This is a genomic window from Pseudonocardia sp. P1 (genome assembly GCF_000178675.2).
Taxonomy (GTDB): domain Bacteria; phylum Actinomycetota; class Actinomycetes; order Mycobacteriales; family Pseudonocardiaceae; genus Pseudonocardia.
In genome coordinates, this window is sequence record NZ_ADUJ02000001.1 from 1,604,571 (window position 1) to 1,660,011 (window position 55,441).

A 55,441-nucleotide genomic window follows, 5' to 3' on the forward strand; every position below is an offset into this window, starting at 1 on the left:
GCCGCGGAGGTCGTGGGGGCGGTCACGACGCCGTCCCCGGGCGGCTCGCGTCCAGGGCCGGGACGGCGGCCCAGCCGCGGACCGCGGCGGCGGAGATCCGGGAGGCCTCGCCGACGTAGTCGTCGGCGGTGACGAGCGGGTCGGGCAGCAGCGCGGCACGGCCCTGTTCCTCGGCGACCTCGGGCAGCACCTCGGCCAGGGTCCGGCCGTCCCGGCGGGCGCGGGCGGCGGCCTCGTACACCAGGTCGTGCGCGTGCTCGCGGCCCATCGCGCCGGCCAGCGAGATCATCTGGGCCTCGGCCATGACCAGCCCCCCGTCCTGCTCCAGGTTGGCGCGCATCCGGCCGGCGTCGACCCGCATCCCGCGGACGACGACGAGCGTCTCGGCCAGCGCGGTCCCGGCCAGCACCGCGAGCTGCGGCAGCACCTGCCACTCGATCTGCCACTCGCCGGCGGCCCGCTCGTGCCCGGCCTCCTGCATCCTCGCCAGCGACGACGCCAGCGCCCCGGCCGTCCCGGACAGCCCGATCACGATCTCCGAGGAGATCGGGTTGACCTTCTGCGGCATCGTCGACGACGCGCCGCGGTGGCTCTCGAACGGCTCGAAGACCTCGCCGATCTCGGTCCGCGACAGGTCGACGACGTTGCGGGCGAGCTTCGCGCAGGTCGCGGTGACGGTCGCGCAGAGCCAGCCGAACTCGGCGACGCCGTCGCGGTCGACGTGCCACGGCACGTCGGTGTGGTGCAGGCCGAGCAGCTCCGCGGTCGTCGCGCGGACCTCGGCGGAGCGCGGGCCGAGCGCGGCGCCGGTGCCGCCGGCGCCGAACAGCGAGACCAGCGCGATCCGCGGGGCGGCCTGGGCGAGGCGCTCGCGCTGGCGGGTGAACTGGGCGAGCAGGGTCGCGAGCGTGGCGCCGAACGTCGTCGGGACGGCCTGCTGGGCGTGGGTGCGGGCCGCCATCACCGTCCCGGCGTGCTCGGTGACCCGATCGGCCAGCGCGTCTCCGAGCGCACCGAGGCGACGGTCGAGGGCGGCCAGCGAGCGCGCCATCTGCAGGGCGAGACCGGTGTCCATGATGTCCTGGGTCGTCGCGCCGTAGTGCACGCGGCCGTCCGGCCCGGGCGGCAGCGACCCGCAGATCTCGCGGACCAGGCCGAGGATCGGGTAGCCGACGTTGCGGGCGGTCTTCCAGACGGCGTCCTGGTCGATGTTGTCCAGGTGCGCGGCGGCGACGATCGCCTCGGCGTCGTCCGGGGCGATCACGCCGTGCCGTGCCTGGGCCTGGGCCAGTGCCCGTTCGGCGGCGAGCCAGCTCTCGATCGAGCTCTGCTCGGAGAAGATCTCCAGCTGCTCCTCGTCACCCGCGAGCTGGGTGAGCAGGGAGAACGGGGACCGACCGGCGGTCGGGGTCATCGTCGAACCTCCATGGCGCGTCGCTGCACCACTCCGCGTCGAGCGGTGTGGAATGCATTCCACTATGGGATCGATTCCACACGACGTCAAGACCTGCCCCGGCCGTAGACGCCGGGACGCCGCGTGCCTCACACTCGTCGGGTCGCCGGCCCCGGACACGTCCTACTCCGCCGCGCGGCAGTGCCACCGGCCCGCGCGACGCCCCTGTCCCCGCCGTCGCCGCACCCGGCCCGTTCCGTGTCGCACGCCGTCCCGGACGGCCGCGCGATCGCCGTGCGCCGGCTCGGGCGGATCCGGTCGGTTCGTGGATACCCTTGACGCTCGGCGGACAAGTGCCGGAGCGTGGGCACCGACGGAGAGACGGCGGTGGGCGACCCCGCGGTCGTACTCCGCACCCGCGCCGAGGGCTGGAGGCCCGATGGACCGGAGGTACCGGACCCGACCGGAGCCGTCCCGCCCCGGCCGGGCGGAGAACGGAACGACCGGGTGGGGGGACGACCCGTGGTCGACCTGGGCCGCCTGAGCCGCGACCTGGCGGCGGCGTCGGAGGTGGCCGGGCCGGACGCCCCGATGGCGGTGTGCGAGGCGTGCGTGTCCTGGCTCCCGATGACCGGTGCGGCGGTCACCGTGATGACCGGGCAGGAGCAGCAGGAACTGGTCTGCGCCACCGATCCGGTCGCCGCACGGATCGACGAGCTCCAGTTCGCCTTCGGGGACGGGCCGTGCCTCACCGCCTTCCGCACCGGGCGCGCCGTGCTCGTGTCCGACACGACCGACCCGTCCGACCGGCGGTGGCCGCTCTTCACCGCCGCCGCGGTGGAGACCGGTGCCCGTGCGATGTTCGTGTTCCCGCTGCAGATCGGGGCCGCGCGCGTCGGGGTGCTGGACTGCTACCGCACCGAGGCCGGGCCGCTGAGCAGCGCGGAGCTGGCCGGTGCGCTCCGTGCCGCGGACGTCGCCGTCTGGACGTTGATCGACCGGATGGACTGGGCCGGAGCCGCGGCCGACGACCTGCCCGGCGGCCCTCCGGGCAGCGGGACCCCCGTGCTGGGCGGGGGACTCGCCGCGGCGGCGCCACCCCGGGCGGAGGTGCACCAGGCGACCGGGATGCTCGTCGCGCAGGCCCGGGTGAGTGCCTCCGTCGCGCTGGCCCGCTTGCGCGCGGCGGCGTTCGCCACTGAACTGTCCCTCGGACAGGTCGCGGCCGAGGTCGTGGCACGCCGTCTGCGGCTGACCCCCGACGGCGCGTGGCAGCCCGACCTGTCACGGGTCGCGCGCGGCGTCGAGGAGGGACCGCCATGGCCGGAGAGTCACCAGCACGGTCGCCCCGGGAACGGGAGGGGCCGCTGATCGAGGCGTTCGTGCGGCTCGCGGACACCCTGGTCGACGACTACGACGTGATCGACCTGCTCAAGGGCCTGTGCGACGACTGCGTCACGCTGCTGGGCGCCGACGCCGCGGGCCTCGTCCTGACCGACCGGCGCGGGGCGCTGCAGGCCGTCGCCGCCTCGGCCGAGGCCGCGAACCTGCTCGAGCTGTTCCAGATCCAGGCCGACCAGGGGCCGTGCCTGGACTGTTTCCGGACGACCAGGCAGGTGCGCTCGCCCGATCTCCGGCGGGACCGCCGCTGGCCGGCGTTCGCCCCACGGGCGCGCGCGGCCGGCTTCCTCGCGGTGCACGCCCTGCCGATGCGCCTGCGTGGCCTCACCATCGGCGCGCTCAACCTCTTCCACCGGACCCCGGTCGCGATGCCGGTGGGTGACCTCCGGGTCGGGCAGGCGCTGGCGGACGTCGCCACCATCGGGATCCTGACCGACCGCACCTCCCGGGAGCGGGAGCTCCTGACCGGGCAGCTGCAGGCCGCGCTGTCCAGCCGGGTCGTCATCGAGCAGGCCAAGGGTGTCCTGGCCGAGCGTGGTGGCGTCACGATGGACGACGCCTTCACCCGGCTGCGCGCGTACGCGCGGTCCACCAAGCAACAGCTGTCCGCGGTCGCCCGCGGCATCGTCGAGGGCCGCGTCGACACCACCGTGATGCTCCCCCGCCGCGACGACGACCGCTGAGGGGCTCAGGCGCGCGCCCCACCGATCGTCCGCGGCGTGGTCGCGTCACCGTCGTCGGGCTCGGGCTCGGGCTCGGGGTCCGGGTCCGGGTCGGGGCGGGTCGCCGGGGAGCCGGGGACGGGTGCCCCCGCCAGCTCCGCACCGAACACCGCGGCGCCGACGAGCAGGTAGGCCAGGACCAGCAGCCACGAGACCAGCACGAACGCCACACCGAGGACGCCGAACCGGTCGGCCTGCTCCCCCACTGCGAGCCGTAGGTAGGGCCCCGACAGCAGGGTCGCCAGCGTCTGGCCGACGCCCGTCACCACCGCGCCGGGCAGGAGCCGGCGCAGCGTGACGCGGTCACCGACGAGCAGCCGCTGGATCGGCAGCCACAGCACCGCCGCGATGAGGGCCTGCACGGCGAGTGCGGCGACGGGGTGCGGGCCCTCGTCCGACGGCGCGAACACGACCGCCGCGAGCACGGCCGCCACGAGCGCGACGACCGCGAGCAACGCGTGCAGGAACCCACGCAGGCCGAGCGGGCTGAGCACCCAGGCCGAGACGTAGAGCCGCTGCAGTGTCCGCGTGAACCCGATCCCGGTCATCACGACGAGCACGACGCCGCCGACCGCCCCCGGGGTACCCGCCTGCCGGGGCCGCGCGACGAGCTCCCGCACCGCCTCGGCCCCGTCGCCGGTCAGCCCGAAGCGGTCGATCAGGTAGGTCACGGCCGCCCCCTGGTCCACCGGGAAGTAGGCGAGCGTGAGCAGCGCCGCCGGGACGAGGGCCACGAACGCCTGCGCCGCCAGGGCCAGCGCCCGGTCGTATCCGCTGGCCGCGACGAACCGGACCACGAGGCGCCCGGCGAACCCGGCCTGCAGGGTGGCGACCGACGCCCGCACGCTCCGGTGCGGCCTGCCGGACCGGTGGGGCCGGCGTGGCCTGCGGGACCGGCCGGCCGGGATCAGCCGGCGCATGCGGGCGGCTGCCGGGCCGGTACCGGCGGGCCGTCGTGCACGCCGTTCCGCGAGTGCGGGTCCCGGGAGGCCGTGACGGGCTCGGTCATCGTCTGCCTCCGGGGACTCGGCGTGCTCCGACCCTGCCGCAGGCGGGCGTCCCGCTCGTCACCCGGCACGGGTGAGGACAGGGCTACCGCCGCAGCGTCGCGCTCGGGGAACAGCCGTAGGCGTGGCGGTACTCGACCGAGAACCGGCCCGAGTGGGCGAACCCCCAGCGGGCCGCGATCGAGCCGACCGTGTCCCCCGAGGTGGGGTCCGCGGCCCGCAGATCGGCGTGCGCGCGGGCCATCCGGGCCCGGCGCAGCTCCTCGAGCGGCGTGCCACGGCGGTGTCTGCGGAACATGTGCTGCAGCCCGCGGACGCCGATCCGGGCCGCCGCGGCGATGTCGTCGACCCCGATGTCCTCGCCGGCGTGCTCGTCGATGTAGGCGAGGGCCCGCCGCAGGACGGCCGGATCCGCCCGGCCCCCCGCGTCGGCGCGCTCCCCGGCCCGGGCGAGCCCGACGTTCGGGAACACGACGAGCGTCGCGGTGGCCAGCGCGCGGGTCGCCTCGGCGAGGACGAGCGGGGTCGCCGCCACCGCGTCGTCGCCCAGGACGTCGTCGCGCAGGTGGGCGACGACGCCCTGCCAGTACCGGGCTGCCTCCGGTGAGACCGGTGCCGTCGAGGTGAAGCGGGTCGGGGGCGCGTCGGCGCCGAACGCCGACCGGGCGGCCCGGTCCATGAGCGACGACGTCAGCGACACGGTGCGGACGTCCACGTCCGCGAGGCGGCAGGTGATCTCACGCCTCGGCAGCATCGTCGGTGTGCCCAGGCCGGGGGTGACGATCTCCCTGCCGTCCCGCAGACACACCCGGCCACCGGCGTAGGTGGCCAGGTGGAACTGCCGGTCCTGCGGCGGCACGCCCATCTCGGCGGCCGCGCCGTACCGCGTCCGTGCGAGCACCACGTCGCCGGTCCGGACACCGGTGAGTGCGAGGCGGAAGTCGTCGAGGTTCCTGGACGTGCGGACCGCGAAGTCGGTGTAGGTCGCGCGGAGCACCTCGTGCGAGTACTCCGGATCGGACGACCTCACGTCGAACCGCGAGACCGGTGACGTCACCGGTTCGGTCATCGGACCTCCTCGGAGCGGGGACGGCGTGTACCCGAGGAACCGCGGGCCAAACCCCGGGAGCGCCGCCGGTCCGGGCCCGGTCAGCCGGGCGGGAAGCGGATCGCGAACGCGACGACGTCGTCGTCCGCCCCCGGGGCGAGCGTCTCGACGGCGATGTCGGCGATGTCGTCCACGGACCGGTCGGACACGCCCTCCAGGAGCTCGACCAGGGCCGCCGTCCCGGTGTCGAGGTCGCTGCCGCGCTTCTCCACCAGACCGTCGGTGTAGAGGAACAGCGTGCTGCCGGGCGCGAGGGCCCGGTGGTGGTCGTGGCGGGTGCCGGGTCCGGCGAGGTCGTACCCGAACAGCACGTCGTGCTCGGTGAGCAGCTCGGCGGTGCCGTCGGGGTGCAGCAGGACGGGTGGCGGGTGGCCCGCGTTGACCCACGTCATCGACCAGCGGCCCGCCGGGTCACGGCGCAGGTGGACGACGACGGTCGTACCGGCGGCACCGAGGTCGAGCCCGCTGTTCGCCGCCTCGAACGACTCCAGGATCGCGGTGGGCGGTCCTCCGGGGTTGTCCCAGGTGGCCTGACGCAGCATCGAGCGGGCCTGCCCCATCAGGGTGACCGCGGTCACCGAGTGGCCGACGATGTCACCGACCGACACCGCGAACAGGTCGTCGCGGGGCCGGTCGGGATCGGTCTTGGGGACGACGTCGTACCAGTCGCCGCCGACGTACTCCCGGGAGTCGGCCGGACGGTAGCGGGCGGCCATGGGCAGACCGTCGATCTTCGGCAGCGTCGTCAGCATGGCGTTCTGCATCTCGTGCGCCACCGCGGTGCGGTGGTCGAGCCGCCGGGCCCTGGCCAGCGCCTGGGCGGCGTAACCGGCGATGGTGGCGATGGTCAGCAGGTCGGTCGGCTCGACGGCGTCGGGCGTGGTCCACCCGAGCACGAGGGAACCCGGCGCGCCGGCCGCCGAGGGCAACGGCACGGAGACCACGGAGTGCAGGCCGAGGTCCCGGAGCTGGTCACGGACGCCCCGAGGGAACTCCCGGTCGAACTCCGCGCGACCGCGGAAGTACTGCACGCCGTCGCGCCGCCCGCCGTCCGGGGCGGCCAGCACGGACCCGGCGAACCGCAGCGGGCCCGGATCGTCGTCCGCGGTCCGCTCGGGGGCGAACTGCTGCAGACCGCCGCGCTCGTCGGTCACGACGACCGTCAGGAGCGCGGGGTCCAGCGCCTCCCCCAGGAGGTCCTCGATGCGGGACCGGACGTCGTCGACGGTCGTCGTGCCGGTGAACGCCTGCGACGCCGACAGCAGCATCTGGCTGCGGTCGAACGCCCGGCGGTGGCCGGTCGCGATCTCGTCGCGCCGGTCGATCTCGATACCGGCGTCCTGACGGGACAGCCGCAGCCGCAGGTCCGTGGAGCACGCCCGGCCGACGTTGAACAGCGTCCGGATCTCGTCCGGATCCCAGCTCCGCGGACGGTCGTCGGCGACGACGAGCGCGCCGAGGACGTGGCCGTGGCCGTCGGTCAGGGGTGCGGCGGCGAGGGCGACGGCCCCCGGAGCCACGGTACGGAGCGCCGGGAGGACGTCCGTCCCTCGGGCGTCGTCGACCACGACGGCGGTCGCCAGCTCGGCGGCGTGCCGGCACACCGGCCGGGTCAGCGGCACCGACCGGGGCGGGGCGGCCGGTCCGGTCCCGCCCGCCAGGCCGGGGACGACCAGCCGGGCCGGGTGGACCAGCAGGACGACCGCCAGCGGGGCGCCGACGGAGGTGCGGACCCACTCCGCGTGGAACTGCATGTGCGGGTCGGGCGCGCCGGACAGACCCGACGCCGCGAGCGCCGCCAGCCGGTCGGGCGCGCAGACCGCCTCGCAGGCGGTGTGGTCGCCGCCGTCGGCGGGACACGTCGTGGACAAGGCGTTCATCCTGCTCCTGCGGGGCCCTCTGGTCGGCCGCCCATTCTGCCAAACCGGCCGGGAGGGGGGCACGCCTTCCCACCCGACGCGGGGTACCGCCACCGCTCACGTCACCGGGCGTCTCGCTCCTTGGACAAACGCTGCCGTGGGCGGATAGTCCCTGTGCGTGGACACCCACCAGCCCCCCGGCAGCCACGAACCGCTGCAGGCGGTCCTCGACCGGATCGCCACGCAGCTGACCAGCGGTGTCTCCCGGCAGTGCGGACCGCGCAGCCGGGTGCTGCTCGAGCATCTGACCGCCGCGGCGGTCGCCACCATCCCCGGCGCCGACTACGCCGGCCTGACGGTGCACGACCACGACGGTCTGTCGTCCCGCGCACCCAGCCACCCCGACATCACCCAGCTCGACCAGCTCCAGGTGACCCTCGGCGAGGGGCCGTGCGTCGAGGCGGTCGCGCCGGGCACCGCCGCACGGGTCGTCGTCGACGACTTCCGCGACGAGCGACGCTGGCCGCGGTTCGCCACCGCCGCCGCGGAACGCGGGGTGCGCAGCCTGATCTCCTACCGGACGGCGCCGCACGACGGCACCCGCGCGGCGCTCAACCTCTACAGCGTGACGCCCCGCGGGTTCGACGAGGAGAGCCGGGAGATCGCGGGCGTGTTCGCCTCGCACGCCGCCGTCGCGCTCTACGGCGCCACCGACATCGCGAACCTGGAACGCGCCCTCGCCACCCGCGACCTCATCGGGCAGGCCAAGGGCGTGCTGATGCAGACCTACCAGCTCGACGCCGACCAGGCGTTCAGCCTGCTCACCCGCTACTCGCAGCACACCAACAGCAAGCTGCACGACGTCGCCCGCCGGATCACCGAGAGCGCGGTGCACCCGCGGCGGTGACCCGCGGTTCAGCGACCGTCGATCGGCAGTGTCCGGGCGACGAGCACCCGGTGCTCGGCCCACCGGTCCAGCCCCTCGCGGACCGTCGGCAGGTCGGCAGGCCGCCGGCCGCGCAGGTGTTCCTCGTAGCGGCGGCGGCGTCCGCCGACCGGGCCGGGATCGGTCCGGCTCCAGAGCAGGAAGCCCTCGACGACGATCCGGATCCGGCGCCGGGCCGTCTCGTCCAGCGACCGGGTGGCCAGCCAGGCGACGAACGGTGCGAGCTGGTCGGCGACCACCCGGTCCAGCGCTCCTCCATCGTCCTTCGCCGGCGCGTCGTCGTGCGTCACGGTCGTCCGCCTTCCGGGGCCGTCGGGAGTCCCGGCGGGCGCACCGCGGGGAACACGAGATCGGGCGCCAGACGCAGCGTCCGCGCCGCGGGTGCGGCGTCGTCGAGGACCACCCGCAGCTCTGCGTCCAGGCAGGCGGCCCGTTCCGCGGCCGCGCGGAGGACCTCCAGTCCGCAGGCGCCGAGGAAGCGGACCTCGTCGAGCTCGACGAGGATCCGGTGTCCGTGCGATGCGGCGACGACGTCGAGGAGCGTCCGCGCGACCGCGTCCGCGGTCGCGAGGTCGATCTCCCCGGACAGCCGCACGACGGTCGTGCCGGGTCGCAGCCGTTCGACGGCCACCCGTGCCCCCTCCGGGACCGCCGCCGGCGCAGTGGGCGCAGCGCATCCGGACGAGTGCCGTGCTGCGTCGGAACCGTTCATGTGACACCGCCCGAACAGGGGGTACGCAGACCGTGCGTGACCCGGGGAACGTTCAGGGCGTCGTGGTTTGAGCCCGGACGCGGGAGCCGCGCCGACCCGTCCGAAGATCGAGCCTGTTACCCCGGTCACACTATCCGGTCGGCGTCTGCGATGTCCACAGCACGAACGGGCTGCGTCCGCCGGACCGTCAGCTGCGCACCGGCACCACGGCGTGCCGGACCGCCCAGGCGAGGACGAGGTCGGCGATCTCCTCCCAGCCCGGCGCCGCGGGCAGCAGGTGCGGTCTGCCGCCGAACTCGACGACCTCGGTGACCGTGGAGGTGCCCCGGTAGTGGGCGGCGTTGGACCACTGCACCTTCGGCGGCATGATCTTGTCCTCGCTCCCGCCGACGAACAGCAGCGGCGCCCGGTCCTCGTTGCGGTAGTCGACCCAGGTGCCCTGGTGGCCGGGGGTGAGGTTGGCCAGCGCTGTCTCGAACAGGATGCGGCCCGACACCGGGACCGCGTAGCGCTCGTAGAGCGCGCGGGCCTCGTCCTCGGGGAAGGTGTTCGTGAACGCGTAGTTCCACTGCTCGAAGTCGTAGCGCACCGCCCGGTGCCGGTTCCCGGGGTTCTTCAGCACCGGGAAGGTGGCCTTCACCTGGGACAGCGGGACCACCGGCACACCCTCGGTCGGCGCCGAGTTCAGCGCGACCCCCGCGGCGCCGAAACCGTGGTCCAGCAGGATCTGGGTGAACGCTCCCCCCGCGGAGTGGCCGATCAGGATCGGGGGCGCCGACAGGCCGCGGACGACCTCCGCCAGCCGGTCCACGATCGCCGGGATCGTGACCTCCTCGACCGGGGAGGGGTCGGCGTTGAGCGACTCCACCTCCGCCTCGAAGCCCGGGTAGGCGGGGGCGATCACCCGGTAGCCCCGGCTCTCGTAGTGGGCGATCCAGTTCTCCCACGACCGGGGCGTCACCCAGAAGCCGTGGATCAGGACGATCGTGTCGGGTGCGGCGTGCGTCATACGAGGTGTCCTTCCGGTCGGTCCGGTGGCACTGCGACCGGAACGAACGTAGGAACAGGGCACGGACCGGACAGCTCCTGTCTGCGGGGTCCTTGTCCCTGGGCGCGCGATCCGGGCGGCGCCCCGTGTAGCACCGGCGGGTGCGGCGGCGAGTCCCCGGAGATGCTGCTGCTCGACTCGCGCACCGTGCCCGAGCAGGACCGCGCCGGGACCGTCGCGAGCCGGCTGGCCGAGGCCAGCGGCGCGACCGTCACGCTCGCCCCGCACGAGCGCCTGCACGCGCGCATGGAGCTGTGGCGGCTCGGCAGGCTGGGCCTGTTCCGCAACGAGTCGTCCGGGCTCGCGATGTCCCGCGACGAACGGCAGGCACGGCGGGACGGCGGGCCGGTCGTCGCACTCGCCGTCCAGGAACGCAGCAGCGCCCGGCACGAGCAGTTCGGCCACCGCCACGACGTACCGGCGGGCGGGCTGATGCTGGTGGACCTCTCGGCCCCGTTCGCGTTCTCCTGGAGCGCCCGGGGCGCGTCGCGGGCGCTGCAGATCCCGCGGGACGCGCTGGAGCTCCCCGCCGACGTCATCCGCGCGGCGGCGCCACGGCTCGGCCGGAGCCCGCTGTCCGACCTGGTGGCACGGCACGTCGTCGACCTGTTCCAGCAGGCCGGGCACCTCGCCGACCGTCCGGAGGCCGCCGCGGTCGGCGGCGCGAGCATCGACCTCGTCCGGGCCCTGCTCTCGTCGGCCGCGGACGGTCCGGCCGCGCACCGCGACGCCGTGCACGAGACGCTGGCGACGCAGGTCCGCGAGGTCGTGCGCCAGAACCTCCGGCGCCCCGACCTGGGCCCCGAGCTGGTCGCGGCCGCGCTCAACATCTCGGTCCGCCACCTCTACGAGGTCTGCTCCCGGGCCGGCATCAGCCTGGAGCAGCTCGTCATCACGCGGCGGCTCGACGGGGCGCACCAGGAGCTCGCCGGCCCCGGCTCGTCGCACCGGACGATCGGCGCGATCGCCCACGGCTGGGGCTTCCGGGACCCCGCCCACTTCAGCCGCAGGTTCAAGGCCGCGTACGGCATCACCCCGCGGGAGCGGCGCGCCCGTGCGCGATCAGGACGCGGACCGCACGGCGGCGAGCACGTGGGCGGTCAGCGCCTCCGGGGCGTCGAGCTGGATCAGGTGCCCGGCCCCGGGGACCAGGTGCAGTGACGACCCCGGGATCGCGGCGGCCAGCCGGTGCGCCCGGTCCACCGGGATCCAGGTGTCCTCGGTGCCCCAGACGATCCGGACCGGCAGGTCGAGCTCGCCGTAGCGGGGCTCGATCTCGTCGGTGAACCGCTCGTCGGCCTGGGCGATCTGCCGGTAGAACGCGGCCTGCCCCGCCGCCGGGAGCCAGGGCCCCACCAGCATGTCCTCGTCGTCGGCTCGCAGCTCGCGGTGGGCGGCCCCGCGGACGTAGGCGCGCACCAGCGCCTCGTGCAACGGGGCGGGGAGACCGGCGAACGCCGCCACGTGGTCCCGGACCAGCCGGAAGAACGGGGATCCCCACGGGGCGAGCGCGACGACGTCGACGAGTGTCAGCGACGCGTACGCCGCGCCGTGCAGCAGGTGGGCGCGCAGCGACACCGCGCCCCCGTAGTCGTGCGCGACCACGTGCGGGCGGTCCAGGCCCCAGCGCTCCAGCAACGCCGCCAGCACCCGCCCCTGGGCCGCCAGCGACACGTCCGATCCCTCGGCCATCGACGACGCGCCGTAGCCCGGCATGTCCCAGAGGTACACCCGGAACTCGGTGGCCAGTACGGCCGCGATCGGCGCCCACAGGCGTGACGACCAGGGCGTCCCGTGGCAGAGCACGACCGGCGGGCCGTCGCCGGACACCGACCAGCGGATCCGGTGCCCGTCGATGTCGATGTCGTCGGCCGGCTCCGGGACCGTGTCGGACGTGCGGTCGGCCATCGGGTCGGTGCCTCCTGGTTCGGCGACAAGTGGCACCGGAACGGTACGGGGCGGCCCGGCCGTCCGGGGTCCCGTCGCAGGTGCCCGATCCCGGCCACCCGTTCGGACGCACCATTCGGGACCACGTTTGCGTCCGCTTCGACCTTGACCTGTCCGGATCGCGTTTCACCTGGTCAAGTCGGTTGTGGATCCTTGACCGTCGAATTCGGTCGGCGCTACGTTCTCCGGTCTGAACGGCAGGGTGACGGCCGGTGAACGGAGGTGATCCCCCCATGGGCAAGAAGAAGAAGGACAAGAAGAAGGACAAGAAGAAAAAGAAGTGACGTGACGGTCCGGCACCCCCGCGGCGAGGTCCTCGTCGTGGGCGGTCCCGGATCCCGTCCCACCGCTCCGCACGAGCCCCGATGGAGCGGGAAGGACGGTTGCGGCGTGCATGGGCCGCGTCGCAGCGGGCACTCCGTCACCCCGACGAGTGACAGACCGCCGCTGCTGGAGGCCCCGTGCCCTACCCGACGACGACCCCCGACCACGAGACCGGCACCGACGGCTGGAACGAGGCCGAGCGGGCCGAGTCGCCGCTGCGGCGCGCCGACCGCAACTTCGTCGAGCTCCTGCAGGAGCTGCGGGTCGTCCTGACCGGGGTCCAGATCCTCTTCGGCTTCCTGCTCACGGCGTCGTTCACCGAGCGGTTCACCGAGCTCGATCCGGTGCAGCGCGGTCTGTTCGTGACGACGCTGCTGTCGGCGGCGCTGAGCTCGGTGCTGCTCGTCGCCCCGGTCGCGGCCCACCGGCGGGTCTTCCGGATGGGGCTCAAGCCGGAGCTGGTCCGGTGGGCGCACCATCTCACCCAGGTCGGCCTGGTGGCGCTGGCGCTCACCCTCGTCTCCGGGCTCGTGCTGGTGCTGGACCTCGCCGTCGGACGGATCGGGGCGCTCGCCGGCGGTACGGGCCTCGCCGCGGTCGTCGTGGGGTTGTGGGTGGTGAGCCCGGCCCGGCGGGCGCGCTGACGGACGGGCCGGCACTCCCACCTCAGCGGAACGCGCCGATCCCGGTGAGCGCCTTGCCGACGGTGAGCTGGTGGACCTCCGAGGTGCCCTCGTAGGTCAGCACCGACTCGAGGTTCGCCGCGTGCCGCAGCACCGGGTACTCGAGCGTGATCCCGTTCGCGCCCAGGATCGTGCGGCTCGTCCGGGCGATCTCCAGCGACTCCCGGACGTTGTTCAGCTTGCCGATGCTGATCTGTTCCGGCGTGATCGTGCCCGCGTCCTTGAGCCTGCCCAGGTGCAGGGCCAGCAGCATCGCCTTGTCCAGCTCGACGGCCATGTCGGCGAGCTTCGCCTGGGTGAGCTGGAACCCGGCGAGCGGCCGGTCGAACACCGGGCGCGCGAGCGCGTAGCCGATCGCGGACTCCAGGCAGTCCCGGGCGGCTCCGGGCGCACCGAACACGATCCCGAACCGCGCCTCCGACAGGCAGCTCAACGGACCGCGCAGGCCGGTGACCCCGGGAAGCACGGCTGCGGCCGGGAGCCGGACCGCGTCGAGCACCAGTTCCGAGGTCACCGAGGCCCGCAGCGAGAGCTTGCCGGGGACGGCGCGGGCGGTGAATCCGGGCGTGCCCGCCGGGACGACGAACCCGCGGATGCCGTCGTCGGTCCGCGCCCAGACGACCGCGACGTCGGCGACCGAGCCGTTGGTGATCCACATCTTGGTGCCGTCGAGGACCCAGTCGGCGTCCGGGCCGTTGCCGTCGCGGCGGGCCCGGGTGCGCATCCCCGACGGGTCGGACCCGAAGTCCGGCTCGGTGAGGCCGAAGCAGCCGATCGCCCGGCCGGCCGCCATCGCCGGCAGCCACTCCTGCCGGTGCTCCTCGGACCCGAACGCGTGGATCGCGTACATCGCCAGCGAGCCCTGCACCGAGACCAGGCTGCGGATGCCGGAGTCGACGGCCTCCAGCTCGTGGCACGCGGCGCCGTAGGCGGTGGCCGAGGTCCCGGCGCAGCCGTGGCCCTCCAGGTGCATGCCGAGCACCCCCAGCTCGCCCAGCTCGACCGCGAGCTCGCGCACCGGCAGCTCGCCGGTCTCGAACCAGCCGGCCACGTGCGGCCGGAGCCGGTCGTCGCAGAACCGGCGGACGGTGTCGCGGATCGCGCGCTCCTCCTCGCCGAGCAGGGCGTCGAGGTCGAGCAGGTCCAGGGAGCGGGTCGCGGTGGTCACGGGGTCCTCCGGGGGGTGACGTGCAGGGCGTCGAGCACGTCGTCGGTGTGCTGTCCGAGCAGGGGCGGCGCGGTCCGCACGGCGGGGCGCGTGCCGTGGTAGTTGACGGGGAACCCGACCTGGCGGATCGGGCCGGCGGTCGGGTGTTCCACGGTCGAGACGATCCCGAGCGCCTCGGTGTGCGGGCTGGTGTAGACCTCGTGGAGGTCGCGGATCGGGGCGGCCGGGACACCGTCGGCCCGCAGCAGCTCGCACCACTGCGCGACGGTGCGCGGGGCGAGCGCCTTCTCGATCAGCGCGACCAGGTCGGCCCGATGGGTGACCCGGTCGGCGTTGGTGCGGAACCGCGGGTCCTCGGCGAGCTCTGGCCGCTCCAGCGCCGAGCACAGCCGTGTCCACAGCGTGTCGTTGCCGACGGCGATCACGACGTAGCCGTCCGCGGCCGGGAACGCCTGGTACGGCACCAGGTTGGGGTGTCCGGAGCCGAGCCGCCGCGGCGTCTCGCCGGTCGCGAAGTAGCCGGTCGCCCAGTTGATGTGCAGCGCCAGCTGGGTCTCGTACAGCGACGTCGTCAGGTACTGCCCGAGCCCGGTGCGTGACCGCTCGACCAGCGCCGACAGCACCCCGATCGCGCCGAACAGGGCGGCGCCGAGGTCGCCCATCGCGTAGCCGGCCTTCAGCGGCGGCCCGTCGGGCTCCCCGGTGAGTGACATGAGCCCGGCGGTGGCCTGGGCGACCATGTCGTAGCCGGGCTCGTCGCGCATCGGTCCGTCGTCGCCGAACGCCGAGATGTGCAGGACGACCAGGTGCGGGTGCCGCTCGGACAGCTCACGGTGGTCGAACAGCCGCTGCAGGCTGCTGCCGGGCCGGAAGTTCTCGACGACGACGTCGGCGTCGCGCAGCATCGCCTCGACCGTCGCGCGGCCCTCGTCGGACTTCAGGTCGACGGTCACCGACCGCTTGTTCCGGTTCGCCGCCAGGTAGTAGGTGGCGTCGGAGCCCTGGAACGGCGGGCCCCACTGCCGGGTCGGGTCGCCGCCGTCGGGGTGCTCGACCTTCACGACGTCGGCGCCCAGGTCGGCGAGGGTCATGCCGACGTAGGGCCCGGCGAGGATCTTCGACAGGTCGACGACCCGGATCCCGTCGAGCGGGCGCGCGGTGCGCGGTTCGCCGGTCCCCTCCTCCGCGGAGACGCCGGGGATCCGCACGGGCTCCGGCAGCGGACCGCCGTCGGCGATGACGCCGAGGTGGTCGAGCGCGGCGACAGGGGTGGCGCCCGGGTCGTCGAGCCGGTGCAGCACCGTCTCGGCGACGAGCAACGACCGGTGGTCACCGTCGGCGTGGAGCCGGTGCTCGGCCTGCTCCAGCAGCAGCGTCGCCATCAGGGTCTCTGCGACGTCGCCGGCCCAGCGGGCGATGCCGATCTCCTGCTCGCCGGCCGGGCTCCCGAGGAGCCGGTCCGCGTCCGCGGCGAGCCGGGACCAGCGCTCCCCCAGCCGCCGCGCCGCGCCGTCGGTGAGCGGGTGACGCACGGCGTCGAGGCGGGCCCGGTAGGTCGTCGCGAGGAGCCGGTGGGTGCCCTCCTTGCGCAGGCAGCGCAGGATGTCCAGCGCGATGACGTTCGACGAGCCCTCCCAGATGGACCCGAGATGGGCGTCGCGCAGGAGCCGGGGATCGACGAAGTCCTCGATGTAGCCGTTGCCGCCACGGATCTCCATCGTCTCGCCGGTCACGAACCGGGCCCGCTTGCAGACCGTGTACTTGGCGAGCGGCGTGAGGATCCGGATCAGCGACCGGGCCGCGGGATCGGCTGCGTCGCCGGTGACCTCGCCGAACGTGACGGCGTCGGCGGCGTCGAGCCGGTCGGCGCACTCCAGCACCAGGGCCAGCGACGCCTCGGCGTCCAGCAGCAGCGGCAGCAGCGTCGCCCGCATCAGCGGCTTGTCGAACAGCGCCGTCCCGGACACGACCCGCTCACGGGTGTGGTCCACGGCCTCCCGCACGGCCCGCCGCATCAGCGCCGCCGAGCGCATGGCGTTGGACAGGCGCGAGACGTTGACCATCTCGGCCATCTGCAGGAACCCGCGGGACAGCTCGCCGACCGGCTGCGCCCAGGCCCCCTCCAGCGTCACCTCGCCGCTGGCCATCGACCGCGTCCCCAGCTTGTCCTTGAGCCGGTCGACGCGGACCGCGTTGCGGCTGCCGTCGGGGCGTGTCCGCGGCACCAGGAACATCCCGAGCCCGCGGGTCCCCTCGCCCTGTCCCGGTACCCGGGCCAGGGTGAGCACGACGTCCGCGGTGACGTTGGAGCAGAACCACTTCCGCCCGGTCAGCGTCCAGTGGTCGCCGTGGTCGGTCGCCTCGGTGGCGGTCCGCCCGACATCGGTGCCGCCGTCGATCTCGGTCATGAACATCGCGCCGGTGGCGGCGGTGGCCGGGTCGGTGGAGCTGAGGGCGTCGATCTCGGCGGCGAACCGGCCGGCGTCGAACAGGCGCAGGATGCGGGCCGCGGAGTCGGTCATCGACAGCGGGCACGCGATGCCGAACTCGGACTGCACGAACAGGTACGACAGCGCGTACTTGACGACGTGCGGGGTGCGGCCGGGCCACCCGTTGACGCCCGGGCGGTGCGACATCGCGGCCAGGCCGAACCGGTGGAACGCGACCTCGGCGAGGCCGTCGTAGGCGGGGTGGAACTCGATCTCGTCGATCCGTTCCCCGGACGGCGCGAACGGGACGTGCCGGGGCGGGTGGCGGTCGGCTGTCCGGGCGAGCCGGTCCACCTCTCCCCCGGCCGCGGCGCCCATGGCGTCGAGCAGCGGGCCGGCACGGTCCCGGTCGGCGGGGGCCAGCACGCGGTCCAGCATCGGGCGCAGTGCCGGGTCCCGGTCGGCGACGTTCACGGAGAGTTCCTCCCGGAGTGGGGTCGGGTGCGGGGCGGTCATCGGTCCGCCCAGGTGCTGCGCCGGATCAGGGCGGCGGTGCAGACGATCGAGACGACGACGTAGCCCAGGCCGAGCACGACGACCGACCAGATGCTGCCGGTGGTGACCAGCAGGGTCTGCGAGACCAGTGGCGCGGTGCCGGCGAACACCGTGGTGCAGAGCTGGTAGGCCAGCGAGGTGGCGGTGTAGCGGACGTCGACCGGGAAGACCTCGGAGAGGATCCCGGCCAGGGCGGCGTAGAACATCGCGTGCGGCACCGTCGCCAGCGCCATCCCGAGCATCGCCAGGCCGAGCGAACCGGTCTGCACGAGCACGAACATCAGGGGCAGCAGCACGATCTCGGGGAGCAGCATCCAGAGCACGGCGCGCCGCAGGTCGATCCGGCTGGCCAGCACCGCCCCGAACGGCTGCACGATCACCTGGACGACGAGCGCCACGGTGATCACGGTCAGGAACGTGGTCCGGTCGAACCCGATCTCGGTCGTGGCCCAGGACAGCGCGAACGTCGTCTTCACGTAGGTGATCGCCACGCCCGCGGCACCGGCGCCGACCCCGATCGCGACCAGCAGGCGGTGCTTGCGCAGGACCTCCGCGATCGGCAGCTTCGCGGTGCGCCGCGACTCCAGCAGCGCGGTCATCTCGGGCGTCTCGGCCATCCGCAGCCGGATGAACAGGCCCACCATCAGCAGGAGCAGCGACGCGATGAAGGGCACCCGCCAGCCCCAGGAGGCGAACGCCTCCTCGTCGAGCTGCGAGATGCCGAGGAAGGCCAGGGTGGCGAGGAGGTTGCCCACCGGCGAGCCCTGCTGGGCGAACGCCCCGTAGAGGATCCGCTTGTGGCGGGGCGCGTACTCGGTCGCGATCAGGACCGCGCCGCCCCACTCACCGCCCATGGCGACGCCCTGCACCATGCGCAGCACGATCAGCAGCACCGGGGCCAGGACGCCGATCTGCGCGTAGGTCGGGAGCAGGCCGACGCCCGCCGTCGCGACCGCCATCATCGACAGCGTCGTGACGAGCGCCGTCTTGCGTCCGACGCGGTCGCCGATGTGCCCGAACACGATCCCGCCGATCGGGCGGGCGAGGAACCCGACCCAGAACGTCCCGAACGCGGCGAGCGTGCCGAGCACCGGGTTCATGTCGGGGAAGAACAGCTGCCCGAACACCAGCGCGGACGCGGTGCCGTAGATGTAGAAGTCGAACCACTCGACGGTCGTCCCGATGAAGGCGGTGACGCCGGCCTTCCGGGCCTCCCTCGGCATCGCCGTCGTCGTCTCGGTGCGGGGTACGGAGTCGGTCATCGCAGACTTCCTTGTCGGCGTGCGGGGGTCTGCGACGACTGTGTCAGCGAGGATTATGCCTGGTCAAAGACCAATTAAGTCCGGCATTGAGACCGCTTTGGCAACAGTCAGGGCTGTGCCGTCGGCAGCACCCGCTCGGCGACGTCGAGCACGGCCCACAGCGCCCGCGACGGGTTGTCCGCCCGCCAGGCGAGCGCGATCGGCAGCGCGGGCGGCTCGTCGCTCAGGGGCCGGAAGACCACGTGCCCGGTGTGGATGCGCTGCGCCGACGAGACCATCAGCGCCACGCCCACCTCGGCCCCGACCAGGGTCAGCATCGTGTACGAGTCCGGCGCCTCCTGGGCGATGCGCGGCGTGAACCCCGCGTCGAAGCACGCCCGGTGCGCGGCGTCGCGGACCGCCGACCCGCCGTCGGCGGGGAACGACACGAACGGCTCCGACGCGAGCTCGGCCAGCGCGACCGACTCCTGCCCGGCCAGCCGGTGCCGGTCCGGCAGCGCGACGACGATGCGCTCCAGGCGGACGACCCGCGCGTCCAGCCCGGTCCGCACCGGGACCGCCGCGAACCCGATGTCGAGCCGCCCGTCGGCGACGTCGTTGAGCGCCTGCCCCGAGTACGTCTGCCCGCGCAGCACCAGTTCGATCCCCGGCAGCTCCGAGGTGACGGCCCGGGTCAGCAGGGGCAGCACGTCGTAGCTGCTGGCACCGGCGAACCCGATGCTGACCCTGCCGACCTCGCCGTGCCCGGCCGCGCGCACCGCCCGCTCGGCCAGCGCCGCCTCGTCGAGCAGGCGGCGGGCGTGCTCCAGCAGCGCGTCGCCCTGCGCGGTCAGCGCGACGCTGCGGGTGCTGCGCTCGAACAGCTGCGCGCCGAGCTCGTCCTCCAGCGTCCGGATCCGCCGGCTCAGCGGGGACTGGGCCATGTGCAGGCGCTCCGCCGCGCGTCCGAAGTGGAGTTCCTCGGCCACGGCGACGAAGGCCGCGAGGTGACGCAGCTCCATGGGGGTCATTGTTCCCGCCGCCTCGTCGTGAGGGGTGGTCGCCTCGGGTAATCTGCGCGCCGCAGCGGCGGTAGCTCAACTGGTCAGAGCAGCGGACTCATAACCCGTCAGGTTGCCGGTTCGAGCCCGGCCCGCCGCACCCGAATCAGCCCCGTGACCAGCGAGAACGGTCCGGGGCTGTTCGCGTGTTCAGGGCAGTGAAGATCCTTTCCCCTCCAAATCCCCTCCACCTGCGGCTACATTCTGTAGCGGCTCGCCACGCTCCGTGCCTACGGTCGGCCATGATCAACTCGCCACGAGGGGTGCGAGCCCGGTTCGCTGCGTGGCTCCGGGCTGTCTGCCGTCGCGGGCGGCACCGTGGGCGGGGGTACGGCCGTCGCTGGCCGTGATGTCGCGGGAACTGTCGGGGGTCTGTGCCACGCTTTCCGGTACCCCCGACGAAGGAGTGCAGCGTGACTGACGCTGAGGAGTACCACGGCGAGGTGCGCCGTACGGCGACGCCGAACGTGCAGGTAACGGAGCGCGGCACCATCGAAGTCGACATCCCGATCAACATCGATCCGGACGGACACTGGGAGCGCATGTTCATGGCGCCACAGAGTGCACTGTTCATGATCGACCAGGCTCGAATCGCCCGACCGGATCGCCGTGCACATCCTGGACTCGCGAACCGGTCTTCCGGTCACCGGATCTCGTTCCGCCTGAGCAAGAGCGCCGAACTCGCCGAGGCTGTGGCGAAGGTGGACGAACTCATCGAGCAGGCCAACCGCGAGTACGTCGACAACTTCATCCCGGCGCAGACCGCCGAGGCGAAGGCCGCCGAGGAGGCGGCCGACGCGCGGGTCAAGCTCCAGGCGGACCTGAACAAGATCGCAGCGACGCTGGCGCCCCCTGACCAACGGTGAAAGCGATGGTCGGCGCTGGCGTAACGGTGCTACGCCGCCAAGAGATGGTGAAGGCGTGACCGAAGCAGCCGAACCCGCCTTCTGGCCATCGCATGAGTTAGACCTCGGCGACCGGACGAAGTCATGGCATTTCGCAGCTCTGATCTGCCGCCGGGGGCACGTCAAGAACAGCCGAGTCGATGGGCCGAGGACTGACGTTGGCCGGTGCTCAACGTGCGGCGCGGACGTGCTGACGTCCTGCCCCGCGTGCGGGCTTCGGTTGCAGGGAAGGAGGCACACGCCCAGGGTGGTCGTCGCAACGGCGTATGAACCGCGTCCGTTCTGCGACGGCTGCGGAAGTGCCATGCCATGGGCGACCCGCCAACAGCGCCTCTACGAGCTGGAGAACATCCTCGACCAAGAGGGGATCGATGAGGCGGACCGATTGTGGATCTCAGAGCAGCTGGAGCGCCTGCGAGCCGCTGATGGATCGCTGCCCGAGAAGCAGGAGAAGGAGATCTGGGGCGGTATCAAGCGGCGGGCTCCGGGTCTCTTCAAGGGGACGGGCGCGTCCCTGGTAGCAGCGCTTGTCACGGCCGGAGTGAAATCCACGCTCGGCCTTCCGTAGACGCGCGAGAGCCCCGGCCTGCCCTCTCGGGTGGGTCCGGGGCTCTTCGTCGCTCTCCGCCAAGCTCCGTGGGCGGACGGGCTACGCGGTGTCGGTCCGGTGCAGCGGTACGACGTTGCCGGTGCGGGCGGTCGGCCGGGCGAGCGGCACCGACTTGCCTTCGTCCTCGTCGATGTAGTCGCCGTAGATCGTCAACGTCGTCACGAAGCTCTCGTGCCCGAGCCACTTCGAGACCTGCATGTAGTGCGCCCCCGCCGTCAGGCTCAGCACCGCGAACGAATGCCGAAGATCGTGGAGGCGGACGCCGCGGATCGCGGGTGCGTCGTCGGTGGCCGGCGCGGAGGCAGGCAGGCCAACCGCACGCAGGGCGGGGCGGAAGTAGTTCGAGTACAGCGTCCCCGGGTCGACCGGCGCGGTCCAGTTGTAGGAGTCGAGGGTGGCGGGGTGCTCGACGGTCGCGACGAGAATGGAGCGAGCGACGCCCTTCGAGCGGTAGCCGTACCGCGCCGGGAACAGCGGTGCTTCCGGGTCGCCGGAGCGGGGGTGTGTCGCGAGGTAGGCGCGTAGGTCGTCGGCGAGCCACCCGTCGAGCGGGACCGTGCGCCGCGACTTGCGGCTCTTCGGCGTCCCCGTCTCCCACCCGCCCCGCACCTTGCGCTTCGTGCGGCGCACCGCGATCGAGCCGCCCCGCCCGGCCAACCGCACATCGCCGATCTCCAACCCCGCCAGCTCCCCGGTGCGCAGCCCCGTGCACGCCAGGAACAACACGACGAACCCGTAGATCGGGTAGCGGGCGCCGATGTGGTCGGAGACGGCGGCGACCTGCTCGGAGGTCAGCGGGTGCGGGGCGAACGGCTGGGCGTCGCCGTCGCGCAGGCGGGGGAGGGAGTGCGCGGGGTTGCTCGGCAACGCCCCGTCGGTCACTGCCGCGTCGAGCACCCGCCGGAACACGTCGAACACGTTCACGACCGTCTTCCGCGACAGCCCCCGCTCGACGAGCCCGGCCCGGAACGTGCGGGCGTCGGCGGGCGAGATCGAGCCGACGGGGCGGGTCGCGAACGGCTCTTCGGCGTAGTGCGCGTAGAGCCGCCGGTACTCGGCGAGGGTGCGGGCCTTGATGGTGCCGGTGAGCGAGTCGAGCCACGCCGCCGCGTAGCCGCCGTACGGCTCCAGCCGCGCTTCGCGGCCGGTGACGCTGCCGGTCGCCGAGAGGCTGCTCTCGATCTCGGCGGCCCGGTCGTCGGCTGCGGCGCGGGTCGGGTAGGTCTCCTGCCGGTACCGCTTGCGGCGCAACCCTTGTGGGGTTACCTCTACTTCGGACCACCGCACTTCGTAGTGCGCGACGGTGCGGCCGTTGCGCCGCTTCGTCGTCTCGACCTTGCGCACGTGCGCCATCACTTCGCCTCCTGCCGGGCGAGCACGCCTCGGATCGTGCTGCCGCTCCACTGCGCCCCGCCGGTCGGCGTCGGCACCTTCTTCGCCGTCAGCTCCGCCGCGATCGCGTTGCACGACAGGCCTTCTCGTCGGAGCTTCACGATCCGCCGCTCGACGGAGGGGGTGATGGAACGTGGGCGGCCGAGTCGGGTCCCGGCTGCGCGGGCCGCGTCGAGCCCTTCGCGGGTGCGCCGGGAGATCTTGCGGCGTTCCTCCTACGCCATCGCGAGCCGCACGTTCACGAAGAACTCCTGCTCCGGGTCGGCGGAGTCGAGCCCGTCCGTCCCCACGATTCGCCACCCGTGCCGCTGCGCCCGGGCCACGAGCCCTGCGCCGTCGAGCGTCGAGCGGCTGGCGCGGTCGAGGTCGCGCACCGCCATCGCGTCGGCCAAGCCAGCACGTAGCGCCTGCTCCACCGCCAGCCGGCCATACATCCGGTCCGGCCGTCGGGTGCTGGCCACCTCCGGCACCACCGTGACGAGCGCGTGCCCGTTCGCCTTGCACCACCGGTCCAGTGCTCGCCACTGCGCCGCGAGCCCGTGCCGCTTCTCGTCGGCCTGCGCCGCCGTCGACACCCGCACGTAGCCGATCAACCGCAGACCACCCCCTCCTGCCATCGCGTCCCTCCTGCGCTCGAAGTGCCCTTGACGCCCGTTTTGGGCCATTCGCACGCAAAGTTAGTTGACACATCAACCATCGCGCTACCGGCCCCACCCGTCGCCGAACAACTCGCGTGCCCCGTGGAGGGGGTGTGCGGTCGGGCCGGTGCCCATCTCGCTCTCGTAGGTCGGCTCGGGAACCGTTGCGGCACTGAGCTTTCGGCCGGTGGCCGGCCGGGGCCGGAAGCCGCCGCGCAGGTGGTGCGCTTCGGCGTCGCGGCGCGGTTCCGCTTGCGCCGCAAAGGGTTCCGCCTTTGGCTTCGGTGTAGGGCCGGGCTCAGGTTCCGGGGTAACGGGGCGGGCCGCAGACGGGCGTTCCTCGGCTGCCCGCCCCGTTACCCCGGAAGTTGACGCGCGGCCGTCTCCGGGCAGCTCAGCCCCCGTTTCGGCGTCGCGGCACTCGCCGCAGTAGAGCGGGTACTGCGCGAGCCCCCGGGCGACGAGCGTCGCGAGGTCGGGCAGGTACCGCCCGCACCCGTACTCGGCAGCCGGGGCGTCGGGGTCGGGCCCGCCGCAGTACACGAGCCCATCGGCGGCCGGGCGGTTCAGCGCGTACGCGTTCGCGCACCACGAGCACCACTCCGCACCGCCACACACCTCCCCCTCCGCGCACGCTCGGCACCGACGGCGGCACGACGTGCACCGGTGCTCAGTGGAGGGAGGGGGTGCGTCGGCGAGCTGCGCGTAGGCGGCTGCGTCGAGGTGGCCGGCCATCAGGCTTCACGCCCATCGCCGAACTCCGCGAAGTCGTCGGCCAGCTCGCCGTCCACGACCTGCGGCGCACCGTCGAGCGAGTGCGGGCGATGCCGTCGAAGACCTCTTCGTAGCGCTTCAGCTCATGCGTCACGTCCATCGCTTGCCGCGGGTTCAACCCCGCCCGGTCGAGCGCGTCGCGCAACGCCGCGAGCCGGGTCTCCGGCTTCAGGTTCTCGTCGGTCGCCATGCCGAGTAGCTGCTTCGCGAGCCGGTCGGCCGCGTTCTCCAGCCGGGCCTTGGCTGCGCGGCGTACGTGCTTCGACGCCCCGCCATGCTGGCGGCAGACCCTCGCGCCCCGGATCGGCGGGAGCTTGCACTGGTCCCCGTTCTTCTTGTGGGCTTGGCATCGCTGCTCCTCGGTCAGGTGCGCGTGGTTCGGGTTGATCCCCCCTCGCCCTCCATACGGGAACTCCTCCTTGGTCTTGACTCTTTTTGGCTTGCCGATAGATGTAGATGCCGAAAGCTGCTCGCTCATCTTGCCATTCCTTTCGATCTTGGTCCGACGGTTCAAGATCGTCGGTGCTGAGTCGTGCTGAGTTCTGAGTTACTCCTGCTCCGTAGAGCGCATACCGTTAATCCTCCTATTTCTTCTCCGTGCGTAGACCCTCTTAAAACTCAGCACCGCTCAGCACGGTTAGTATTAGCGCAGGTAGACGGCTTGCGGAGCGTGCTGAGTCGTGCTGAGTCGTGCTGAGTTCACCCGCCCGCCCGACCCTTCCGGCGCCTCGCAGCAGGCTTCTCGGGCACCAAGCACCACGCATTGCGCGTCGCACGGCTCCTCGACTCGGCACCGCTCAGCACCGATTCCGCACGCTCGATCCGGTAGCCGCCGAGCACCCTCCCCCTCCTCGATCGCAACGCGGCCCCCAGAGCACGGACGTCCATCGAGTCCAGGCCAAGATCCAGCTCATGGGTAAGGCGGAGGAGGGTGTGGAGCTCTGAGGGTTTGACTGGCTTAGTCCCGTAGAAGTCCGCCCACAACTCGATCGCCTCAGCCCAGTCGTCTTCCTCCTCAACGGCCTCTTCCATGAACTCGTCGCGGTTGTCGAGAAAGCCATAGACCTCAGTCGAGTCGAGGATTCCGCCGAGCACCGACGCCCACCCTTCATACGAACCGAAGGTCTGCCCTCCACCTATTCCGCCCTCTGCGAGCCACGATTGCACAAGAGTTAGCGCTGCCCACGCCAGCCGGCCACGGTTCTCAGCCGCCCAGTCCTCCAAGTCCGGGTGTCGAAAGTCCGTGCGCCTCTCCGGGTGCTCGGTATCCGGGGCAAGGCGAATGCGGACCGTGCGACGGGCCATGTCTTTCGAGAACGACGGGTTGTTGCCAGTCATCAGCCACGCGCAGCGAACACGGGCGATGAACGATTTGTTCGACTGAAGCAAGCGGGCGGCGTAGGTTGGTTCTGCAGTCGCTTTCGCGAGCGAGTCCCCGCCTACCCGCACGCCCTCGCCGACGTTGTCGAAGAACACCACACCTGGCGAGCCGAGCAGAATGGTCGTCAGTCGTTTCTCGTTTTCGTTCTCCGACTTCGACAACGTCCACTCGGCCGGGTCGTGCCCCAAGAACGGATGCACGAGTACTCGCGCCAGCTTCCCCTTACCTGCGCCTTGAACCGTTGCTTCGATGTTGTGGAGCGGGGTGGCTCCGCGGACCATCTCCCGAACGAACGGCAGCAACATCAGCGCGACTGCGTTAGTGCGATCGGCGTCAGACGCGAACGGGAAGTCGCCAAGCAGTTCCTCCACGATCAAGTCGCGCGCTTCGTCGACTTCGGCCTCCGATGGCCAACCATGAACGGACGCGACTTCGAGGCCATCGGGCATGAAGTAGGTCCGGCATTCTGCGTGGTAACCGGCCGACGTGACGAGGTCACCGTCGGCAGTGAAGAACGGGGCGTTCACGATTCGGTCGAGCTGAGGAAGCCCGTGCGCAGGCTCCGCGAGTACCGACTTGAGCAGCGTTTCTGAAATGGAGACGGTGGCTAGCTCCCAGTCGCCTTCAACCTTCTTCCAGCGCACGAACTGCATGGCTTGTGACACGCGCGTACGGAGCGAGGACGTGGTCAGGATGTGCACCTTTGGCGGGGTGCCCTCGATCGCTACCAACGTCTCGTCGCGAGCGAAGACGGCTTGCCTCTCCGGTGCGTCCGAACGGAGATGAGCGAGGATCGTACGAACGACATCGTGGTCTTCGAGTTCGCTCAGGTTGACGATCGGCCGGTTGATCGGCGTCGGACTGCGTCGGCGGGTCGTTCGGCCGTCTCCGTCAGCCTGAGCGGCCTTCCCGCTGCCGTTCTGCGCGGCCGTTCCGGCGGTTCTGCGGGTGCGCGCTCGACGGGGCTTCTCGGGGGCGGAGGGCGCCCCGCGTCGGCTATGCTCGTTGGTAGACATCTCTCCCTTTCGGTGTCTGGCGGGTCTCTCTCGGAAGCGGAGCCCGCGCTCTTCCAGAGGCCCCGGCCGCTACCCTCCATAGGCGGCCGGGGCTCTCCATTTCTAGCTATTCGGTTAGGCGTTATAGAGTTGGCCGGCCACGACGCTTCCAGTCGCCGTACCGGAGCTATCTAGCCTACCGGCATTTCAGATGCCGATAGCTATTCAGTGCCATCCCGAAGAATGGTGCACTCGGGCAAGGGGGCGTATTCGCTGATCGGCCCGTTGTTCCGGTCTGCGCCGCACTGCGTGCACGGCACCGCCACATTCGGGTCTGCGGTGTGGCGGTAGACCCGGTGTTCTCCGCAGACAGGGCAGTGAACCCTTTCCAACCTGGTGATCATGCGGCTGGTCGTGCCCGGCGTGGCGGGCCCGGAAAGTAGAAGAGCCCCTGGTAGACGAGTGATTGCCTAGATCAACTCGTTGTCCACCAGGAGCTCCGGTGCTTTCCTACCCGTCCGCGCTGTCGGTGTCCAGCCGCGCGCTGATCACCCTGACCAACGCCCTGCAGCGCAGCCGCAACCAGCGCGGTACCCGCTGGCGGCGACTCCCGGTCAGCCGCCACGCCCTGCTCGCCCTCGCGCACCTGCGCAAGGGCGAGACCTACCCCGACCTCGCCGCCGGGTTCGGAATCGGCACCACCACAGCGTTCCGCTACATCCGCGAGGCGATCGACGTCCTCGCCGCCCAAGCCCCGACCCTGGCCGAAGCGGTCGCGGTGGCGCTACGGAAGGCGTTCGTGATCCTCGACGGGACCCTGCTGCGGATCGACCGGGTCGCCATGGCTTCGGGACGTGACCGCCCGTACTACTCGGGGAAATGGAAGTGCCACGGCATGAACGTCCAGGTCATCAGCGACCCGGCCGGGCGGCTGGTCTGGGCCTCACCGGCGCTGCCCGGTGCGCGGCACGACATGGGTGCCGCCCGCGAGCACGGGATCATCGACGCCCTCGCCGCTGCCCGGGTGCAGGTGGTCGCCGATAGCGGATACCGCGGCGCCAGCCCGACGTTCGATCTCCCGCAGCGCCGGCGACCGGCCGATCGGGACACCGGTGAGCGCCGGCGGCTCTCCCCGGCGCAGCGGGAGGTCAACGCCGCCCACGCGGCGCAACGCGGGCCTGGGGAACGCGCCAACGCGATGTTCAAGAGCTGGAAAGTCCTGCGGAAGATCAGGTGCTGCCCGCAGCGCACCACCGCGCTGGTCAACGCGATCCAAACCCTCATCCTCGCTGGCTGACGCCAAGTGGAAAGAGTTCAGTGCACGAGCCGGACCGTCGAGCGGTGACCACACCGGCACCGGTACGTCTTCGCGTACAGCCGGTCCATCCGCTCCTGCCACTCGTTCATGACGCGTCGCGCGTGTAGGTCCAGCCCTGCGCGGTCTGCTCGGCGACCTGCGCAGCGGCTTCCTGTAGCTCCGCCAGCGGCACCCGCTGCAACTCGCGCAGCGTGCGCCCGGCGGCGACGTGGTCTTTCAGGTCGGCGCCCTTCGCCTGCTGCGACGGCGGCGGGCACGGGGTCGCGCACTCGCACACCACCCCCTTCGCGCAGCCGCCACCGCCGGCCAGCACCCCGTCGGCCGGGCGGACGACGCGCACCTGCCGCACCGCTAGCCCCGCCTCGCGCAAGAGCAGGCGCCGCCGGAAGAGCGCACCGGCGTACCCGGCCGGGTCGCGGTCGGCGACGACGAGCACCGTGCCGCGGTACTTCCGGAAGTGCGCTGCCTGCTCGGCGGTCGCCGCCTGCGCACCCCGGGAGTGGGTCGTGGTTGGTACGCGGTACGCCTTCAGCGCCGCGTCGGCGTCGGTCTCGCCCTCCGTCCACACGACGACCTCCGGGTGCCTGTCGAGCATGAGAGGGAGGGGTGTGTACAGGCAGTCGTCGAGGTGGACCCGGCGGTCCTGCGACGGCTCGAAGTGGATGTTGGCGCGGAGGTTGTAAGGCTGGGAGGGGTCCGGCCGCTCCCACCAGAACGTGCGCCCGTCCGGCCGGGCGGGGTCACCAACAACCTCGCCGCGCACGACGTAGAACCGCGGTGGCCCGCCCCGGTACTTCGCCGGGTTGGCGTACGGGTAGCGCCACGCCCGTACGACGGTGCCCGCGCGGCTCACGCCTGCTCCTGCGCAGACTCGATCCACCGGTCCAGCTCTTCGGTGTCGAAGTAGAGCCTGGCGCGCAGACTGCCGCCGGGCTTCTCCGCGGACAAGGCGCCGCGACCAACCGCGAGGTGGAGCACTGAGCGGGGGTAGCCGGTGTAGTCCTCGGCCTGCTCGATCGTGAGCATGGTTCGCCGTGCGGTAGTGCGTGCCATTTCTTCCTCCTGTTCCGGGCCGGAAGCACAGGAGGGGCGCGGACACAAAAATGGCGACCGGTTGCACTCCTGTGCTTCCGGCCGCCTTCCGGCCATGCATTCCATTAGCGCCGCTCTCGGCGACGAGAAGAAAGCTACCTGACCCCGTGCCGGTTCGTCTAGTCCGGTCACTAGCGGTGAGCATTCGTCACGCGCGGCCTCAATTCGCGGCAGAGTTCCCGCAGGTAGGCGGCCCGTCTCCTGCTAGTGCCGCTATTCGCGGCAACGCTCAACATGCGTTGAAATCTCGCACTGCCGCCGCGATCGTTGAACGCTCAGCTATCTTCGGAAAGGTGACCGATAACGAGAAGCGGAGGGCGCCGTGAAGCTGAGTATTCGCGAGGCATCCGAGTACACCGGAATGTCCACTCATCAGATCGCCTACGCGGCGAAGTGCGATCCGCCGCGCCTGCGCGGCTACAAGTCGAGCGAGTTCGGACCGTGGTTCTTCGAGAAGAGCGACCTGGACGCGTGGCTCGATTCGATGCGCAACACCCCCTCCCCCTCCCGCGCGAAGCGGGCCAACCGGCGCAGCCGTGCGACGGCTGCCGCGAAGTGAGGACGAAGATGAAGACCCTGCTCGGCTACACGAACACCGGCCACCCGATCTACCCCATCATCGGTTCGGACGGTTACCACACCGCCGGAGACGTCGTTCGCCAGACGAAGGATGGCCGGCCACTCGAAGAGCTGTGGCGCGAGTTCAACCTGACGATCGACCTCGTCAACGAAGAGCGCAACGCCATCGCGAACCTCCTCAGCTTCCCCACCACGCTCTCCGCCGACAACATCGCGCAGTCGACCGACGACCCGGGGTTCGCGCTGGCGAGCGAGTACGGGGAGCCGACCGGCGCGCGGCCGGAGTTCCTCCACCTCAAGGTCGGTTTCACCTTCCGCGACTACGACCGGGGCGCGCGCTACACGTGGCGCTACCTGCGCGATGCGCACGCGGCGCAGGTCGAGCAGACCCACCGCTCCATCCTCACCGCCGACTTCAAGAACGTCTCGTCGTCGGTGCTCGCTCGTCTGCTCAACCCGGTGCAGACCGAGAACGAAGACGGGGTGCCCTGCTACGGGCTCTACAACGGCGACGTGATGGTGCCGCCGCGGTACCAGTTCCGCACGTTCGACGGCCCGCACTCGCACTACCTCACAACCCAGGCGCCGGTCGCCTCCGGTGCGGACCTGGACGACATGGCCAAGCACATCACCGAGCACGGCTATGCGGTCGGACCGGGTCGGCGGCTGTTGCTGTTCGTGCACCCGGACGACCTCGCGCCGCTCGCAGCGGCTCGGGTCGGCGACGAGGACGGCTCCGCCTTCGACTTCATCGCCTCCGGCGGTGCTCCGGCGTACCTGACGACGGAGTCGCTGGTGGGTGAGCGGCCGCCTGCGGTGGACGAGAACGGGCTGGAGATCGCGGGTTCGTATGGGCGGGTGTGGATCTGCCCGACGGAGTTCATGCCGCCCGGCTACCTGCTCATGAGCGCGAGCGACGGCGCAGGCGGTCTGCTCAACCCCGTCGGCCTCCGGCAGCACACGGACCCGGCATGGCACGGGCTGAAGCTCATCCCGGGTAACCAGCAGGGCTACCCGCTGGTCGACGCCTACTACGCCCGTGCGTTCGGCGTCGGAGTCCGGCACCGGGGCGCCGCCGTCGCCATGCAGATCACCACCAACACCGACTACACGCCGCCGGAGGCGTTCGCCGGGGTGTTCCTGTGAGCGGCGGGAAGCGGAAGACGAAGCGCCGCACACGAAACGGCGTGCCGCAGACCGCGGAGCACCGGGCGTTCTTGAAGCGGGCGCGGGCGGAGGACGCTGCCTTCCGCAAGCGGCTGCGCGGCGGGAAGTAGCGATGGCCCGCCGGAGGTGGAACCCGTCGAGGCACCCGCGTTGGCCGAACGGGCGGTTCCGGCCGACCTACGTGCGCGGCAGCTTCGAGAAGAACACGAAGGTCGGGCGGGGCGGCAAGTACATCGGCATCAAGACCGGTGCCGAGTTCCGCTTCAAGAACGGCGGGCAGGTGCTCGTCAAGGGCATCGCCGGTTACGCCCCGCCGAAGAAGGCCGCGAAGTAGTCGCGGCTTGAGAACCCCGCTGTCCGCCACGACCGGCAGCGGTTAGGCGCCCCGGCCCGGTTCGTGGCTGTCCGGGCCGGGGTCGCCACCAAACAGCCACAACCAGTCACGATCGGAGAGTCCATAATGGACGAAATCGCGAAGAGCGCCGAAGAACTCGGGCTAGACCCGAACGGCCCGCACATCGACCAGTTCGCCGCCGCCGTCCGGCACACGACGCGAACCGGGGTCCGGCTCGGGCGCAGGGGCTTTCGCCTTCTGCTGCCCGCCGAACGCACCCCCCTCCCAAGGGCGGTGCACGACTGGCTCAAGGAAATCGTCGCCCGGCTCAACACCGACGACCGGACCTGTTCGCATGTGCACTCGGGCACGGCGACGGTGCTATTCGGGTCGCGACCGAACGTCCGCTACTGCCACCCCTGCGCCGATGGCTTTCTGGTCCGGCTTGCGCAGCGGATGGAGAGCGATGGGAGTACGGCGTGGTCGTGCGACGTCTGCGGCAACGACGCGGACCTGTTCCGGCTTGCGCCGTTCTGCCTGCCGTTCGCGTCGATCCTGCTGCGCGGGCTCGCCTGCGACGACTGCCTGAACGAGCACCAGGGGGAGGGTGTGCGATGAGCGAGCCGACTTACATCCTCCGGTACGACGGGTTCGCGCTGAACGGGGAGAACGTGCCCGCACCACCCGTGGCCTGCCGCCGCACCTCTTCGAAGATCAAAGTGCGCGGCCGAAAGAACATGGAGGCGACACGCAAGATGCTCCGCGAAGCGGGCTACACCGGCATCACAGTCGTGGAGAAGCGGCGGTGGTGGTCGTGAGCGCGGACCCGTGGGCGAACCTGCGCGGCGTGCCGACGCCGATCCGTGAGCGCTGTGGCCGGCCAACACGGAAGGGCACCCCGTGCCAGCAAGAGCGCGCGCTCTGCGGCTTTCATCGACCTCGCCTTGCGGTTTCAGGAGCTCTGCGAAGTGACGGCAGTGTTTTCAGGCATCGTTTTCACCGCACCAGGGAAAACGCGCGCCCGGAACGGTCCGCTGCCGCCTCTCCGCCCCGACGGGGCCGGTCGGCCTCGCGCACCCGTCCTAGTCAAGCTCCGGCCCAGGACGGGCCCGATGACGGCGGGGTCAGCCGGGCCGAGTCGGGGCCGTTGCCCGACGACGGCTCACCGGAGTGCGAGGCCATCGCCCGGGTGCTCGGGTTCCCGGCCCCTCCGCAGAGCGGGCGGCGGCGTGGGTTCCGGTCGGCTCGGCTGCGCCACCTCAACCCCGGCGCCCGGCGGCCGTCGGAGCGCGAGTACGACCCGCCGGACGGCCCGCCCGACCCGGACGACGGCGAGCCGGTGCGGGAGGTCGGGTAACCCCTCCAAATCCCCTCCACTGACGGCGGCTGACGGGGGTTGACGGCGTGATACGCGGTGCGCACCCGTCGAGCCGAAATCCTGCCGCGACCTGCGGCAATGGCCAGTTTGGACCGCCGTCTCCGCAGCTCAGCGAGGGAGCGAGAACGAACAACCCGCGTCCTCATAACCCGTCAGGTTGCCGGTTCGAGCCCGGCCCGCCGCACGGCCGCGATGCCAGGTAGTAGAGCACCGCGACCAGGGTCCCGGCTCCGAGCAGTTCGCCACGGGCGGCGAGGTCGGTCATCCGCGACAGCGGGACCCACTCGACGGTGCCCACCTCCTCGGTATCGGTCGGCTCGCCGATCCGGTCGAACTCCCGCCACAGGTACACCTCCGTCGGTGCGGTCACGTTGCCCGGCAACGGCTCGAAGCCGACCAACTTCGTCGGCTCGCCGACCGGCGCCCATCCCGACTCCTCGGCCGCCTCGCGCGCCGCGGTCGCCGCGGGCTCCTCACCGTCCTCGACGAGGCCGCCCAGCAGCTCGTACCCCCACTGACCGGGGATGAACCGGTAGCGCCGCAGCATCAGGACCCGGTCGGTGTCGTCGACCAGCAGCGCCACGGCGATCCGCGCCAGATGGACGACGTGGTACTCCCACCGCTCCCCGTTTGGCGCCCGGACGTCGACCAGGCCCAGCCGGACCCATCGGTCGTCGTAGACCGTCCGCTCTCCGAACGTCTGCCACCCGCCACTGCCCTGTCCTGTCACGCCGGGACCCTAGTGGCGCCGAGGCACCCGTCAGCCCCCGAGCGGGAGGGGCGCGACCCGGTACCGCGGCGGCTCGGTCCCGTGCAGGTGCCGGACGAGGTGGTCCCAGGTCCGCCGCACGACGTGGTGCCGACGCTGGTGCAGCGAGTGCTCCCCGCCGGGGACGATCAGCATGTCGACGTCCTTGTCGGCCGCGACGAGCGCGTCGACCAGCCGCAGCGTCTGGGTGGGGTGCACGTTGTCGTCGAGCTCCCCGTGGATCAGCAGCAGCTTCCCTTGCAGGTTCGCCGCGAGCGCCGGGTTGGAGATCGCGCGCAGGCCCTCCTCGCCGAGGTCGCCGTGGTACTGCTCGGCCCAGAACGGCTGGTAGACGCCGTTGTCGTGGTTCCCTGCCAGCGCGACGCCCACGGAGTAGAACCCGGGATGGGCCAGCAGCGCGCGGGCGGTGGCGAAGCCGCCGCCGGAGTGGCCGGTGATCCCGACGCGCCCGGTGTCGATCCAGGGGTGTCGCAGCCCGAGCTCGCGGATCGCGGCCACGTGGTCGGCGAGCGCACCGGCGTCGCCGAGCGCGCCGTAGGAATGGTCGTGGAAGGCCTTGCTCCGGCCCGGGGTGCCGCGCCCGTCGATCGCGACGACGACGAACCCGAGCGCCGCCAGCGCCTCCGGGTCCCCCGTGGCGTCGTTGTCGAAGCCCGACGACGTCCGGCTGACCTGCGGCCCCGGGTAGACGTGGTCGACGGCCGGGTAGCGACGGCCGGGGTCGAAGCCGTGCGGCCGCCACAGCAGTCCGTACACCGGCGTCGTCCCGTCGGCGGCGGTGGCGCAGAAGCGCTCCGGCGGGGTCCAGCCCAGCATCCGCAGCTCGTCGGCGTCCGGGGACTCGAGCTCGACGAGCACCCGCCCGTCGGCGTCCAGCACCCGCGAGCGCGGCGGGACGGCCGGGGTCGACGCCCGGTCGACGACGTAGCCGCCCCCGGGCGGGCAGAGGGCGTCGTGGTCGAGCTCGTCGTCGGTGAGCCGGGTGACGCCGGTGCCGTCGAGGTCCACACGGCAGATCTGGCGGACGTACGGGTCGTCGCCGACCAGCCCACCGGCCAGGAAGAACACCCGGCGGCGCTCCTCGTCGACCCCGAGGATCCTCGTGACCAGCCACGGCCCGGAGGTCAGCTGCACGGGGTCCGCGCCGTCGGCGGGGTACAGGTACAGGTGCCCCCAGCCGTCGCGCTGGGACCACCAGAGGATCTCGCCGCCCTCGAGCACGCGCACCATCGGCGGCTCGCCGAAGGTGTACTGCGGCATCGGGTCGAGCCGGGTACGGCCGGTCTCGCTCACCAGCGTGGTGCTCTCACCGGTGGCCGGGTCCATCCGGCGCAGCTCCAGCGAGCGCCCGTCGCGGGAGTGGTGCAGCACGTGCACCCACTCCCCCGCCGGCCCGGACCACCAGCGGTACACCTGCATCGCCGACGGGTGGGTGACGACGCACGGCTCGTCCCGCTGACGCACCACGCTGCCGGTGGCGACGTCCAGGACGTTCCACGACATCGTCGGCTGCGCCTCGTCCCCCGGGATCGCGGTGCGGTAGCGGTGCTCCCGCGGACGGCCGCCGTCCGGCGGCGCGGACTCGACGAGCACCTGCTCGGCCACGTGCCGCTGGTCGAGGCGGTGGACCAGGATCCGGGTGGAGTCCGGCGACCAGGCCAGGACCGGTGCGGGGTCCAGGCCGAACGAGCGCATCAACGTCCGGTGGCCGAAGAAGTCGAGCACGCCGCCGTAGCCGTGATCGGGCTCGGCGTCGTCGGTCAGGGCGAACTCCTCCTTCCCGTCCCGTGATCGGACCCGGACGTCGCCGTCACGGAGGAACGCGACCCACGCCCCGTCCGGCGACGAATGCTCCCCCGGCCCCGCCGGTCGGCCACCATCGGCCTCCCCGTCGACACGCACGCAGTCTCCTGTCTCCCCCGACCACGACCACCGGGCATCGAACGCGCTGAACAGCACCCGGTCACCGTCGACGTCGAGGTCACCGAGCACCAGCGACGCGCCGTCGACGGCATGCCCGGACGCCTCCGACAGCGCCGCGGCGAGCCGGTCGTGGTCGACGAGGTCCCGCCGCGTTCCCGCCGCCGGGTCGACGACGACGTGGCGCGGACCGACCTGGTAGCGGAACCGGGCCTCGCCGGACAGCCAGTGCGGGGTCACCGCGGCGCCGCGGACGCGACGGGCGCGGTGCGGGGCGAGCATCTGTTCCGCACGCGCGTAGTCCGCGTCGGTGAGCGGGGTCATCGGGCCGTCCCTCCGGGTCGGTGCGGCGCCGGGAGCGGCGCCCGTCGACGACAGCGGACACCGTGCCGTCGCGGCCGGCTCAAGCCCGGCGTGGCTGCGATCACGCGATCGGGCGAGGGACCCGGATCAGCTCCGCGGCCGCTCCCGGCCCCGTTCGAGCACCTCCCGCAGCCGGACGGGATCGGACTGCAGGTCCGCAGGCAGCAGCTCGACGATCTGCTCCGGGCGCAGCGGCAGGTCGAGCAGGCTCAGCTTGATCCGGCTGCGCCGGGCGTGGGCGTCCGGGTCGAGCCGGACGACCTGGGCGGCGTCGGCGCGCAGGCGTGCTGTCAGGGTCGCGTCGGGACCGAGGTCGCCCCACCGGGTGCCGTCGAGCTGCAGCTCCGCGCTGCGGCTCGACGGATCGAGGTGCAGGGCGACGGTGTCCCCGGCCGGGAGGACGATCGACCGGCTCACGCCCGACATCGGGGCGACCGGGGTGATCGTCAGGACGTCGGCGCCGGGCGACACGACCGGCCCGCCGGCGGCGTAGTTGTAGGCGGTCGAGCCGGTCGGGGTGCTGAGCACGAGGGCGTCGCACCGGTAGTAGCCGTAGTGCGCACCGTCGACGACCAGGTCGGCGACGACCGACGACCCGGGCGAGTTCCGGCACAGCACCAGGTCGTTGAACGCCGACCCGGACACCTCGTCGTGGTCGGCGTCGATGCAGCTGTGCGGCTCGACGACGTAGTCCCCCGCACCGAGCCGGTCGAGCGCCGCGGGCAGCCCCGACGGCTCGACCTCGACGAGGAAGCCGACGTTGCCGTGGTTGACCCCGATCACCGGGACCGGGCGGGCCGCGACCAGGCGCATCGCGCCGAGCATCGTCCCGTCTCCCCCGAGGCTGACGACCGCGTCGACGCGGTCGAGGAACCCGGGCTCGTCGAGCACGGTGACGTCCGTGCCGAGCCGGGCGGCGTCCCGCGGCCGGACGACGACGTCCGCGTCGTGCCCCGCCGCCCACGCCAGGACGGTGCGCACCGAGTCGTCCACCGCCTTCGACGGGTGCACGACGAGTCCGATGTGCAGGTCGGCGCCGTCGGCGCGGGTGACCACCATGACCGTTCCTCCCGATGCGTGCGACGGGGCGGGTGCCCACCGCACACCACCCCATCATCGCGAACCCCGGGCACGCCGTCCCCGGGCGTACTTTCAGCTAGGCTGAAACTCATGGAAGCCTTCCTGCTGTCCGTCCACGTCGTGGCGGGCATCCTCTTCGTCGGCCCGGTCGCCGTGACGACGAGCCTGTTCCCCCGGTACGCACCGGTGACCGTCGCAGCGGCCGGCGCGGAGCGGAGCCCCGACGTCGCCCGCCTGCTGCACCGCATCACCCGGGTCTACGGCGTGCTGGCGATCGGGGTCCCGGTCGTCGGCCTCGTGCTGGCCGCCGTCCAGGGCCGGACGACGGAGGTGTGGGTCGTCGTCGCGATGGTGCTGACCGCCCTCGCCGGCGGGCTGCTCGCACTGCGGATCGCGCCGGACCAGCGCGAGGCGCTCGACCGCCCCGACGACGGCACCCGGCTACGGCGGCTCGCCATGACCTCCGGCGTGTTCAACCTGCTGTGGGCGGTCGTCGTCGTCCTCATGATCGTGCGGCCCGGATCGGACAGCACGTGACCGGGCTGCTGCGCATCCTGGCCGCGCTGTCCGCACTCGAGCTCGTCAGCGTGCTCGCGCTGCTGGTGAACCTCGCGACCGTGCACGACGCAACGGTCGCGAGCGTCCTCGGCCCGGCCCACGGTGCGCTCTACCTCGCCGTGGCCGTCACCGCCCTGCTCGGACGCGGACTGACACCGTGGACCCGGATCGGCGCGATACTCCCCGTCCTGAGCGGCCCGCTCACGATGGTCAACGTGCGACGGGAGGCACGGACACCGTGAACCTGCGCCACCACCTGCGCCGGGCACCGGCCGTCGATGCGGCCGACGCGGTCCGGCTCGTCGCGGACGGCGCGCTCGTCGTCGACGTCCGGCGAGCCTTCGAGTGGAAGCGGCAGCACATCCCGGACGCCGTGCACATGCCCCTCGAGGTCCTGCCCGAACGCTGTGTCGAGCTCCCGGACGACCGTCTCCTCATCACGTTCTGCACCGGTGGGCTCCGCTCCGCCGGAGCGGCGAACCTGTTGCGGGAGAACGGGTTCGACGCGGTCAACATGACCCGAGGACTGATCGGCTGGCGGGCGGCGGGCGGGGCGCTCACGACCGGCTGACCGTTCCCCCCGACGCGAACCGGGCGTACGTGAAGAAGCCTCGGAGCTCGTTCGATCCTCAACTCTGATGAGGCTCCGATCGGCGGCCTAACGCTGCTCCGATCGCCGCGATGGGGAGGGCGGGTGGGTCGTGTCGGGCGACCCGCACCGAGCCCGGGAGACCCAGAGCGATGATCATGGACCACAGTCGGCGACCGTCCGGCCGGCGCACCGCCCTGCTCACGCTCGTGACGACGACGCTCGTCGCTGCACTGGTCGTCGCCGGGACGCTGCCCATGGACCGAGCATCGCAGGTACCCGCCGGAACGGCCGTCGAGACGACCCTCGTGACCACCGCGAGCACGGCCGTACCGACCGTCTTCGAGGCCATCCCGGCTCCGCCGCTGCCGCCGCGGGTGATCCCGGAGTTCCCGCTCCCCGTTCCGGAGATCGAGACCGCCGACGACACGACCGACCGGTGCGACGACCCGGGCTGGTGGCAGTCCCGGCAGACGGGCGATCCCGGCGACTATGTCGCCGCCTGCGGGACCTGGCCCTCCTGGGTCGAGCGCGGTGACACCGAGTGCCTTCCCGGCGAGCAGGGGTGTTCCCCCGCCGGCCTCGACGACGGCACGGGGGCGGCTCCGTACCTCGGACCGACCGTGGGCCGGGCGTGGTCCCCGGAGTACGGATACTTCGAGGGCCGTACCGACGGCCCGAAGAACAGCGACGGCGAGCCCTGCATGCAGGGACGCGACAACGACGATCCGAACTGCTGACCCCCTGCGCGCTCCGGCTTCCACGACGCGCAGGAGCGCGGGCGAATCGTCCTCCGCGGCACCGGTGACGGATCGGTCCGGATCCGGCAGGCTGTGCCCGGACCGCAACGACGCGGCCGACCGGCACCGGAGGGGTCGATGACGACCGGACAGCGACGTGAGGACTTCCTGCCCGCCGACCGGGGACAGCAGGCCCCCAATGCCGGACGCTTCCTGCTGCTGTTGTTCGCGGCCAACACCTTCAACTTCTACGACCGCGCCATCCCGGCGATCGTGGCCGAGCCGATCAAGGTCGAGTTCGCACTGTCCGATCTGGACATCGGCATCCTCGCGGCGGCGTTCACCGTCGTCTACGCCCTGTGCGGGCTGCCGCTCGGCCGGCTCGCCGACCACCGCTCCCGGGCGAAGATCATGGGCTGGGGCCTGGTCGCGTGGAGCGCGCTGACGGCGGCGAGCGGCGCCGCCTGGAACTACACCTCGCTGCTCCTGCTACGGATCGGCGTGGGCGTCGGCGAGGCGAGCTACGCCCCCGCCGCCAACTCGACGATCGCGGACCTCTACCCGGCCGAGAAGCGGGCCCGCGCCATCGGGCTGTTCCAGCTCGGCCTGCCGGTCGGACTGATCCTGGCCTACTTCTCGGTCGGCGCGATCACCGAGGCGTTCGGGTCGTGGCGGGCACCGTTCGTCCTCGCCGCGGTGCCGGGAATCCTCATCGCGATCGGCTTCTTCCTCGTCCGCGAACCCCGGCGTGGCGCGTCCGAGGCGACCCCGGCAGCCACGGGGCGCGAGAAGGTCGACCGTCCGTTCCGGAGGATCCTGGCCGTCCCGACGATGTGGTGGCTGATCATCGCGGGGATCGGCGCCAACCTCGCCGCGTACTCGGTCAACACGTTCACCGTGCCGCTGTTCCAGCGCTACTTCGGCGCGTCGCTGACCGGTGCGGCCGCGCTGACCGGCGTCGTCGTCGGCATCACCGGGCTGGTCGGGCTGCTCGCCGGCGGATGGATCTCCGACCGCGCCGCCCGGCGGTCGTCCGGGGCGCGGGTCCTGGTCGGCGCCGTGGCGACGCTGCTCTCGGTGCCGCTCACCTGGTTCGCGCTCACCCTCGGGCCCGAGGCGACCGGGACCTTCGTGTTGCTGTTCGGTGTCGGCTGGCTGCTGCAGTACCTCTACTACACCTCGGCGTACCCGGCCGTCGCCGACGTCGTCCCACCGCGCCTGCGCTCCACCGCGACCGCGGTCTTCTTCGCCGCGTTCTACCTGCTGGGCGGCGCCATCGGCCCGGTGATCGCGGGGGCGCTCTCCGACTCGTTCGCGGCGACGGCGATGGCCGCCGGCACGGGGCAGGCCGAGGCTGCCGCGATCGGGCTGCGCCAGGCGCTGTCGGTCATCGTCCCGATCTCGATGCTGATCACGGCGGTCGGCCTGTTCCTGGCGACCCGGACCGTCCAGCGCGACAACGAGCGGATGAAGGCCGCGACGGCGACGGGCTGAGCTCCTACCGTGCCCGCAGGACGGGCCGCGGCCGCAGCAGCGGGACGTCGTCGACGACGGGCTCCGCGGCCTGTGCGACGGGCGCGGGGTGCGCCGGCCCGGCGACCCCGAGGAACGGGCGCACGAACCGCGCCGTCCGTTCCAGCACCTCGCGGTGCACGTCGGCCGGTGCCGTGGTCGGCTGGGCCTGCACGATCGTCTCGCCCGCCCACGGGAGTGCGGGATCGGCGAGGAGGTCGTCGATCACGCGACCGGTCGAGTGGCCCGCGGGGAGCGGCCGGGACAGCGCGACCCGGGGCAGGCCACGGGCGTAGGTCCAGTACCGGGCGAGGTCCGGGACGACGGTGCCCTCCGCGGGCGGCCGCCCTGAGATCACGCCCAGCCCACGGGCGGCCGCGGCGTCCACCTCGGACGACGTCGCCCACCACACCCGCTGCTCGGCCAGCGGCGGCGGGAGCAGTTCGAGCAGCACGTCGAGCGCGGCGAGGGTGTCGGTGTGCCGGTCGTCGTAGTGACGTCCGAACCGGACGGACGCAGCATCGTCGGCCCCGGCGCCCACGCCGAGCTCCAACCGGCCGCCGGACAGCGCGTCGAGCACGGCGGCGTCCTCCGCGAGACGACGCGGGTCCTCCAGCGGCAGCGCGACGACGGCCGTCCCGAGCCGGATCAGCCGGGTGCGCTCCGCGACGGCGGCGAGCAGGACCAGCGGCGACGGCAACCGGCCGCCGAGGTGGCCGTCGTGATGCTGGGCGACCCAGAACGAGTCGTACCCGAGCTCCTCGGCGCGGACGGCCAGGTCGACGGTCTCGCGGTACGCCCGCGCGGGGTCGTCGCCCGTGACGTGGGTGAGATAGCCGAGCCGCACCCAGCGGAGGATAGGAGGTGACACCCACGCACCGGACGGGTGACTCGGCGGTGACACGGGGTACCGGGATCAGCCGAGGCGCTCGACCTGCCGATCGACCTCGGGATGGCCACACCACCGATGCAGTCACAGTGGTCGAGCTCCCTCTCGAGATCCGCGTCGGACGTGGGGCCGGTGCACATCGGACGATGAGCAGGCTGCCCAGCTCTCACCACGAGAATGCGGGATTCCCGGCGTTTCTCCCGATTGCGTGCAGGATCGGCGCGGTTCGTGACACCACAGCTTCCGGTGAACCGGGTTCATCTGTACGTTCCCCGGCATGACCACTGCTGTCAGGACGATTTCCTGTCGATGCGCCGTGCGGATTCTTCGCGCAGTGATCATCGTACTCGCCGCATCGTTCGTCGCCGTACCGGCGACGCTCCCCGGGAACGACGGCTCGACGCCGTCCGTGGAACGGACGACGTCCCAGTCGTCCGAGGAATGTCCCCCGGAGCTGGAACTCCGTGCGACGCAGAGCGGACCGGACCAGCCTCTCCAGTGGGTGTGCTCCAACGAGGACGGAAGCGTGACGGCGAGACCCGTCGACTGCCCCGAGAGCCACCCGAACCGGCACACCGACAAGAACGGAGAGCTCCTCAGCTGCTACAGCTGGTTCTGACGCGGATCGTCGTCGTCCCGTCGGCAGGACGGAATACGAGCGGGACGTCACCGTCGAGCGCCCATTCGGTCGACATTCTTCCGTTCGCAGGCCCGGCGCGGAATCCGTCCGCCAGACCTCCCGGGCATCACACGAACCGCCCGATCCCCGACGTGACACACAGGGGCATCATGACGTCACCTGCCCTCGCCGATCTTCTCCCCACTGCAGTTCTGATTCTCCAGTTGAGCCTTCTGGTGATACTCGGCGCGATGGCGCCGGCAGTCTTTCCGGCCGCCCACGGGAATCGGACGGTCCTCCTGGCGGTCCGCCGATTCGCCGGATGGTCGGTGCTACTGGCACTCGGCGGTGGGGCGTCGGTGGCGCTGCTGGACGCCCCGGCCGTCCCGACCGGGGTGACGTCGTGGATCCCGCTGCTCGTCACCGCGCTGGCGGGAGCCGTCGCGGTCCGGGTGGGCCACCTACTCCGGCGTCACCGCACCCCACCGTGAGAGCTTCTGCCTATCGAACAACCCATCAATCCGTCTTGGACGTTCTTCTTCCCGTGCCCGCTAATGGTCGCTGTGACAGCGCGCGGTCGGTCACCCCCGATCCGTGCGGACGATCCACGCGAAACCGGAGGACGGGAAGTCGATGAAGATCATCTCGGTGCACGAGGGCGTCGTCCCGATCAGCTCGTCGATCCGCAACGCCTGGATCGACTTCAGCGCCATGGACTGCTCGATCGTCGCCGTCGTCAGTGACGTCGTGCGCGACGGCCAGCCGGTCGTCGGGTACGGGTTCAACTCCAACGGCCGCTACAGCGCCGGGGACATCCTGCGCCGGCGCATCGTCCCCCGCCTGCTCGCTGCCGACCCGGACTCCCTGCTCGCCGACGACGGCCGGCTCGACCCGTCCCGCGCCTGGGACGTCGTCATGACCAACGAGAAGCCCGGCGGTCACGGCGAGCGCTCGGTCGCGGTCGGCGTCCTGGACATGGCGCTGTACGACCTCGCCTCCAAGATCGACGGACTTCCCCTCCACCGGTGGCTGTCCGACCGCCACGGCGACGGCGACCCCGACGACGACGTCTTCGTCTACGCGGCCGGCGGCTACTACGCCCCCGGTAAGACCCTCTCCGACCTGCAGGACGAGATGCGCGGGTTCCTCGACCAGGGATACCGCGTCGTGAAGATGAAGATCGGCGGCGCCGACCTCGCCGAGGACCTCCGCCGCATCGAGGCGGTGCTCGACGTCCTGGACGGCGACGGCTCCCGGCTCGCCGTCGACGTCAACGGCAGGTTCGACCTCGCCACCGCCCTCGAGTACGGCGCGGCCATCGAGCCGTACGGCCTGTTCTGGTACGAGGAGGTCGGCGACCCGCTCGACTACCGGCTCAACGCCACCCTGTCCGAGCACTACCGCGGCCCGATCGCCACCGGCGAGAACCTGTTCTCCCTGCAGGACGCCCGCAACCTCGTCCGCTACGGCGGCATGCGCCCCGACCGCGACTGGATCCAGGTCGATCCCGCCCTGAGCTACGGGCTCACCGAGTACCTGCGCATCCAGGAGATGCTCGCGCAGCACGGCTGGTCCTCGCGCCGCTGCATCCCGCACGGCGGACACCAGTTCTCGCTGCACATCGCCGCCGCACTCAAGCTCGGCGGCAACGAGTCCTACCCCGGCGAGTTCCAGCCGACCGGTGGCTTCGCCGACGGTGCCGTCGTCGAGAACGGCCGGGTCGGGCTCACCGAGACCCCCGGCATCGGGTTCGAGCAGAAGGCCGCGTTCCACACGGTCCTGCGCGAGCTGCACGCCTGACCCCGCCGTACCGCGGCGGCGGGAGAGCACAGTGCAGCCCGCCCGCCGCCGCGGCCCCGGTCAGGACTTCCCGGGGTGCAGGACGACCTTCGTCCAGCCGTCCTCGCGCTTGTCGAAACGGTCGTAGCCCTCGACCGCGCCGTCGAGAGGAAGCTCGTGCGAGACGAGGAAGCCCGGCTCGGCCCGGCCGGCGGTGATCAGGTCACGCAGCCGCGCGTTGTACGCCTTCGTGTTGCACTGCCCGGTGCCCATCGACTGGCCCTTGAAGAAGAACGTGCCGTAGTCGAAGGCCAGCTTGCCCTCCTTGGCCAGCTCGTTCTCCGCACCCGGGTCCTGCGGGAGGTAGACCCCGACGACACCGATGCCGCCGGTCGCCTTGACCGCGTGCACCAGCTCGTTGAGCACGATCTCGGGCCGCTCGGTGCCGTCCGGATCGTGCGCCTGGTAGCCCACGGCGTCCACGCCTCGGTCCACCTCGCCGCCGTGCAGGTCACGGATCTGCTGGACAGCGTCCCCCGCGGCCCTGTCGACCGGGGTCGCGCCCGCCTGCTCGGCGAGCTTCAACCGGTCCGGCTGGTGGTCGACGACGTAAACCTCGGCGGCTCCCATGATCCGCGCGGAGTGCGCGGCGAGCAGACCCACCGGACCGCCGCCCCAGACGGCGATCGACTCGCCGGGGCGCATCTTCGCCAGTTCCACGCCGTGCCACCCGGTCGGGAAGATGTCCGAGAGCATCGTGTAGTCCAGCTCGTGCTCGGTGCCCCCGGGGAGCGTCAGGCAGTTGAAGTCCGCCCACGGCACACGCAGGTACTCGGCCTGCCCACCGGAGTACGGGCCCATGCTGGCATAGCCGTACGCCGCACCGGCCTGTCCGGGGTTGGCCCGCAGACAGAACGCCGTCAGGCCCTTCTCGCAGTTGTCGCACGTCCCGCAGGCGACGTTGAACGGCAACGACACCCGGTCCCCCACGCGGACGGCACCGACGGCGTCGCCGACCTCCTCGACGACGCCCATGTTCTCGTGGCCGAGCACCTTGCCCCGCTCGACGTCGGTGCGGCCCTCGTACATGTGCAGGTCGGAGCCACAGATGTTCGTCGTGGTGATCCGGACCAGCGCGTCGGTGGGGGCTTCCACCCGCGCGTCGGCGACGTCCTCGACCGAGACGTCGTACGGTCCGTTGTAGACGAGTCCCTTCACGGACCAGCCTCCCCTCACCTGCGTGGACGCAGGAGATGTCATGCGTGGTGTTGCATCCCTTCGCCGGAGCGGGTTCCCGGACACGGGTGCCGGAAACGTGCCCGGACGCCGCGGGGCGCGTGATTGGAACGCCGCCACGTGGGTAGGCCACGGCAATGGATGCACGGCCGATGTGCCCGTCCCGCAAGCGGTCGACGCCGGAGGTATCCGGATGAGCCGGCGGGACCACGACGTCAGCGAGGCGGATCTCGAGGTGCACCCGCCCGAGGACCACGCGGCGGGGCCGACCGCCGTCGCGGTGTCGATGAAGCGGGCGCTGGAGCGGATGGGTCCCGCCCGTACGGCGCGGACGTTCCTGGACCTGAACAAGGCCGAAGGGTTCGACTGCACGAGCTGCGCGTGGCCGGACCCGGACCCCGGCCACCGCGCCGTCGCCGAGTTCTGTGAGAACGGCGCGAAGGCCATCGCGGAGGAGGCCACGAAGGACCGGGCGACGCCCGAGTTCTTCGCCCGGCACAGCATCGCCGAGCTCGACGCCCGCTCCGAGTACTGGCTCGGCCAGCAGGGCCGGATCACGCACCCGATGGTGCGGCGACCGAACGGCACGCACTACGAACCGATCGGCTGGGACGAGGCGTTCCGGCTGATCGCGGGCGAGCTCGACGGCCTGGACTCGCCGGACGAGGCGACCCTGTACACGTCCGGCCGGGCCTCCAACGAGGCCGCGTTCGCCTACCAGCTCTTCGCCAGGGCGTTCGGCACCAACAACCTGCCGGACTGCTCGAACATGTGCCACGAGTCGACGTCGATCGCGTTGCAGGAGTCCATCGGGATCGGCAAGGCCAGCGTCACGCTCCCGGACCTCGTCGGCGCGGACCTCATCGTGATCGCCGGTCAGAACCCCGGCACCAACCACCCGCGCATGCTGACCCAGCTCGAGCACGCCAAGCAGAACGGCGCCAGGATCCTGACGATCAACCCGTTGCGGGAGGCCGGGCTGCTGCGGTTCAAGAACCCGCAGACCCCGAAGGGCGTCGTCGGGCGCGGCACCGACCTGTCCGACCTGCACCTGCCGGTACGGGTCAACGGCGATCTCGCGCTGTTCCAGGCGATCGGCGCCCTGCTCGTCGAGTGGGACGCCCTCGACCACCCGTTCCTCGAGCGCCACACCACGGGCTTCGAGGAGTGGCGCGAGCACGTCTCCCGGATCGACTGGGACGACGTCACCCGCTCCACGGGCCTGTCCCGGGAACAGATCACCGAGGCGGCCGTCCTGCTGCGGGACTCGCGCAAGACCGTCTTCTGCTGGGCGATGGGGTTGACCCAGCACCGCAACGGCGTCGCCACGATCAAGGAGGTCGTCAACCTCGCGCTGGCCCAGGGCAACATCGGGAAGCCGGGCGCGGGGCTGTTCCCGGTCCGGGGCCACTCGAACGTCCAGGGTGACCGGACCATGGGGATCTGGGAGCGCGTGCCGAAGACCTTCCTCGACTCCCTGCAGCGGGAGTTCGGCTTCGGCCCGCCCCGCGAGCACGGGTACGACACCGTCGACAGCATCCGTGCGATGCGCGACGGGAAGGTCAAGGTGTTCGTCGGGCTCGGCGGCAACTTCCTGCAGGCCGCACCCGACACCGACGTCACCGCCGCCGCGCTCTCGAACACCCTGCTCACCGTGCAGATCTCGACCAAGCTCAACCGGTCGCACCTGATCGGTGGCAGGACCGCGCTCATCCTGCCGACCCTCGGACGCACCGAACGCGACGTCCAGGAGTCCGGGCAGCAGTTCATCACCGTCGAGGACTCCACCTGCTCGGTCCACGCCTCCCGCGGGCCGCTGCGGCCGGCGAGCCCGCACCTGCGGTCCGAGGTCTCGATCATCACCTCGATGGCCGAGGCGACCCTCGGCGACCGGTACGGGATCGACTGGGCGGGGATGCGTGCGGACTACCGCCGGATCCGCGACCACATCTCCCGTGTCGTCGTCGGCTGCGAGAGCTACGAGGTCAACGCGCGCAGGCCCGGTGGCTTCGTCCTGCCGCACCCGCCCCGGGACTCCCGCACCTTCGAGACCCCGTCGGGACGCGGCGAGTTCGCGGTCTCGCCGATCGAGGTGCTGGACGTCCCCGAGGGCCACCTCCTGCTGCAGACCCTGCGCAGCCACGACCAGTTCAACACCACCATCTACGGGATGTCGGACCGCTACCGCGGCATCGAGGGCGGCCGGCGCGTGGTCTTCGCCCACCGCGAGGACATCGCTGCCCTCGGGTTCGACGACGGCGACCACATCGATCTCGTGACGCGGTGGGACGGCGACGAGCACGTCCGCTGCGCCCGGGACTTCCGCCTGGTCGCCTACGAGATCCCCCGCGGCACCGCGGCGGCCTACTACCCGGAGACGAACCCGCTGGTCCCGCTCGACTCGACCGCACTGAAGAGCAACCAGCCCGCGTCGAAGTCGGTCGTCGTCCGGCTCACGACCGCGGGATCGGAGGACTGCGTGCCCGAGGGCGCCCAGGGCGCGGTCGGCGGGGACTGGTCGCACAAGTCCCACCCCGAGGTCCCCCACCTGTCCTGACCCACCCTCCGGGACCCGGGACCGCGCCGGGACGCTCTGTTCGCACGGGATCGGTTCGTTCGCACGGGATCCGATCCCGTGCGAGGGACGCGAACCCGTGCGAAACGAGGCGGGCCGGTTATCCGCTCGCGCCGCGACGATGCGTCACCCCGCTCGTGCGGCCCGCACGGGACCGGGACCTACCGGGGCCGGACCGCCATCGCCGCCGCCACCGCCCGGGTCGCCGGGGTCCGGTGGCGGCGACGTCCACACCTGGACGGTGCTGCCCCACGGGACGGTCTCCCCACCGGGTGGCTGTTGCCCGGTCACCCGCCGCTCCGGCAGGTGCCCGGCGACGCCCTCCTCGACGGCGAGCACGCCGCCGTCGAGGGCGGTGTCGTGGGCCCTCGGGACGTCGAGTCCCGCGAGATGCGGGACGGTGACGATGCGCTCGCGTTCCGGCCGTGTCCGTGTCCTCCCCATGACCGGGGATTGCCGCAGCAGCGACGCCGAAACCCGCACGCCGCGCCCGTTCACCACGCCCAGGAGCCGGTGACCAGCGCGACCCCCGTCACCGCGAGCAGCCCGACGACGACGTGCTCGCCCCGGCCGCCGGTGCGGAACCGCAGCACGTCGGGCCAGCGGATCCGGGCCAGCGGCCAGAACGCGAACCGGTTCCCGGCCGACGTCAGCTCGTCGCCGATCGCCCCGATCCAGCAGCCCGCGCCGGCTGCGGCACCCGTCCAGACCGCGGTGTCACCGGGCAGGACGAACCCGGTCCCCCACCAGACGAGCAGCCCGACCGCCGCGGCGAACACCGGCGAGTGCGACAGGCCGCGGTGCGAGACACCGGTGAGGACCTTCGACGTCCACCGGATCGCCCGGCACAGCAGCCACGTCACCGGCGGCAGTGCCCGCGACGCCGTGCTCGACGGGTGGTCGAGGTCCGGTGCGAACGCCGCGAGCGCGCACACCACCACGACGACCGGGACCAGCACGGGCGGCGGCGGCACGACCGCGCACACGGCGAGGCCGAGGACGGCCCCGGACAGGGCGTGGGTACGGCCCATCACCTGGTTCTCACGGCGGCGTCGCACTCCCGGGTCGTCGGTTCGAGCATCGCGGCGCGCGTCCGGCGGGTGGGCCGGCGGCCGGACGGCCGGGCGGGCCGCACCGACCGTAGCCGCGGCGGAGCCGTCCCCCGTCCGGACGACACGCCCACCGGCGAGATGATTCGACGGGCACAGGTGAGGTACCCCGGGGGATGACCGATCAGCTCCCGATCCCGGACTACGACAACCTGCCCGAGAACGCGCTGGCCAACCGGATCCGCACGCTCGACGCGGACGGCGTCGCCCAGCTCCTCGAGTACGAGCGCGGGCACGCGAACCGGATCCAGGTCGTGATGGTGCTCGAGCGCCGGCTCGACGACCTGCGCTCCGGCGACGCGGCGCCGACCGGTGGCGATCCCGCCGGCGCCCAGCCGGAGGTTCCCGGCACGCCGGACCGCGGCTCGCCCGTCGAGGCCACCGACCAGCAGCAGTACAACCAGCCACTGCGACACGGCGTCGCCGGGCAGACGCCGAACCGACCGATCCGCTGAGCCGCCGCTGTTGACCTCCGGGCCCGCCCGGCCGAAGCTGCATCCGTGACGGGTGGCTGGCGGAACTGGGCGGGCAACCAGCGCAGCCGCCCGGCCCGCACCGTCCACTCCCGCGACGCCGGCGAGGTCGCCGACGCCGTCCGCGCCGCGGCCCTGCTCGACCTGCGGGTCACGGCACTGGGCAGCGGGCACTCGTTCACCGGCATCGGGGCGCCCGACGGCGTCGCGGTCCGGCCACCGTCCGATCCGGACCGGATCCGGCTCGACGGCGACCTGGTGCACGTCCCCGCCGGGGTCACGCTCCGGGTGCTGAACCGGTGGCTGCGGCGCCGCGGCCGGGCCCTGCCCAACCTGGGCGACATCGAGGAGCAGACGGTCGCCGGTGCGATCTCCACCGGCACCCACGGCACCGGGGCCGGGTACCGGGGCATCTCCGCCGGCGTCCGCGGGCTCGAGATCGTCACCGCCGACGGTGCCGTGTACCGGCCGGACGGCGCCGAACTCGCGCTCGCCGCGGTCGGTCTGGGCGCCCTCGGCGTGATCACCGAGGTCACGCTCGTGACGGTGCCCGCGTTCGACCTGCACGCCGTCGAGTCCGTCCGGCCGCTGGCCGAGGTCGTCGACGGCCTCGGCGAGCTGGCCACCGCCCACGACCACGTCGAGTTCTACTGGTTCGCGCACACCGACGTCGCCGTGCTGAAGTGCAACGACCGCACCGGCCGGTCCGGCCCGCGGCGCGGCCGCGCCGCGGCCTGGATCGGTGACGAGCTGCTCGGCAACGCCGGGTTCGCCCTCGCCTGCCGCGCCGGCGAGCTGGCCCCGCCGCTCGTCCCCCGGCTGAACGGGTTCCTGGCGGGCCGGATGGCCACCGCCGAGTACGTCGGGCCCTCGCACGAGGTGTTCTGCAGCCCACGCCGGGTCCGCTTCCTGGAGATGGAGTACGCCGTGCCCCGCGCGGCGCTGCCCGAGACGTTCGCCGGCCTGCGCGCCGCCGCGGCCCGGCACGCCCGCGACGTCACGTTCCCGGTGGAGGTCCGGGTGCTCGGCGCCGACGACGTCCCGCTCTCCACGGCGTACGACCGGGACAGCGCCTACCTGGCCGCCCACGTCCGCGCCGGACGCCCGTACGAGGCGTACTTCGCCGCCGTCGAGTCGGTGCTGTCCGCGGCCGACGGCAGACCGCACTGGGGCAAGCTCCACACCCGGACCGCGGCCCAGCTGCGACCGCGCTACCCGCGGTTCGCGGAGTTCGTCGCCCTGCGGGACCGGCTCGACCCGGAGGGCCGGTTCCGCAACCCCTACCTGGACCGGGTCCTGGGAGTTCCGTGCGCCTCACCGACCTGACCACGCCCGCCCTCGTCGTCGACGCGAGCGCCCTGGAGGCGAACCTCGCCGACATGGCGGCCGTCCTGCCCGGCCCGCGGCTGCGGCCGCACGTGAAGGCGCACAAGACGACCGAGCTGTCCCGGCGGCAGCTCGCCCACGGTCACGCCGGCTTCACCTGCGCCACCGTGCGCGAGGTCGAGGGGATGGCCGCCGCCGGGCTCGGGACGGACCTGTTGCTGGCGAACGAGGTGCTTGACGCCCGCCGGCTCGGCGCCGTGGTCGAGGCCGGGGCCCGGGTGACGGTCGCGATCGACTCCGACGCGACGCTGCGCGCCGCCGTCGACGGCGGGGTGCGGGAGGTGCTCGTCGACGTCAACGTGGGCATGCCGCGCTGCGGGATCGCCCCCGGCCGGGCGGGCGCGCTCGCCGACGCCGCCCGGGCCGCCGGGCTGACCGTGCGCGGTGTGATGGGCTACGAGGGCCACCTGCAGATGGTCGGCGACGCGGCCGAGCGGGCCCGGCTGACCGCCGGGTGCACCGGCCTGCTGCTCGCCGCGCACGCCGACGTCGGCGGCGAGATCGTCTCCGGCGGCGGTACCGGCACGCACGCGATGAACACCGCCTGCACCGAGATCCAGGCCGGGTCGTACGCGCTGATGGACACCGCGTACACCGCGGCGGGCCTGCCGTTCCGCCAGGCGCTGACCGTGCTGTCCACGGTGGTCTCGACGACCGCGCCGGCGGGCGACATGCCCGGCTGGGCGGTCGCCGACGCCGGGCTCAAGGCGTTCGGGATGGACCACGGCAACCCGTCGGTGCCCGGCGGGAACGTCTGGTTCTGCTCCGACGAGCACCTCGTGTTCGCGCTCGACGCGCCGCCGCGGGCCGGCGACCGGGTCCGGATCGACCCGGCGCACGTCGACCCGACCGTCGCCCTGCACGAGCGGATGCACGTCGTCGACGGCGACGACGTGCTCGACACCTGGCCGGTCGACCTGCGCGGCTGGTGACCCGCGCGGCCGATGTCACGGGCGTCGCCGGGTGGCATGCTGGACGGCTTCACACGGAGCGATCCGAAGGAGGTGACGACGATGCACGACACGGCATCGGTCGGGGACCGGATCGTCGTCGAGGCGGCCGTCGTGGACCACGGGCGGCGCCGCGGCGAGGTCGTGGAGGTCCTCGGCGGCGACGACGAGCAGGTGCGCTACCGGGTGCGGTGGAGCGACGGGAGCGAGTCGCTCTACTTCCCGGGCGCGGACGCGCACGTCGAACACGCCTGACGGCCCGCGGGCACGGGGCCGGTCCCCGTGCCCGTCCCGGGCCCGTCGGTGCCCGCGGTCAGGCCCAGCGCTGCGCCAGGGCCGCCAGCCCGGTCCCGAACACACCGTTGGCGAACAGCTCGACGAGCTCGCCCTCGGCTGCGGCGTCGGCGTCGAACTCCACCCACCACTCGGCGAAGGTGTGACCGGCCGCCGTCACCGGCGCGAGCCGCAGGGTGGAGACATACCGGCGCACCGGGAACGGCGACTCGACGATCTCATAGGTCAACGCGTGCCCGCGGTCGTCGAGCGCCAGCAGGTTCTCGACGACGACGCCGCCGTCACCGAGGACGAGCCGCCGCTGCGCCCCGATGTCGGAGCCGGAGGCGCCGCGGGTGAGCTCGGCGGAGTCGATCGCCGGGCGCCAGCGGTGGATGGCGCCGAAGTCGCGGACGTGCGGCCAGACCTCGGCCAGCGGCGCCGGGATCACGGCGCTGGAGTAGGGGCGGGGCATGGTCTCCTCCTCGGGAGCGGTCAGGTCTGCCGGCGCAGGTGTGGGGCCTGTGCCGTGAGCTGGTCGAGCTGGGCGCGGACGTCCTCGAAACCGGAGTCGGCGCGCAGGTCCAGCGCGATCGACGCGGCGTGCTCGGTCGTGTCGTGGAATGCGGTGCGGGCGACCTCGAGCCGGGCGCCGACGGAGCGGGCGACGTCCCCGCCCGGTGCCCCGGACTCGACGCTCTCGCCGAGCCGCGCCGTCCGCAGCGCCTCGGCGAGCTCGGTGTCGAGGCGGCGGCCGATGTCGTGCAGCCAGTCCTTCGCCGGGCCGTCCGGCACGGTGCGGACGATGCCGTGGAAGGCGGTCACCGACCCGACGCAGCCCTCGTAGGCGCGGGCCCAGCGGGACCCGGCGACCAGGCCGGCGGGGAGGGCGTCGGGGGCGTTCTCGGCGGCCTGCTGCATCGCCCGGCGCTCGTCGGGGCTCGCGGAGCGCAGGTAGGAGCGTGCCAGGTACTGCGCGGGGAGCCCGACGAACAGCACCGACGGCGCCGCGCAGAAGACCACTCCGGCGATCGCGCCGCCGATCGTGCGCCCGATCAGTTCCGACATCGGGTAGGCACCGAGCTCCGACACCCCCATCGCGACCCCGACGACCAGCCCGACCGCCACCCCGACCAGCAGGAACACCAGCCAGCCGTGGGACGCCAGCGTGTGTGAGACCCGCCCGCCGCGGACCGCCATCCGGCGCCGCCAGTCCCCGCCCGGTGGCGGGACCGGCCGCCGCGGTGCCATCACCGACCCACGGCGTTCTTGAAGGCCCGCGTCTGCTCGGTCAGCGCCCGCTCGGTCGGGAGCCGCTCCATCGACGAGGCGCCGTAGAAGCCGTGGCAGACCTGCGCCCGCGCCAGCACGTACGCGGCGTCCTCGGGCATCGCGATCGGGCCGCCGTGGCAGAGGACGAGCACGTCGTCGCGCACCTCCAGCGCCGCCGCGGCCCACTCGTCGACCAGCTCGACGCAGTCGTCGAGGCTCTTCGCGGTCTCCGCGCCGATCGAGCCGCCGGTGGTCAGCCCCATGTGGCAGACGACGATGTCGGCACCGGCGCGCGCCATCGCGCGGGCGTCGTCGGCCGAGAACACGTACGGCGTGGTCAGCAGCTCCTTGGCCCGGGCGGCGGCGACGAGGTCGACCTCCAGCCCGTAGCCCATGCCCGTCTCCTCCAGGTTGGCCCGGAAGACGCCGTCGATCAGGCCGACCGTCGGGAAGTTCTGGATGCCGGCGAAGCCGAGCGAGGCGAGCTCGTCCAGGAACCGGTCGGTGAGCAGGAACGGGTCGGTGCCGTTGACCCCGGCCAGCACCGGCGTCCGCTCCACGACCGGGAGCACCTCGGCCGCCATCTCGACGACGATGTCGTTCGCGTTGCCGTAGGCGAGCAGCCCGGCGAGCGAGCCGCGCCCCGCCATCCGGTAGCGGCCGGAGTTGTAGATCACGATGAGGTCGATCCCGCCGGCCTCCTCGCACTTCGCCGAGAGCCCCGTCCCGGCCCCACCGCCGACGATCGGCTCGCCGCGGGCCGCCATGCCGGTGAACCGCTCCATCAGCTCGGCGCGGGTGGACCGCCTCATGCCTGCACCTCCCGCCACGCGGCCAGCACCGCGTCGGCGAACTCGGGGTCGTTGACGTGGTGCGGGATCCGCCGGACCCGCTCCGGTTCGTCCACACCGGACTCGATCGCGGCGAACAGCGCCGCGTCCGCCGCGGGGTCGTGGAACGCCTGGCCGGGTGCGTCCAGTGCGGACACCCCGCCGAGCGGGAGCAGGAACAGCCATGGCCCGGTGAAGCCGTTCAGCCTGTGCGCCAGCCACTCCCCGATCCCGCGGTTCTCCTCCACGGTGGTCCGCATGAGCGTCACGTTCGCGTTGTGCTCGTACAGCAGCCGGCCGTCGAACCGGTCCGGCACGGTCGCGACGGCACCGAAGTTGACCATGTCGAGCGCACCGCAGGAGCCCACCCAGGGGACACCGGTCCGGGCGACGGCGCCGAGCCGGTCCTCCCCCGCGGCCATCACGCCGCCGACGAGGAGGTCCGCGACCTCGGTGGTGGTCAGGTCGAGCACCGAGTCGACCAGGCCGTCGTCGACGAGCTTCTCCATCGAGGCGCCACCGGAGCCGGTCGCGTGGAAGACCAGGGCGTCCACCTCGTCGCCGAGCCGCTCGCGGACCGCGGTCACGCACGGCGTCGTGACACCGAACATGGTCACGCCGACGGCGGCCAGGCCGGCGTCGCCGTCCGGGACCGGGGCCGCCACGGCACCGGCGATCATGTGGGCCGCGTTGCCGAGTACCCGCCGGGAGATCCGGTTGAGCCCGGCGACGTCGGTGACCGCGTACAGCATCGCGATGTCGCTCGCGCCGACGTAGGGGGCCGTGTCACCGGACGCGACGGTGGAGACCATCAGCTTCGGCACACCGACCGGGAGGTCGCGCATCGCGGGCGTGACCAGCGCGGTCCCGCCCGACCCGCCGAGCCCGAGCACCCCGCCGACGTCGTCCCGGCCGGCGAGGAAGGCGCGCAACGCCTCCGCCATCGCCTGCACCGCGCTGCCCCGGTCACCGGTGAACACCGCGGAGGTGCCGCCCGGGTGGTGCGCGGCGACCTCGGCCGCACCGACGTCCGGTGCCGGCTCCCCCGCACCCTGGCCGGAGCCCGAGGTGGACACGTCCACCCGGCACACCGCGACGCCTGCGGACGCCACCAGGCCCGCGACGAAGCCGAGCTCGGCGGCCTTCGTGTCGGACGTCCCGATGACGTATGCGGTCCCCACACCCGATTTCTACCGGTAGTTCCCGCTCCGGGGCGAGAGCCGAGACCGGAACGACGCAGGGCAGGATGGGTACGCCCCCGCCGGCAGGTCCCGTGACCTCACGGCCCGTGACGTCGTTGGAGAGACATGCTCGGTCACCCGGACGATCCCCGCGGCGTCGTGCTCCCGCTCGACGGGCGGCCCGGTGCGGCCGGGACGGGGCAGGGCGGGAACCCGGCACCCGCCCGGAACGGCACACCGCCCGGCCCCGCCCTGCTGCTGAGCTGGCGGCCGGCCGATCCCCGCTCCACCGACGCCGACCGGCCCTGGGGCGCGACGCTCTCCGCCTCCAGCGAGCTGGCCCGCCGGCTCGCCCGGCCGGGGAGCTCCCGCGGCCCGGAGCGCGGCCTGACCTTCCGCCTCACCCTGCCCGAGGCGTTCGGGGCCGAGCCGCTGCTCACGCTCGCGGGCGGCGCGACCGCCCCCGGCCACCCCGGGCTCTCGGCCGTGCTGCCGGTGGGCGACGCCGCGTCCGGCCCGGCACCGGGCGCCGGGCTCGGCCTGCTCGCGCTCACGGTCGCCGCCGAGATCGCCGCGATCGGTACCCAGCACCGGGTGGTCGACGAGCTGACCTCCGCCGTCGACGACCTCGCGCCCGGGTGCACGCTGCGGCTCGACTCGCGGCTGGGGGCGGCCGAGGAGTCGCTGCGCGACGCGCAGACGGAGCTGCTCGAGCACGGGGCGATCACCTCCGGTGCCGGGCTCGACACCGCCGTCGCGAACCTGGCCGTGCTGCGCCACCAGACGCACGCGTGGATCTCCGGCTGGGAGCGCGTCGCGGCCGCGGCCGACCCGTCGGGAACCGGCGGCATCGGCCTGCGCGAGCAGCTCGGCGAGGTGGGCAGGCTCGGCTGGGACCGGTTCCCGGGCGCGGTGCTCGGCGCCTACCTGGCGCTCGTCCTCGACGCGCGCCGCATCCTGCTCACCGCGGCCGACCACCTGCTGCGGTCCCCGAACCGGCCGCTCGCGGCGCTGCGCCCGCTGGTCGAGTCGGACCTGTCCGGGCGGATCGCCGACGTCGGGCGGCTGCACCGGCTGGCGACCGGCCTGTCGGTGCTGCCGCTGACGGTCCGCAAACGCTCCGGCGGGATGCTGCCGCACCTCATCGCCGACCAGGCCGCGACGAACGCGC

The 55,441-nt window shown here is 72.6% G+C and carries 59 protein-coding genes and 1 tRNA gene (2 of these 60 only partly in view); 29 read left to right on the top strand and 31 right to left on the bottom strand.

Going from position 1 to position 55,441, the window contains the following annotated elements:
- Positions 1-26 carry the start of an SLC13 family permease gene (locus tag PP1_RS06950; RefSeq protein WP_010241656.1) on the bottom strand. 1,525 nt of this gene lie to the left of the window's left edge, so only the first 26 of its 1,551 coding nucleotides appear in the window; the start codon lies at positions 24-26; its stop codon lies off the left edge, out of view.
- Complete coding sequence (locus tag PP1_RS06955; RefSeq protein WP_083697075.1) at positions 23-1,414, bottom strand: lyase family protein; 1,392 nt, start codon at positions 1,412-1,414, stop codon at positions 23-25. The genes PP1_RS06950 and PP1_RS06955 overlap by 4 nt, the downstream gene beginning before the upstream one ends.
- Before the next feature lie 501 nt (positions 1,415-1,915).
- Between PP1_RS06955 and PP1_RS06960 the strand changes: the two genes are divergently transcribed.
- Complete coding sequence (locus tag PP1_RS06960; RefSeq protein WP_010224714.1) at positions 1,916-2,764, top strand: GAF domain-containing protein; 849 nt, start codon at positions 1,916-1,918, stop codon at positions 2,762-2,764.
- Complete coding sequence (locus PP1_RS06965; RefSeq protein ID WP_010224715.1) at positions 2,713-3,477, top strand: GAF and ANTAR domain-containing protein; 765 nt, start codon at positions 2,713-2,715, stop codon at positions 3,475-3,477. The genes PP1_RS06960 and PP1_RS06965 overlap by 52 nt, the downstream gene beginning before the upstream one ends.
- 5 nt (positions 3,478-3,482) lie before the next feature.
- Here the strand turns inward: PP1_RS06965 and PP1_RS06970 are convergent, their stop codons facing one another.
- From PP1_RS06970 to PP1_RS06980, 3 genes are all read right to left on the bottom strand, one after another.
- Positions 3,483-4,436 carry a YhjD/YihY/BrkB family envelope integrity protein gene (locus PP1_RS06970; protein ID WP_029239195.1) on the bottom strand — a complete coding sequence of 318 codons (954 nt, stop codon included), beginning with the start codon at positions 4,434-4,436 and terminating at the stop codon, positions 3,483-3,485.
- Positions 4,437-4,608: 172 nt separating this feature from the next.
- Positions 4,609-5,592, bottom strand: a complete 984-nt coding sequence (locus PP1_RS06975) for a helix-turn-helix domain-containing protein (RefSeq protein WP_010224718.1) — start codon at positions 5,590-5,592, stop codon at positions 4,609-4,611.
- Positions 5,593-5,672: 80 nt separating this feature from the next.
- Positions 5,673-7,511 carry a PP2C family protein-serine/threonine phosphatase gene (locus tag PP1_RS06980; RefSeq protein WP_010224719.1) on the bottom strand — a complete coding sequence of 613 codons (1,839 nt, stop codon included), beginning with the start codon at positions 7,509-7,511 and terminating at the stop codon, positions 5,673-5,675.
- 157 nt (positions 7,512-7,668) lie between these two features.
- Here PP1_RS06980 and PP1_RS06985 point away from each other — a divergent pair, with 157 nt between their 5' ends.
- Positions 7,669-8,397 carry a GAF and ANTAR domain-containing protein gene (locus PP1_RS06985; protein WP_010224720.1) on the top strand — a complete coding sequence of 243 codons (729 nt, stop codon included), beginning with the start codon at positions 7,669-7,671 and terminating at the stop codon, positions 8,395-8,397.
- A gap of 8 nt (positions 8,398-8,405) precedes the next feature.
- Here PP1_RS06985 and PP1_RS06990 read toward each other — a convergent pair whose 3' ends face one another.
- The 3 genes from PP1_RS06990 to PP1_RS07000 form a co-directional block, all read right to left on the bottom strand.
- A complete protein-coding gene (locus PP1_RS06990) occupies positions 8,406-8,726 on the bottom strand; it encodes a hypothetical protein (protein ID WP_010224721.1) in 321 nt (106 codons plus the stop codon).
- Entirely contained in the window at positions 8,723-9,067 is a 345-nt protein-coding gene (locus PP1_RS06995; RefSeq protein ID WP_010224722.1) for an STAS domain-containing protein, read from the bottom strand. Before PP1_RS06995 ends, PP1_RS06990 begins: the two co-directional genes overlap by 4 nt.
- Before the next feature lie 268 nt (positions 9,068-9,335).
- The gene (locus PP1_RS07000) at positions 9,336-10,157 is read right to left on the bottom strand and encodes an alpha/beta hydrolase (RefSeq protein ID WP_010224723.1); all 822 of its coding nucleotides are present in this window, start codon (positions 10,155-10,157) and stop codon (positions 9,336-9,338) included.
- 162 nt (positions 10,158-10,319) lie between these two features.
- Between PP1_RS07000 and PP1_RS07005 the strand changes: the two genes are divergently transcribed.
- Positions 10,320-11,357 (top strand): helix-turn-helix domain-containing protein, encoded by a 1,038-nt coding sequence (locus PP1_RS07005; protein ID WP_010224724.1) that lies wholly within the window; start codon positions 10,320-10,322, stop codon positions 11,355-11,357.
- On the opposite strand, the gene PP1_RS07010 is transcribed toward PP1_RS07005, so the two are convergent.
- A complete protein-coding gene (locus PP1_RS07010) occupies positions 11,259-12,104 on the bottom strand; it encodes an alpha/beta fold hydrolase (protein WP_010224725.1) in 846 nt (281 codons plus the stop codon). The two genes, PP1_RS07005 and PP1_RS07010, sit on opposite strands and share 99 nt — an antisense overlap.
- A gap of 500 nt (positions 12,105-12,604) precedes the next feature.
- Here PP1_RS07010 and PP1_RS07015 point away from each other — a divergent pair, with 500 nt between their 5' ends.
- On the top strand, positions 12,605-13,111 hold the full coding sequence (locus PP1_RS07015) for a DUF6328 family protein (protein WP_010224726.1): 507 nt from the start codon (positions 12,605-12,607) through the stop codon (positions 13,109-13,111).
- A 22-nt stretch (positions 13,112-13,133) separates the two neighbouring features.
- Here PP1_RS07015 and PP1_RS07020 read toward each other — a convergent pair whose 3' ends face one another.
- The 4 genes from PP1_RS07020 to PP1_RS07035 all read right to left on the bottom strand — a co-directional run bounded on the left by PP1_RS07020 (position 13,134) and on the right by PP1_RS07035 (position 19,565).
- Positions 13,134-14,318, bottom strand: coding sequence for an acyl-CoA dehydrogenase family protein (locus PP1_RS07020; RefSeq protein ID WP_010224727.1), 1,185 nt, complete (start codon positions 14,316-14,318; stop codon positions 13,134-13,136).
- Complete coding sequence (locus PP1_RS07025) at positions 14,315-17,221, bottom strand: CoA transferase (RefSeq protein ID WP_249265958.1); 2,907 nt, start codon at positions 17,219-17,221, stop codon at positions 14,315-14,317. Before PP1_RS07025 ends, PP1_RS07020 begins: the two co-directional genes overlap by 4 nt.
- Positions 17,222-17,259: 38 nt before the next feature.
- A complete protein-coding gene (locus tag PP1_RS07030; RefSeq protein WP_010224731.1) occupies positions 17,260-18,564 on the bottom strand; it encodes an MFS transporter in 1,305 nt (434 codons plus the stop codon).
- A 107-nt stretch (positions 18,565-18,671) separates the two neighbouring features.
- On the bottom strand, positions 18,672-19,565 hold the full coding sequence (locus PP1_RS07035) for a LysR substrate-binding domain-containing protein (RefSeq protein ID WP_010224733.1): 894 nt from the start codon (positions 19,563-19,565) through the stop codon (positions 18,672-18,674).
- A gap of 64 nt (positions 19,566-19,629) precedes the next feature.
- Here PP1_RS07035 and PP1_RS07040 point away from each other — a divergent pair.
- From PP1_RS07040 to PP1_RS07050, 3 genes are all read left to right on the top strand, one after another.
- A tRNA-Ile gene (locus PP1_RS07040) sits at positions 19,630-19,704 on the top strand.
- Between the two features lie 313 nt (positions 19,705-20,017).
- Positions 20,018-20,470 carry a hypothetical protein gene (locus PP1_RS07045; RefSeq protein ID WP_010224735.1) on the top strand — a complete coding sequence of 151 codons (453 nt, stop codon included), beginning with the start codon at positions 20,018-20,020 and terminating at the stop codon, positions 20,468-20,470.
- A gap of 55 nt (positions 20,471-20,525) precedes the next feature.
- On the top strand, positions 20,526-21,077 hold the full coding sequence (locus PP1_RS07050; protein WP_075314090.1) for a DUF2321 domain-containing protein: 552 nt from the start codon (positions 20,526-20,528) through the stop codon (positions 21,075-21,077).
- 81 nt (positions 21,078-21,158) lie between these two features.
- Here PP1_RS07050 and PP1_RS07055 read toward each other — a convergent pair whose 3' ends face one another.
- The 5 genes from PP1_RS07055 to PP1_RS07075 all read right to left on the bottom strand — a co-directional run bounded on the left by PP1_RS07055 (position 21,159) and on the right by PP1_RS07075 (position 26,320).
- A complete protein-coding gene (locus PP1_RS07055; RefSeq protein ID WP_010224739.1) occupies positions 21,159-22,472 on the bottom strand; it encodes a tyrosine-type recombinase/integrase in 1,314 nt (437 codons plus the stop codon).
- A complete protein-coding gene (locus PP1_RS07060; protein ID WP_010224741.1) occupies positions 22,472-22,612 on the bottom strand; it encodes a recombinase family protein in 141 nt (46 codons plus the stop codon). Before PP1_RS07060 ends, PP1_RS07055 begins: the two co-directional genes overlap by 1 nt.
- A gap of 114 nt (positions 22,613-22,726) precedes the next feature.
- Positions 22,727-23,128 carry a recombinase family protein gene (locus tag PP1_RS07065; RefSeq protein WP_202796301.1) on the bottom strand — a complete coding sequence of 134 codons (402 nt, stop codon included), beginning with the start codon at positions 23,126-23,128 and terminating at the stop codon, positions 22,727-22,729.
- Between the two features lie 691 nt (positions 23,129-23,819).
- Positions 23,820-24,401, bottom strand: coding sequence for an HGGxSTG domain-containing protein (locus tag PP1_RS07070; protein WP_010224746.1), 582 nt, complete (start codon positions 24,399-24,401; stop codon positions 23,820-23,822).
- A 221-nt stretch (positions 24,402-24,622) separates the two neighbouring features.
- Complete coding sequence (locus tag PP1_RS07075) at positions 24,623-26,320, bottom strand: hypothetical protein (RefSeq protein ID WP_139323831.1); 1,698 nt, start codon at positions 26,318-26,320, stop codon at positions 24,623-24,625.
- A 481-nt stretch (positions 26,321-26,801) separates the two neighbouring features.
- Between PP1_RS07075 and PP1_RS07080 the strand changes: the two genes are divergently transcribed.
- The gene (locus tag PP1_RS07080; protein ID WP_010227053.1) at positions 26,802-27,596 is read left to right on the top strand and encodes an IS5/IS1182 family transposase; all 795 of its coding nucleotides are present in this window, start codon (positions 26,802-26,804) and stop codon (positions 27,594-27,596) included.
- 106 nt (positions 27,597-27,702) lie between these two features.
- On the opposite strand, the gene PP1_RS07085 is transcribed toward PP1_RS07080, so the two are convergent.
- Both PP1_RS07085 and PP1_RS07090 read right to left on the bottom strand, forming a co-directional pair.
- The gene (locus PP1_RS07085; protein WP_010239513.1) at positions 27,703-28,470 is read right to left on the bottom strand and encodes a hypothetical protein; all 768 of its coding nucleotides are present in this window, start codon (positions 28,468-28,470) and stop codon (positions 27,703-27,705) included.
- A complete protein-coding gene (locus PP1_RS07090; RefSeq protein WP_010239511.1) occupies positions 28,467-28,643 on the bottom strand; it encodes a helix-turn-helix domain-containing protein in 177 nt (58 codons plus the stop codon). The genes PP1_RS07085 and PP1_RS07090 overlap by 4 nt, the downstream gene beginning before the upstream one ends.
- A gap of 388 nt (positions 28,644-29,031) precedes the next feature.
- On the opposite strand from PP1_RS07090, the gene PP1_RS07095 reads away from it, so the two are divergent.
- The 6 genes from PP1_RS07095 (at position 29,032) to PP1_RS07120 (ending at position 32,146) form a co-directional block, all read left to right on the top strand.
- Positions 29,032-29,268: a helix-turn-helix domain-containing protein gene (locus tag PP1_RS07095; protein ID WP_139323830.1), complete on the top strand. Its 237-nt coding sequence runs from the start codon at positions 29,032-29,034 to the stop codon at positions 29,266-29,268.
- Entirely contained in the window at positions 29,181-30,434 is a 1,254-nt protein-coding gene (locus tag PP1_RS07100) for a hypothetical protein (protein WP_170918879.1), read from the top strand. The genes PP1_RS07095 and PP1_RS07100 overlap by 88 nt, the downstream gene beginning before the upstream one ends.
- A gap of 133 nt (positions 30,435-30,567) precedes the next feature.
- Positions 30,568-30,789: a hypothetical protein gene (locus PP1_RS07105; RefSeq protein WP_010239499.1), complete on the top strand. Its 222-nt coding sequence runs from the start codon at positions 30,568-30,570 to the stop codon at positions 30,787-30,789.
- A gap of 126 nt (positions 30,790-30,915) precedes the next feature.
- Positions 30,916-31,407, top strand: a complete 492-nt coding sequence (locus PP1_RS07110; protein WP_010239497.1) for a hypothetical protein — start codon at positions 30,916-30,918, stop codon at positions 31,405-31,407.
- Positions 31,404-31,607: a hypothetical protein gene (locus PP1_RS07115; RefSeq protein ID WP_010239493.1), complete on the top strand. Its 204-nt coding sequence runs from the start codon at positions 31,404-31,406 to the stop codon at positions 31,605-31,607. The genes PP1_RS07110 and PP1_RS07115 overlap by 4 nt, the downstream gene beginning before the upstream one ends.
- Positions 31,608-31,936: 329 nt before the next feature.
- Positions 31,937-32,146 (top strand): hypothetical protein, encoded by a 210-nt coding sequence (locus PP1_RS07120; RefSeq protein ID WP_010239490.1) that lies wholly within the window; start codon positions 31,937-31,939, stop codon positions 32,144-32,146.
- A gap of 163 nt (positions 32,147-32,309) precedes the next feature.
- On the opposite strand, the gene PP1_RS07125 is transcribed toward PP1_RS07120, so the two are convergent.
- The 3 genes from PP1_RS07125 to PP1_RS07135 all read right to left on the bottom strand — a co-directional run bounded on the left by PP1_RS07125 (position 32,310) and on the right by PP1_RS07135 (position 36,278).
- A complete protein-coding gene (locus PP1_RS07125) occupies positions 32,310-32,897 on the bottom strand; it encodes an NUDIX domain-containing protein (RefSeq protein WP_010239487.1) in 588 nt (195 codons plus the stop codon).
- Between the two features lie 30 nt (positions 32,898-32,927).
- A complete protein-coding gene (locus PP1_RS07130; protein WP_010239484.1) occupies positions 32,928-35,180 on the bottom strand; it encodes a S9 family peptidase in 2,253 nt (750 codons plus the stop codon).
- A gap of 126 nt (positions 35,181-35,306) precedes the next feature.
- Entirely contained in the window at positions 35,307-36,278 is a 972-nt protein-coding gene (locus tag PP1_RS07135) for an NAD(+)/NADH kinase (RefSeq protein WP_010239481.1), read from the bottom strand.
- 111 nt (positions 36,279-36,389) lie between these two features.
- Between PP1_RS07135 and PP1_RS07140 the strand changes: the two genes are divergently transcribed.
- From PP1_RS07140 to PP1_RS07160, 5 genes are all read left to right on the top strand, one after another.
- A complete protein-coding gene (locus PP1_RS07140) occupies positions 36,390-36,836 on the top strand; it encodes a hypothetical protein (RefSeq protein ID WP_010239479.1) in 447 nt (148 codons plus the stop codon).
- Entirely contained in the window at positions 36,833-37,099 is a 267-nt protein-coding gene (locus tag PP1_RS07145) for a hypothetical protein (protein WP_010239475.1), read from the top strand. The genes PP1_RS07140 and PP1_RS07145 overlap by 4 nt, the downstream gene beginning before the upstream one ends.
- Positions 37,096-37,428 (top strand): rhodanese-like domain-containing protein, encoded by a 333-nt coding sequence (locus PP1_RS07150; protein ID WP_010239471.1) that lies wholly within the window; start codon positions 37,096-37,098, stop codon positions 37,426-37,428. The genes PP1_RS07145 and PP1_RS07150 overlap by 4 nt, the downstream gene beginning before the upstream one ends.
- A 176-nt stretch (positions 37,429-37,604) precedes the next feature.
- Entirely contained in the window at positions 37,605-38,186 is a 582-nt protein-coding gene (locus tag PP1_RS07155; RefSeq protein ID WP_139323829.1) for a hypothetical protein, read from the top strand.
- A 138-nt stretch (positions 38,187-38,324) separates the two neighbouring features.
- Complete coding sequence (locus PP1_RS07160) at positions 38,325-39,680, top strand: spinster family MFS transporter (protein ID WP_010239467.1); 1,356 nt, start codon at positions 38,325-38,327, stop codon at positions 39,678-39,680.
- A gap of 4 nt (positions 39,681-39,684) precedes the next feature.
- Here the strand turns inward: PP1_RS07160 and PP1_RS07165 are convergent, their stop codons facing one another.
- Positions 39,685-40,545, bottom strand: a complete 861-nt coding sequence (locus PP1_RS07165) for an LLM class flavin-dependent oxidoreductase (protein WP_010239465.1) — start codon at positions 40,543-40,545, stop codon at positions 39,685-39,687.
- Between the two features lie 319 nt (positions 40,546-40,864).
- Between PP1_RS07165 and PP1_RS07170 the strand changes: the two genes are divergently transcribed.
- From PP1_RS07170 to PP1_RS07180, 3 genes are all read left to right on the top strand, one after another.
- On the top strand, positions 40,865-41,206 hold the full coding sequence (locus PP1_RS07170; protein WP_139323828.1) for a hypothetical protein: 342 nt from the start codon (positions 40,865-40,867) through the stop codon (positions 41,204-41,206).
- A 329-nt stretch (positions 41,207-41,535) separates the two neighbouring features.
- A complete protein-coding gene (locus tag PP1_RS07175) occupies positions 41,536-41,697 on the top strand; it encodes a hypothetical protein (RefSeq protein WP_010239461.1) in 162 nt (53 codons plus the stop codon).
- A gap of 103 nt (positions 41,698-41,800) precedes the next feature.
- Positions 41,801-43,006 carry a mandelate racemase/muconate lactonizing enzyme family protein gene (locus tag PP1_RS07180; RefSeq protein WP_010239459.1) on the top strand — a complete coding sequence of 402 codons (1,206 nt, stop codon included), beginning with the start codon at positions 41,801-41,803 and terminating at the stop codon, positions 43,004-43,006.
- A gap of 60 nt (positions 43,007-43,066) precedes the next feature.
- Here the strand turns inward: PP1_RS07180 and PP1_RS07185 are convergent, their stop codons facing one another.
- The gene (locus tag PP1_RS07185) at positions 43,067-44,203 is read right to left on the bottom strand and encodes a glutathione-independent formaldehyde dehydrogenase (protein ID WP_010239456.1); all 1,137 of its coding nucleotides are present in this window, start codon (positions 44,201-44,203) and stop codon (positions 43,067-43,069) included.
- A gap of 211 nt (positions 44,204-44,414) precedes the next feature.
- Between PP1_RS07185 and PP1_RS07190 the strand changes: the two genes are divergently transcribed.
- Positions 44,415-46,778, top strand: a complete 2,364-nt coding sequence (locus PP1_RS07190; RefSeq protein ID WP_010239453.1) for an FdhF/YdeP family oxidoreductase — start codon at positions 44,415-44,417, stop codon at positions 46,776-46,778.
- Positions 46,779-46,922: 144 nt separating this feature from the next.
- On the opposite strand, the gene PP1_RS07195 is transcribed toward PP1_RS07190, so the two are convergent.
- Together PP1_RS07195 and PP1_RS07200 are read right to left on the bottom strand one after the other, a co-directional pair.
- A complete protein-coding gene (locus tag PP1_RS07195; RefSeq protein ID WP_139323827.1) occupies positions 46,923-47,240 on the bottom strand; it encodes a PASTA domain-containing protein in 318 nt (105 codons plus the stop codon).
- A gap of 50 nt (positions 47,241-47,290) precedes the next feature.
- Positions 47,291-47,854 (bottom strand): metal-dependent hydrolase, encoded by a 564-nt coding sequence (locus PP1_RS07200; protein ID WP_010239447.1) that lies wholly within the window; start codon positions 47,852-47,854, stop codon positions 47,291-47,293.
- Positions 47,855-48,021: 167 nt separating this feature from the next.
- Here PP1_RS07200 and PP1_RS07205 point away from each other — a divergent pair, with 167 nt between their 5' ends.
- The 4 genes from PP1_RS07205 to PP1_RS07220 all read left to right on the top strand — a co-directional run bounded on the left by PP1_RS07205 (position 48,022) and on the right by PP1_RS07220 (position 50,969).
- Positions 48,022-48,360 carry a hypothetical protein gene (locus PP1_RS07205; protein WP_010239444.1) on the top strand — a complete coding sequence of 113 codons (339 nt, stop codon included), beginning with the start codon at positions 48,022-48,024 and terminating at the stop codon, positions 48,358-48,360.
- 45 nt (positions 48,361-48,405) lie between these two features.
- Positions 48,406-49,704 carry a D-arabinono-1,4-lactone oxidase gene (locus PP1_RS07210; protein WP_010239441.1) on the top strand — a complete coding sequence of 433 codons (1,299 nt, stop codon included), beginning with the start codon at positions 48,406-48,408 and terminating at the stop codon, positions 49,702-49,704.
- Entirely contained in the window at positions 49,686-50,696 is a 1,011-nt protein-coding gene (locus tag PP1_RS07215) for an alanine racemase (RefSeq protein WP_010239438.1), read from the top strand. Before PP1_RS07210 ends, PP1_RS07215 begins: the two co-directional genes overlap by 19 nt.
- 81 nt (positions 50,697-50,777) lie before the next feature.
- A complete protein-coding gene (locus PP1_RS07220; RefSeq protein WP_029239844.1) occupies positions 50,778-50,969 on the top strand; it encodes a DUF1918 domain-containing protein in 192 nt (63 codons plus the stop codon).
- Positions 50,970-51,027: 58 nt separating this feature from the next.
- Here PP1_RS07220 and PP1_RS07225 read toward each other — a convergent pair whose 3' ends face one another.
- The 4 genes from PP1_RS07225 to PP1_RS07240 are packed head-to-tail and all read right to left on the bottom strand — an operon-like array spanning position 51,028 to position 54,270.
- Positions 51,028-51,462, bottom strand: a complete 435-nt coding sequence (locus tag PP1_RS07225) for an SRPBCC family protein (RefSeq protein WP_010239430.1) — start codon at positions 51,460-51,462, stop codon at positions 51,028-51,030.
- A 20-nt stretch (positions 51,463-51,482) separates the two neighbouring features.
- Complete coding sequence (locus PP1_RS07230) at positions 51,483-52,238, bottom strand: hypothetical protein (protein WP_010239427.1); 756 nt, start codon at positions 52,236-52,238, stop codon at positions 51,483-51,485.
- Positions 52,238-53,071, bottom strand: a complete 834-nt coding sequence (locus tag PP1_RS07235) for a phosphoenolpyruvate hydrolase family protein (RefSeq protein ID WP_010239424.1) — start codon at positions 53,069-53,071, stop codon at positions 52,238-52,240. Before PP1_RS07235 ends, PP1_RS07230 begins: the two co-directional genes overlap by 1 nt.
- A complete protein-coding gene (locus PP1_RS07240) occupies positions 53,068-54,270 on the bottom strand; it encodes a Tm-1-like ATP-binding domain-containing protein (protein ID WP_010239421.1) in 1,203 nt (400 codons plus the stop codon). The genes PP1_RS07235 and PP1_RS07240 overlap by 4 nt, the downstream gene beginning before the upstream one ends.
- Before the next feature lie 126 nt (positions 54,271-54,396).
- Between PP1_RS07240 and PP1_RS07245 the strand changes: the two genes are divergently transcribed.
- Positions 54,397-55,441, top strand: partial view of a hypothetical protein gene (locus PP1_RS07245; protein WP_075314089.1) — the 5' portion only. 122 nt of this gene lie beyond the right edge of the window; the window shows 1,045 of its 1,167 coding nt (coding positions 1-1,045); it begins with the start codon at positions 54,397-54,399; its stop codon lies beyond the right edge, outside the window.

What these genes read in the sequence shown, in the direction of transcription:
- PP1_RS06955 (WP_083697075.1), bottom strand. Translation starts at nt 1,414, where the DNA reads ATGACCCCGACCGCCGGTCGGTCCCCGTTCTCCCTGCTCACCCAGCTC.
- PP1_RS06965 (WP_010224715.1), top strand. Translation starts at nt 2,713, where the DNA reads ATGGCCGGAGAGTCACCAGCACGGTCGCCCCGGGAACGGGAGGGGCCG.
- PP1_RS06970 (WP_029239195.1), bottom strand. Translation starts at nt 4,436, where the DNA reads ATGCGCCGGCTGATCCCGGCCGGCCGGTCCCGCAGGCCACGCCGGCCC.
- PP1_RS06975 (WP_010224718.1), bottom strand. Translation starts at nt 5,592, where the DNA reads ATGACCGAACCGGTGACGTCACCGGTCTCGCGGTTCGACGTGAGGTCG.
- PP1_RS06980 (WP_010224719.1), bottom strand. Translation starts at nt 7,511, where the DNA reads ATGAACGCCTTGTCCACGACGTGTCCCGCCGACGGCGGCGACCACACC.
- PP1_RS07000 (WP_010224723.1), bottom strand. Translation starts at nt 10,157, where the DNA reads ATGACGCACGCCGCACCCGACACGATCGTCCTGATCCACGGCTTCTGG.
- PP1_RS07005 (WP_010224724.1), top strand. Translation starts at nt 10,320, where the DNA reads ATGCTGCTGCTCGACTCGCGCACCGTGCCCGAGCAGGACCGCGCCGGG.
- PP1_RS07010 (WP_010224725.1), bottom strand. Translation starts at nt 12,104, where the DNA reads ATGGCCGACCGCACGTCCGACACGGTCCCGGAGCCGGCCGACGACATC.
- PP1_RS07030 (WP_010224731.1), bottom strand. Translation starts at nt 18,564, where the DNA reads ATGACCGACTCCGTACCCCGCACCGAGACGACGACGGCGATGCCGAGG.
- PP1_RS07035 (WP_010224733.1), bottom strand. Translation starts at nt 19,565, where the DNA reads ATGGAGCTGCGTCACCTCGCGGCCTTCGTCGCCGTGGCCGAGGAACTC.
- PP1_RS07055 (WP_010224739.1), bottom strand. Translation starts at nt 22,472, where the DNA reads ATGGCGCACGTGCGCAAGGTCGAGACGACGAAGCGGCGCAACGGCCGC.
- PP1_RS07065 (WP_202796301.1), bottom strand. Translation starts at nt 23,128, where the DNA reads ATGGCAGGAGGGGGTGGTCTGCGGTTGATCGGCTACGTGCGGGTGTCG.
- PP1_RS07070 (WP_010224746.1), bottom strand. Translation starts at nt 24,401, where the DNA reads ATGAGCGAGCAGCTTTCGGCATCTACATCTATCGGCAAGCCAAAAAGA.
- PP1_RS07075 (WP_139323831.1), bottom strand. Translation starts at nt 26,320, where the DNA reads ATGTCTACCAACGAGCATAGCCGACGCGGGGCGCCCTCCGCCCCCGAG.
- PP1_RS07090 (WP_010239511.1), bottom strand. Translation starts at nt 28,643, where the DNA reads ATGCTCACGATCGAGCAGGCCGAGGACTACACCGGCTACCCCCGCTCA.
- PP1_RS07105 (WP_010239499.1), top strand. Translation starts at nt 30,568, where the DNA reads ATGGCCCGCCGGAGGTGGAACCCGTCGAGGCACCCGCGTTGGCCGAAC.
- PP1_RS07110 (WP_010239497.1), top strand. Translation starts at nt 30,916, where the DNA reads ATGGACGAAATCGCGAAGAGCGCCGAAGAACTCGGGCTAGACCCGAAC.
- PP1_RS07115 (WP_010239493.1), top strand. Translation starts at nt 31,404, where the DNA reads ATGAGCGAGCCGACTTACATCCTCCGGTACGACGGGTTCGCGCTGAAC.
- PP1_RS07130 (WP_010239484.1), bottom strand. Translation starts at nt 35,180, where the DNA reads ATGACCCCGCTCACCGACGCGGACTACGCGCGTGCGGAACAGATGCTC.
- PP1_RS07135 (WP_010239481.1), bottom strand. Translation starts at nt 36,278, where the DNA reads ATGGTGGTCACCCGCGCCGACGGCGCCGACCTGCACATCGGACTCGTC.
- PP1_RS07140 (WP_010239479.1), top strand. Translation starts at nt 36,390, where the DNA reads ATGGAAGCCTTCCTGCTGTCCGTCCACGTCGTGGCGGGCATCCTCTTC.
- PP1_RS07155 (WP_139323829.1), top strand. Translation starts at nt 37,605, where the DNA reads ATGGACCACAGTCGGCGACCGTCCGGCCGGCGCACCGCCCTGCTCACG.
- PP1_RS07160 (WP_010239467.1), top strand. Translation starts at nt 38,325, where the DNA reads ATGACGACCGGACAGCGACGTGAGGACTTCCTGCCCGCCGACCGGGGA.
- PP1_RS07170 (WP_139323828.1), top strand. Translation starts at nt 40,865, where the DNA reads ATGACCACTGCTGTCAGGACGATTTCCTGTCGATGCGCCGTGCGGATT.
- PP1_RS07190 (WP_010239453.1), top strand. Translation starts at nt 44,415, where the DNA reads ATGAGCCGGCGGGACCACGACGTCAGCGAGGCGGATCTCGAGGTGCAC.
- PP1_RS07195 (WP_139323827.1), bottom strand. Translation starts at nt 47,240, where the DNA reads ATGGGGAGGACACGGACACGGCCGGAACGCGAGCGCATCGTCACCGTC.
- PP1_RS07205 (WP_010239444.1), top strand. Translation starts at nt 48,022, where the DNA reads ATGACCGATCAGCTCCCGATCCCGGACTACGACAACCTGCCCGAGAAC.
- PP1_RS07220 (WP_029239844.1), top strand. Translation starts at nt 50,778, where the DNA reads ATGCACGACACGGCATCGGTCGGGGACCGGATCGTCGTCGAGGCGGCC.
- PP1_RS07225 (WP_010239430.1), bottom strand. Translation starts at nt 51,462, where the DNA reads ATGCCCCGCCCCTACTCCAGCGCCGTGATCCCGGCGCCGCTGGCCGAG.
- PP1_RS07230 (WP_010239427.1), bottom strand. Translation starts at nt 52,238, where the DNA reads ATGGCACCGCGGCGGCCGGTCCCGCCACCGGGCGGGGACTGGCGGCGC.
- PP1_RS07235 (WP_010239424.1), bottom strand. Translation starts at nt 53,071, where the DNA reads ATGAGGCGGTCCACCCGCGCCGAGCTGATGGAGCGGTTCACCGGCATG.